A 55,665-nucleotide genomic window follows, 5' to 3' on the forward strand; every position below is an offset into this window, starting at 1 on the left:
AGATCGAGCACCTCGGTTGGGCTGTGATCAAGCATCATGCGACCAGCCCGCTCCGTCACCCGCGTCTTCACGAAGGTTCCGCGGCCAATTTCGCCGCTAAGATAACCTAGCCGCTCCGCCTCCTTGTAGGAAAGGCTGACCGTCTGGACAGAAAGGCCGAGTTCGCGGGCCAGATCGCGGTGTGTCGGCATACGGTCCATCGGCTTCAGAACGCCGGCATCGATATCAGCAATGATGCGTTCCGTCAGTGCAGAGTGTTTCGTTTCGCCTTTCTGCTTAGCTAGCGTCGGTCGCCATGCCACCGGTCTCGTTGTGGAAACTGGATCTGGGCTGGGTGAATTGGCTTGACGACGCATGAAATTGTCTCGTTTTCGACGAATGTAATTTCATGACATTATGCATGCTTCTATGAAAAGATGAAGCCTTATGCAGCGCAAACAGCAACTGCGCTGCAGAAAGGCGCAGTTGCCGTCGAAATGAGCAGCATTTGCGACGTTGGAAAACTGAAGCTGCCGATCAGATTTTCTCGCAGGCCTGGACCAGATCATCCATGACACTGCGGACAGCGGCTTCAGCAATGGCGATGATCTCGTCGACCTCCTCCCGGGTCGTAACGAGCGGCGGTGCAAAACCGAGAATATCGCCATGCGGCATGGCGCGTGCTATGAGACCGCCGTTACGCGCTGCCTTGGAAACGCGTGCACCCACCGTGAGTTGAGGGGCAAAACGCGTCTTTTTTTCCCGGTCCGCCACGAATTCGATAGCGGCCATCAGTCCCACGCCGCGCACCTCGCCGACGATTGGAAGCTGGGCGAACTTTGCCTTCAGTTGTTCCTGGAAATAGCTGCCAACGGTTCTTGCGTTGCCTGGCAGGTCTTCCTTTTCGACAATGTCGAGCACGGCGTTTGCAGCCGCCGCTCCGATAGGATGGCCGGAATAGGTGTAGCCGTGGGAGAAGGCGCCGACGCGATCCGCGCCTTCCTCCATCACCTTGTAGACTTTCTCCCCGACGATGGCGCCGGAAAGCGGGAAATAGGCCGAGGTCAGGCCTTTAGCAACGGTGATCAGATCCGGCTCGATGCCGTAATGCTGTGAACCAAACATCGAACCCGTGCGGCCGAAGCCGGTAATAACCTCATCGGCAATCAACAGGACATCGTATTTTTTGAGAACCTCCTGGATGGCTGGCCAGTAACCTTCCGGCGGCGGTGTGATACCGCCCGTTCCGAGCACCGGCTCGGCGATGAACGCACCAATCGTGTCCGGTCCTTCGCGCAGAATAAGCGCGTCCAGCTCTTCCGCGCGCCGCCTCGAAAATTCCAGCTCCGTCTCACCGGCTTCTGCGCCCCAATAGTGGTGCGGAACGCCTGTATGCAGGATGCCGGCCCGTGGAAGGTCCATATGGTCGTGATAAAAACTCATGCCGGTCATTGAACCGGAAACCACGCTGCAGCCGTGATACCCCCGTTCGCGGGAGATGATTTTCTTCTTTTGCGGCTTGCCGCGCAGATTGTTGTAATACCAGACGAGCTTGGCCTGTGTCTCGTTGGCGTCTGACCCTGACATGCCGTAGAAGACCTTGCTCATTTTGCCTGGTGCCATTCTGACGAGGCGATCGGAAAGGATGGCCAGCTCATCCGTCGTGTGGGCGGCGTAGGAATGATAATAGGCAAGGCGGTAGGCCTGACGTGAAATCGCCTCAGCCACCTCGGTACGTCCATAACCGACATTAACGCAATAAAGACCGGCGAAACCGTCGATCAACTGCTTGCCGTGCGCGTCCTGAATGCGGATGCCCTTGCCGGTTTCGACAATGGTGGGCTCGCCGAGTTTGCCGCTGGCAAAATCCTTGAGCTGCGTGAAAGGGTGCAAAACGGCGTTTCGATCCATTTCCGCAATATTCTTGACATCGATTGTCATAGGCGAGTTCCTTTTCACGCAGCTAAGTTGCCGAAGCAGACATATTTGGGTTCGAGATATTCCATGAGACCATGACGCGAGCCCTCACGACCAAGGCCGGATTGTTTCCAGCCGCCGAAGGGAACGGGCGCGCCGGTAAATTTCGGCGTGTTAACGGCGACCATGCCATATTCCAGTTGATGCGTCAGACGCATCGCCCGGCCGAGATCGTTGGTGTAGAGATAGGCCGCAAGCCCCATCTCCGTCGAGTTGGCGCGCCGCACGACCTCCCGCTCGTCATCGAATGGCAAGATCGCGGCAACCGGACCGAAGGTCTCCTCCCGCGCGATCAGCATGTCGTCTGTGACATCGGCCAGCACGGTCGGGGTGACGAAATTGCCGCCGAGCGGACTGTCCTGCCCGCCGCAGATCAGTTGTGCACCGGCAGAGAGCGCCTGCGCGATTTGCTTGCGGCACTTTTCAGCGACGGAGGGGCGTGTCATCGGCCCTATATCGATGCCAGCCTCAAAACCGTGGCCGACCTTGAGTTCGGCACTTGCCTTGCCGAACTGACTGACGAAGCGGTCATAAATACCTCGCTGGACGTAAATCCGGTTGGCAGCGAGGCAGTCCTGCCCCGATGTTGCGAATTTCGCCCCGATGCAACCTTTTACGGCTTTGGAGACATCGGCGTCGTCGAACAGGATGAAGGGCGCGTGACCTCCAAGTTCCAGCGAGGCTTTCTTGATGGTCGCTGCTGATTGCGCCAGCAAAATACGACCGATTTCAGTCGAGCCGGTAAAGGAAAATGCGCGCACATCGGTGTGTTGCAACAGGCGGTGCGCAAGTGGTGCAGCGTGACCGGTGATGACTTGGAATACGCCGGCGGGCATTTCAGCTTCCTCAGCGAGTTTTGCCAAGGCGAGCGCCGAAAGGGGTGTTTCAGGCGCCGGTTTGACGATCATTGTGCAGCCAGCGGCAAGCGCTGCGCCCGCTTTTCGGGTGATCATAGCAGAGGGAAAGTTCCACGGGGTAATGGCCACAGTGACGCCTAGCGGCTGCATCTGGACCGAGACACGACTGTCGGGCAAATGGCTCGGTATCGTCTCGCCGTAGGCGCGCTCGCCTTCGCCCGCAAACCAATCAAGGAAATTGGCAGCGTAAGCAATTTCACCAAGCGATTCCGAGAGCGGCTTGCCCTGTTCGGCCGTCATTATGACGGCGAGATCATGCGCGTTGTTGCGCATCAACTTGCTCCATTCACGCAAGATCTGCCCGCGTTCGGTTGGAAGCTTGTCGCGCCATTCTAGAAAGGCATTTTTCGCGGTACTGACGGCATCATCCGCATCCTCAAGCGAGCATGCCGCCACACCGATGAGATATTCTCCCGTCGCCGGATCAATGACACCGAGCGTTTCATCGCGAGCAACCCAACTGCCATGGAGAAAAGCGCGGCGCTCGATCAAATCGGGCCGCTGCAGGTTTTTTAATGCAGTGCTTGCAATACTTTTCATAAGGAGCTCCCGGTAGGTTTACAGGGAGACTAATCAAGCGCATTGATCGGTTGACTGCGTTATTTATATCGTCCAAGCCGGAATTTAGCTTATTTTTGGTTCCATACGCAGGATTTCTGCATGCATACACTCGATAGAGCGGACAAGGCGTTGCTTGAGGCTGTTCAAAAAAACAATCGCCTTACGTCGGAAGAGCTGGCGCAGCTCGTCAATCTTTCACCGACCGCATGCCAGCGGCGCCTCAAACGTCTGCGCGAAGATGGCGTCATCGAAGCGGATGTCGCCATCGTGTCGCCGAAGGCGGTTGGGCGAGGCATTACCATGATCGTGCTCGTTTCACTGGAGCGCGAACGCGCCGATATTGTCGATCGCTTCAAGGCGGCCATCCGCGCGACCCGGGAAGTGATGATCGGATATTATGTGACGGGAGACGCCGACTTCATTCTGGTCATCACCGCCAAGGACATGGAGGACTATGAGGCCTTTACCCGGCGGTTCTTTTACGAAAACCACGATATCAAGGGCTTCAAGACCATGGTCGTCATGGACCGGGTAAAGGCCGGTTTTTCCTTTCCGATCGATGTTTGACGACTTGCGGTTCACAGATCTCGCCACCAGATGTCCGGGGTGGTTGAAAAGGCTGATGAATGTTTCCTGAGACCTCTCTACCCATCTAGACCTCGCGGCTAACCGTTCGCCGTTTTGAGTCTACGGATTTCGACGCCTATGCCACGTATCACAGGCGCGGCGACGTCTATCGTTTCCTGTGCGCCTCGCCGCCATCGACCGAAGCATTCGAGACACAGTTTTCTGGCGTCCTGTCTGCTCTTCGCCGGAGAATTGCGCGAAGCAGGGTATCGGGTTCCCTACACGAAAATCGATGACGAGGGTAATGCGGGGTCCTTCACCGATGAGGTTGCGCGAGCGGTTGCCGAGTGAGGCCGTCAAGAATCTGCGTCTTTGAAGTCCGAGAATGCGCATTGCCTCACTAGTAATGTTCCCTGATTGCCGCGCTACACCCATACCGATCGTGACGAGGTTCGCTCTGCCTACAATAGTGCGCGATGGCTGGCGGGCCGACGCGAGATGCTTGAATGGTGGAGCGACTATCGCGACAACGCCGAGGCTGGCAACAAGGTGAAGCTGACCCTGGTGAACGGGGGCGCGGCATGATCTTGCGGAAATCTGTGCTTCGTCGCTGCTACGAGATGGCGACGATCGAATAGTCCAGCGTGCCTTGCCAGATCAGATCCCAAGACGCGCCGGGCCGGACGTTCTGGACAGCCCCCGGATCGAAACAAACCAGGCAGTTTCCGCCGGGTGCACGGACTGAGGGATAGATGAGGCCGCGGCTTCCATCTCGTCGCAATCGGGCGGCCAGCTCCTGGCCCTCGATATAGCCGACCTCTGGGTCTGGGTTGAGCGCGACGTGTTCGGGTTCATCGGTCAGGTCGTCGAATTCTCCAATGAAGTCGGACATCAGTTCGACATATCGGGCGCTGTCATGGAACGAGCCGGTGAAACGGAGTTCGCGGGTTCTGTGCCATGCGACCTCTGCGACCGATACCATTACGTCCCAGGCGCAATACCAGGCACCGCGATCTTCGGAGTTGAAGCGGTTGCCGCCTACCCGCGTATAGGTGAAGGCCGCGTTGACGTGCGTGTCGCCGTAGATCCTGAGATCACGGTTGCGCCGCCGCCAGGCGAGCTCTCGCGGATCGAGATGCGGATTGCGGCCGCGCTCGGCGAGCAACCGGGCGCTGGTCAACCCCTCGATCTCGGCAAGAACCTCCAGTTCCTCCTCGCTGTCGACCAGACCGCGAAGCGCCGGCGGCTTGTGGTAGGTTGCGGGTAGCAGGCGGACCAATCCTCGAACCGACAGTTCGGTTTTCCTCATGCGCCGCCCCGCAACGCGTCGAGATAGGTTCGGATCGCCAGAATTTGCGGGAGGCCGCCATCGATGGCGGTGTCGATCGGCCGCGCGTCGCTGAAGAGCGGGCCCGTGTTCGGGCGCGTGAACCAGCTTCTGGAGAGCTGCTCAGAGAAGTAGAGTTCGAGCGACTTGTAGATCCCGATCACGGCACTGAGGCGCAGCAATTGGTCCTTTGTCAATTCGCCGGTGAAGCCCGGTTTGCGCGCACGCTTCCACGTGCTCTCCGACATGTCGGCGAGGCTCGCTGCTTCCCTTAGGCTCAGCGACCACGCATCAGCGACCTTGGCATAGGCCTTGAGTGCAATGGCATTGAGTTCCGCGGGTTTCTGGGGCTTGACGGCGATTTGCATAATGGCCTCCTGATAATCATAATATAGGCCATATGGTCTGAAAGTAAAGATCATATGGCCCGACATTTCATCGTGAAGTTGGGCGTGTACTCCAAGAGCCTTGGCTCCCTGCTTCGATCACTACGTCTTGGCCAAATCGCCAGCGTCGAGATGGAGATGCCTGGCGATCTTGGAATTGGCCAACCGGATTCGAAGGAGCCTTCGCTGTGAAGCTCTCCCGTTTAACTTCGCAAAATCTACCGCTGCATAAGCCGTCGCCGCGGTAAATCCTAAGGCAGAGCGCCGACCAGGTGATGGCAAGCGGTCGCACGGGATCGGGGCGACGCCGAAGCATTCCCCGAGCGACCGCGTCGACGACGGCACCGATCCCTTACCTCTCTCGTGACAAACAGAGATGGGCCAAAGGTTCGATTTTCATCAAAAGCTGTAAAGGGGCCTGACTTGACGCGAATTTTCTAAACCAAGAGCACCACTAATCGTGAATGACTAAAGGCGCGTTCTGTAAAGATAATCCAGAAATTGCGGTACGGAGCAGACATTGGCGATTATCCCCTGTCTACTTCGATTTGCTTCAGTCGGACAAGTCCATCGTACATAGTCTGTGGGAGTGCGTTTCGAAGGCGTTCTTGTAGATTCACAAATGCTTTTGAACTGGTCAGGAGCATTCGCGAGCTCTTGTTGTCGCTCATCTCACACTTCCCATGGATTGATCACGGCTGCGCCTGTTTCCTCAAAGTCCTTGACGTTGCGAGTGACGAGGATCAGGTCATGGGCAATTGCAGTGGCTGCGATCAGCCCGTCGATGTCACCGCGCGGTCGGATCGCGGCGATGCGGCCCCATTCGACTGCGATCTCGTCGGTCACCGGTAGGATGCGGTCAGCGTGATCGTGGCGCAGCTTGCGCAGCCATTCGGCAAGATGTGCCGCAGCCTTGGGATCTGATTTTTGTTTCAAGGTAATACCGCGCATGATCTCACCAAGCGTCAGCGCACTCAAGTGGACGCTGAGAGGATCGACCGAGCGCAGCCACGACACTGCCTGTGGAGTGCCCCGCCTTGCCTCCGAGACGATATTCGTATCTACTAGATACATCAGAAGGCCACGTCGCGGCTTGAGACTTTGGCCCGTGCGTCGACCGCGTCGGTGAAGGCGTCATCCCAAGGCGGACCGCCGAGCAGGTCGTCGACCAAAGTCGGTCGCCCTGCTCGCAAAGCGTCATAGTCTTTTGCGGACAAGACAACGGCCGTGCGCTCACCACGCACGGTGATTTCTTGCGGGCCTTCAAAGCGGGCTTTTTGCACTACTTTCGAAAATTGGTTCTTAGCGTCCTGCAACTGCCAATCCATGAATCTGCTCCGATCTAGCTAGGCTGTCTAGCTACAAATAGCACCGTTCTCGATTATCTGACAGTGGCGAAGTGCACGTTTAGAAGTAAAATCTCGGTGTTGGAGGCCTATCCAGTGACAATAGCAAAGATGTCCGATAATGCGCTTGGGAGGGCGATGTGACGTTGTTCGCTTAATCCCCGACAAGGCGTTTGCCGATGAGCTTACGCAGTTGCGCCGGTCACGACTTTCCAATGCGCCATTGCGCGGATGCGATGAATGTGGGTGGCCAGGGCTGAGCGTTTCTGATGTGGCGGCACGAAGAGATTTCTGACTGCTGAGAAGACCGGGATAAAACGTTGCAAGCCGCCGACGGAACGGAAGCCCTGCATCATCCGCTCTCGACGTGAGTTGGACACTATCAGCGGTCGCTGACGACGGTCATGATCTACGTCCTCGAATTCGTTCTCTTTTTTACTTGGTTTTGCTGCTATCGCATTTGGGCGGGAAAGATCGAATACCACGACAACTATCTCATTGCAGGCTTCGGATCCGATATCATTGCTACGCTGCGTTTTGATGTCAGCGGCTGTGTTCGGTCCAGGTGTTCCGTCGGGACGCGACGGGGTCGGGCGGCCATCAACCGGGTGCAGCGGCATAGCCTTGCAGCTAATCGCTGGCGGCTGCGGCCCTCTCTACTATCGACTAAGTCCAAGCCCTTGAGACCGGGCAAGCTGCTGTCTCAGCGCATGGTCATGGCTAAGCTCGGCATGGCGTGTACGATGCACTATGCGTGCGATCGTCTCGATCTGCTCGGCCTGTTTTGCGAGCTCCGGAAGTGCCTCGAGTTCTTCGGCGAACCTGCGAGGATCAGAACTACCGAACCGCCGCGTGAGTGCTTCGGCCACCAGCTTGGCCTCATCAATCGCGGCACGGCCCTCAGGAGACGACCGCAGTTCCGCGATAAATTTGTCCCGCTTGTCGACCGGCATCTTCTCCACCTCGGAAAGGATCTCGGCACTGCGCGGCGTGAGGCCTGGCACCTCGATCACGTCACGCTGTTCCCGCTGCCACTGTTCGCTCGCGCGCTCTTCGCCAAGCCGGCGCTCCCATGCCTCGGAGACGTAGCCGAGATGGGCAGAGAGAGACCTGGCATATTGCAGCGCCTCTTTCCGCTCCCTGTTGTTTCCGAACAGACCCGACTTGCCGCGCAAGTCCCCGAACCGCTCTGGCCGCTCGGCCATGGCTTTCGCCATGATTTTTCCATTGCCGTCCTTCTCGGTCATCGCGGTGCGCAGTCTCGAGGCGACTTCCTCTGGATCACGGAACGCACGCCGCACTAGCGATTCCACCGTATCGAACCTCTGGTCGATAACGGACATCGCCCTTTGCTGCGCCACCTCTTCGATGCTGCGTTGATATCGGGTGATGGCTGGCACAAGCGGAGCTTGCTTGCCGGTCTCCAGCGGTGATTGCTTGCCGACAGTTTCTGTCAGGGCAGGGACGGCGCCGCCTTGCGACATGAGGTCGGACCACCGAATGCGGCGGTATCCTTTGCTGTCCTCTATCCGGTCGTCCCGCCGACCGTCATCGATTTTTGGTGCGATATCATGGAGCGGGTCGTGCTGCTCCCTTTCCGCGCCACTTCGGCGGGAAGCAAGTTCGATCTCGCTCTTGAACCCGAGCTGCTCCGCGATCCATGGATCGCTTGCGATTCCGCGCCGCTCGGCAAAGTCGCTGACATAGTCCAGCGTGGTTTCCTTCGCGCCGGAACGCGACAGGCGGCTTGTCAGCTGCTGGTACGCCAACGCGTCACCCTTGACGACACGCCACGCATTGCGCTCGGCCTGGGTGCCATCCGGAAGCGTGACAGGCGTGGCGCCTTCATGCCGCAAGCCAATCCTGTCCCCGATCTTTGGCGATGCCTCCTGCATGGCCCGCTTGAGATCGACGCCCCACACTGTGCGCCGCTCGCCCTTGTCGTTCTCCAGGGTCACAAAGTAGCTCTCGCGTGATTGCGGATGGTTTTCATAGGGCGCAACGCCGTGATCAACCAGCCGGCCCGCACTGGCGAACTCCTGGCTGTTTGCATAGAGCTGCACGCTGTCGCGATGCCTTGTCATGGCAACATAGGTCAGATGCCGGTCCATGGTACTCGACGCCAGCACAAAGGCGCGATCGACCGTCGCCCCCTGGTTTTTATGGATCGTCGTCGCATAGCCATGGTCGATTGCCTGGTAGCTGTCCGTGGGAATGCTGACACTGTCGCCGCCTCGGCCATCGAGCCGGGCGATGATCTTGCCCGGCTCCACATGCTCGACGGTGCCGAGCATGCCGTTTTTCACACGGAGGTCGCGGTTGTTTTCGAGGAAGATGATCCGGTCACCGGCGGCGAAGGCGCGTTTGCCGTTATTGGTCTGGAAGGTTAGTTCGCGACCGGCCTCACCATCCCCACGGTCAACACCGTCGCCCAGCCCGGGGCTGCGCTCCAGCTTTTGTCTGTTCTGAAGCTCGGAGCGAATAGCGGCATTGAGGGCCCGCACATCGGCACGGCGATGCGCCATGGCAACCCGGGTACCATCCGGATGCTCGGCTCGCTCAGCACTGTCAGCAAGATAATCACGCACGATCTGCGCCATCGCCGCCTCGCGGCTTTCCGCAAAATGGATGTTGCCGTGATCCCGGTAGGCGGCCAGCCCCTCGGCCGTCTTGTGGGTCGCAAAGGCAACCGATGCCTGTCTCTGCCAATCCTGGCGCTGGCGGCGTATCCCGGAAAGTTCGACATGGCCGATCTGCCCGGCAATCGCCCTGAAGGGTGCTCCGGCCCCGATCGCCTGCAGCTGCTCATGGTCGCCGACGAGAACGATCTTTGCGCCGCGCTCTTCCGCTTCTCCGATGAACCGGGCAAGCTGCCGGCTCCCGACCATGCCAGCCTCGTCAATGACAAACACGTCACCGCGACCGATCAGATCCCGGCCATGATCCCAGCTGTAAGACCATGACGCAAGCGTGCGGCTCTCTATGCCGGAACTTTCCTCAAGACCCTCGGCAGCCTTTCCGGACAGTGCGGCACCATGGACCTGATAGCCTTGAGCCTCCCAGGCCGCACGAGCGGCTGCCAGCATGGTGGACTTGCCAGCACCGGCAAACCCGACCACAGCCGCGATGCGTTCAGGCCCTGTAATATGCTTGATCGCATGACGCTGTTCGTCCGACAATCCCGCTGACGGATCGCGCGCAGCGGACATTCCGTCGGAACTTTTCCGAAGAGCGTTATCCTGCCTCTCCATTGCACGCTCGACATGGCGAGGATCGACACCATGGGACTGCGCCTGATGCAACCGTTCCGCCGATCGCGCCATTGCGAGTTCCAGATCGATCATGTCCCGTGTCGAATAGCGCGCTTTGGACACTTCGCCTGTCTCGGCATCGATGCGCTCAGCCTGAAGCTCCACGAGCGCTGGCGACGCCAAAACAGCCGCAAAGGCGTTCTGGAACGCTTGGGCGTCATCGTTGATGTAGCGATGCAAGGTCTTGGCAATATCGTGGCGATCGAACACGCTCTTCTCATTGCTGATCAGCGTCAAAACCTGTTCCGGTTTTTGGCGGATCAGCTCGGCATTTTGCCGTGCGGCCTCGTCATCCAGTCGCCCGCGCTCGACGGCCATTCCTTGCTGCTGCATCTGCGACGCATGCACGCCCATATGCCCGGTCGGCGACAACTCAAGGCCTCGCTCCGCATGCGAGCGATGATCGATGCGAACATCCAGGCCTTCGCGTTGAAGCTGACGGTTGGCGATGCCTTCCCACGACTGCCGGATATCGCGAAGCTGCATGTCGGTTGTCGCCATGCCATGTGCCAACAGCCGTGCGTTCTTGTGCTCAAGAACAGTTTTCTCGCCAAGGCCGGCTTTGCCCATCTGTCGCGTCGTCATCAGCACATGCGCATGGTAGTTCCTGATATCACCATGCTCACTTGGCGAATGGATTGCAAAATCCACGGCCGCGCCATAGCGGTTTGCCAGATCCCGGGCAAAGGCACGCGCAGCCTTCAGTCGCCCTTCTGTCGAAAGCTCATGCGGAAGCGCGATTTCGAATTCGCGGGCGACGCGGGCGTCTTTTCGCTTTTCTGCAAACTCGGCAGCATTCCACAACGTCGAACGATCCAAAGCCCAGTCGGCAGAAAGACCGTCCGGCAGCACGATCTCGATATGCTCGACACCCTCTTTGCGGGTGAAGTCATGCACAAGGCCATCGCGTTGATTGACGAGAAGAACCGCGCAACGGTAGGCGGCAGATGCGACGGCGCTGCGACCGGATGAGCGCGAGACAGGTTTCGTGCTGAGATGATAAATCGCCAAACGAAATCTCCGATACGCAAACGGGGAGACCAAACGCCCAAACGCGCCGCAAGTCGTAAGTGCGCCCTTGTCTGTTTACCGGTGGCGACGCTAGCAACATCGAAGAGTGATTTCGACTACTAAAAGTAGTAGTCGCCAACTGGTCATTGCTCGTGTTTGAATAGGCCAAACGCATCAATCAGGGGAGGGCGATAGGCGCAGGCTGATCGCACGACGGATCAGGGACAGAGGACAAGGGACAAGCGAGCTGGAAGAGCGGAAGAAGACATTGCAGGCACGGCTCGATAAACAGGAGCGGGCGCAGTCGACGCGTGGCAAGATGTTGCTCGAATGGTTTGTGCTGGAGCAGCTGGAGCGAAACGAGCAATGCGGTCATCGTGAGGACCTGCGGCAGTGCGCCGACGTGAGGGGCAGGGCAGGCGGGCATCTTGCTGCAACGGTTGGACAGAAATGCCTTCGTGAACGGTCCTTCAAAACTTCAATACTGCGCTCTGTCGGCCACGGTATTGCGCCCGCAGTACCTGCGATTGGGAAAAAACTGGGAAGCGAGATACAACCTGAGATAAAGTACCATTGAATGTTCGCTATTGAGGAATGCGGGTATTCCAATACCATTTGCACAAATCAGAGCCGGTTGCCGCAAGATCGAATGTGCATCGTCCAGGAAGACAGACATTCGCCTGGTGGCTACCAAAAATCGGAGTTTCAAAGGCCTCTGGAATGGCCCATACAGGACACCGTCGACAAGCGGAGCAGACATGAAGACCAGCCTTGAACATTTGCCAGAACGAAAGCAACGCGAGCTCGCGCGTGTCGTCGGAATTATTCAGGAAGAGTTTGCTGATCTGGTCGAGCGCTCCAAATCTGACGCCAAGAAGGATGGACGGATTTTCAAAATCATTCTGTTCGGTTCTTACGCGCGTGGCACCTGGGTGGATGAACCGCATACGTCGAAAGGCTATCGCTCGGATTTCGATATCCTCGTCATTGTCAGCAACAAGGAACTTGCCGATCCCAAATACTGGGACAAAACAACAGACCGGCTGATGTGGGACAAGGAAATTGAGACACCTGTCGGTCTCATCGTGCATGGCGCTCGCGAGATCAGTAATTTTCTAAATGACGGCCAACCCTTCTTTGTCGATCTCGCTCGTGAAGGCATCGTCCTTTACGAGTTCGACGACAGGCCGCTGGCTGAACCAAAACCGCTCAGACCTGCCGATGCACTCAGAGTAGCCGAAGAGCATTTTTACGAAGAGATGGCTGCCGCTCGCTCGTTTCTTGATACGTCGCTGTATCTGAAAGACAAGCGGATGAAGCATGCTGTTTTCGAACTCCATCAGGCAGTGGAGACCGCCTACAACTGCTATCTCCTGACACTGACGAACTATTCCCCTGCGTCGCACAATCTCAAATTCCTGCGTGGACTTTCCGAAGGTCGTGATCACCGTTTGATCGACATCTGGCCGCGCGATCGTCAGCGATTTACCACATGGTACAACATCCTGAACGAGGCCTACGTCAAGGCACGCTATTCGAAGCGTTTCGAGGTTTCCGAAGAGGCGCTCACATGGCTTCAGGAGCAGACGGCGGAACTTCACAAGCTGGTTGAGACGCTTTGCCGCGAGCACATCGAAAAGCTCGCACAGGCCGCAAATTCCAGCGACTGAGCTTCGCCGGTCGCACAAAGTCTCCTGTACTCAGGTGACGGCGACTACAGCGTCATGAACCATACGGTCCAACCTACTCTCGCAATCGCTATGTCGATCTCCTCATAGAAACTGGTCTGTCTTCCAGGAACGAAGCCGCAGTCAACAGCGGCAGTTCCGGTGCGACCGCAATCGAAAGGAATAATCGTGGCAAGGAAAACCATCGAACAGCGCCTGGCTGAACTGGATGCGCAACGTTCCGCGCTCAAGGCACGGCTCTCGAAAACCGAGCGCAACAACGATATGCGCCGCAAGGTCCTGATCGGCTCGCTCGTTCTGCATTACCTGGAGACCGCGAATGATCGGGTGTTCAACAAACAACTCGGTGACTGGCTGCGCCGCGAACTGCCGGGCTTTCTGACGCGCGACAATGACAAGGCGCTGTTTGACGATCTGATCGGACAAGGACTGCCGGGCACGGGAGAGGGTGGCGAGAGCGGGCAGGGCGCTCCATGAACCGGTTGCGACTTGCCCGGGACGCATTCAAGAACATGATGCGCGCCGCCGCGCGTGATCCGCTTTGGGCATTTTTGGCTTTGCTTGCCATGCCCTTCCGGATCTGGAAACGGCTGCTTGGATTTATGTTCATCCTGTTCAACGTCACCTTTGTGATCGGCATGGGTGGCGGTCATTTCCTCGAGCAAATGGGTTTTGCTCAAGGCTCGCCTGTCTACATCATTCCAGGTCTCTTAACCCTGCTGGCGCTTGCCGTTATCACCTTTTGGTTCATCACCACTCCACTGATTTTGCATTTCGGGGATGATGACGATGATACCCATGGCTCCGCCCGTTTTGCGACAGACAAGGAGATAGCTGCTCTCACCTCATCCGGTTCCGGCCTGTTGATTGGTCGTGATACGAAAACGGCCAAGCCTCTGCGCTATGATGGCCCGGCCCATCTGCTTACGATGGCACCGACCCGTACCGGCAAGGGTGTCGGCACGATCATCCCGAACCTGCTGACCGCCGACCGTTCCGTGATCTGCGTTGATCCAAAAGGCGAGAATGCAAGGATCACCGGCCGTGCTCGCCAGCAATTTGGCCCGGTTCATGTGCTCGATCCTTTCGGGGTCACCGGGAGACCCTCGGCCGCCTTCAATCCCCTGGCCATGCTCGATCCCCACAGCCTCGATGTCGCGGACGACGCCAGTTCCCTTGCCGACGCCCTCGTGTTCGACGAACCGGGAATGGCGGGCGAGGCGCATTGGAACGAGGAGGCAAAAGCTCTTATCGGCGGATTGTTGCTCGAGATCGTTGCAGCGGAGCCTTTGAGACACAGGCACCTCGCAACACTCCGCGACTATCTCACCCTTGCTCCGGAACAGTTTACAGCACTGCTCAAGCGTATGCAGGACAGCGATGCGGCGAGAGGTCTTGTCGCTCGTGCCGCGAACCGCCACCTTGGAAAATCCGATCGCGAAGCCGCAGGCGTTCTCTCCGCAGCCCAACGCCATACGCATTTTCTTGATTCACCGCGCATGACGGCCGTCCTCAGTCACTCGGATTTCCGGTTTGCCGATCTCAAGCACAGCAATGTGACGGTGTTCCTCGTGCTTCCTCCTGATCGCCTCTCGACCTATTCACGCTGGCTGCGCCTGCTTGTCTCCCAAAGCCTGCTCGAAATGGCCCGCGATCCGACAAAGCCGACGACACCGGTTCTCTATCTGCTCGATGAGTTCGCATCCCTTGGGCATTTGGCGCCAGTCGAACGCGCGATGGGTCTGATGGCGGGCTATGGTGTCCAGCTTTGGCCCATCCTCCAGGACATCCATCAGCTGCGTGCCACATACGGTCATCGCGCCGGAACCTTCCTGTCAAACGCCGGCGTGCTGCAGGTTTTCGGCGTCAACGATCATGACAGCGCCCGCCTCATCTCTGATTTGCTCGGACAGGAAACGGTCGTGTTCCAGACGATGGCGAGAGCGCTCGATTCCGATAAGACCGGAATCTCCTTCAGCCAGCAACATACCGGCCGGCCGCTGCTCACCCCTGATGAGGTGCGCAATCTGCCAGCGAACGGACAATTGCTGTTCCTGGCCGGACAACGGCCAATTTTTGCTGAGAAACTTGCCTACTTTGCCGATCCAGAGTTCAGGGAGATGTTCGATCCAGTCTGACGGAAGCGTGACAAACAGGCAGTCTGGCAATCGCATCACAACCTTGTATCTTAGACCCTCCGGCTCTCTTCGGCGCAAGGGGAAGCGGATATGAAGCCTTGGTTCAGATTGCAGCCCAGGTCGGTCAGCACGTTGAGCTGATCTTCCGTTTTTACGCGTCCGACAGCGCAGCAAGGGAGCGATCACGCGGTAGCGGGCTGACCTACCGGACGATTTTCTGGCTGGCCTCGCTTCGATTAGGTTGCGAACGAAGCTGGCATCGACCGTGGCGAGCGGTAATCACGCCCTGTGCCTCAAGCCTTCTAACCGCGCCCAAGCAGGGGTGGCCGACAGGCCAACAGCCTCCGCCAGCGGCGCCTGTTTGGTCAGGGGTCCGTTGCGCTTCATGGCCTCGATAACGCGCAGGTCTATTGCATCCAGTTTCAGCTTTTCCTCCACGGGCCGCCGCAGACAGTTGCCGCATGGCGTAATTTGGGTGGCTCGAACATGTTTTCATAATGCACATCGAAACATGCTTGACTATGATTTGTACATATGAAATGTTTTTTGCATAAACATAAAACAAGAGGGCGAACTTATGTCACTGTCGAAACCGGCCTTGCGTGCATTATTTGCATCTGTGGCCCTGACTGTTCCCGGATTGGCTGTAGCCAATACGCTGAACGTGCAGATTACCGCTGATATCAGAAGCTCCCAACCGGGCATAAACCGCGATGCTGGCACGGATTCCGTCATGCTCAACGTGGTTGAAGGACTGGTTGCTGCAGGTGAAAAGGGTGAAGTTCGCCCGATGCTGGCCAAGGAATGGACGGTATCCGACGATGGAAAAACCTATACATTTACGCTGCGTGACGGCGTGAAATTCCACAATGGCGAGACGATGACCGCTAACGATGTGCAGTGGAGCCTCGAGAAGCTCATTCGTGACCCGGAATTCAGCTGCAAGACATTTTTTGATGGCAGTCGCGACGCAAAGGTCGAGACAATCGGGGCAAAGGACAACACGGTAATCGTGACGCTTGATCGTCCCGATGCGATGTTCCTGAACTACATGGCGCAGGCGCAGTGTGGATCCACCGGTATCGTGCACCGTACCTCGTTTGGAGATGACGGCAAATGGAAGGCGCCAATCGCCACCGGTCCGTTTGAGTTCGGCGAATGGAAACGCGGGCAAGGACTGACACTGAAGAAATTCGCCGACTATTCTATCTCAGGAGAGCAGCCCGACGGTTACGGTGGACGCAAGGAAGTTCTTGTTGATGAGGTGAAATATGTTGTTGTACCGGACACCGCAACTGCGGTGGCCGGTCTCAAGAGCGGCGCGCTTGACGTGCTGCCCTATCTGCCTCCGGGAGAGGCTGCAAAGCTGAAGGGTGAAAAAGACTTCAACATTGTTGCTGCCCCTCATGGCGGACTTGTGACCATGCTGTTGCAGACGGCCGATCCGCTGATGTCGAAGGTCGAGATGCGTCAGGCTGTCATTGCCGCGCTGGATACACCGCAGATCGTTGATTCCGTAACCGACGGGCTGGGTGTTCCCAACAATTCGCTCGTTGCATCCGGCTCGCTTTATCATACGGCGGCACACGACAAGGGTTACACTTATGACCCTGATGCCGCGAAGGCACTGCTGGCGAAGGCCGGTTACAAGGGCGAGAAGATCAACATTCTCACCAACCGTCGCTCCGCCATCAACTACGATACCGCAATCATTGCGCAGGCCATGTTGCAGTCTGCCGGTATCAATGCGGAAATCGAAGTTCTTGAATGGGCAAGCCAACTCGACCGCTTCAACAGCGGAAAATACCAGATCATGGCATTCAATTATTCCAACCGCACCGATCCGGCGCTCGCCTATCAGACTGTTGTCGGTTCGAAAGCCAAAAAGGCCAATGCTGTCTGGGATGATGCTGTTGTCAGCAAACTCGTCAATCAGGCGCTGCAGGAAACCGATCAGGCAAAACGTCAGGCGATCTTTGATGACTTGCATGCCCGTTTTCTGGAGCAGGCACCTTTGGTCATGCTCGCCAACGGTCTCGATGTCGGCGTGTCCGGCCCCAAGGTAAAGGGATATCGCACCTGGCAAGGCTTCGCCCGCTTCTGGGGTGTTGAGAAAACTCAGTGAGAGTGACTGGCGGATACTGACCATGCTGAAATTTGCCCTGAGCCGATTGTTGTCGGCAGTCCCCACCCTGTTCATCGTCTCGGTGGCGGTGTTTGGCCTCATCCGCCTGATACCCGGCGACCCGGCCAGTCTGGTGCTCGGCGATCTCGCCGACGCGGATGCGCTGGCCGCCGCCCGCAGGTCGATGGGACTGGATAAACCCGTGCCACTGCAATTTGTCATCTGGCTCCGCAGTGTCATGCAAGGTGACCTCGGCCACTCTGTGCTGAATGGCCAGCCGGTGCTTGATCTTGTGTTGCAGCGTTTTTCGACCAGTGCGTGGATGGTGCTGATTGCAGTTGGTCTTTCCGTTCTTATTGCCGTGCCACTCGGCATGGCGGCGGCATGGAAACAGAATGGGGGACTTGATCTTGCTATTGTTGCCATGTCCACTTTGCTGCTTTCAATCCCGACCTTCTGGTTGGGATTGATGATCCTGCTCGGCTTCGGCCTCAAACTCGGCTGGTTACCGGTACTGGGTTATGTTTCGGTCACTGACGACCCGATTGCCGGATTGATCTACCTGATCATGCCAGTGGCAACTCTGGTGCTACATGAAGTAGGCATTATCGTTCGTATGGCCCGTGCCTCGACGCTTGATGTGCTGCGGCTGGATTACATTACCCATGCCCGCGCCAAGGGGTTGGGTGAGGCGGCGGTGCTTCTGCGCCATGCGGCACGTAATGCTTTTGGCCCAACCTGGACGCTTATTGGCTTGGTTCTTGGCAACCTTCTTGGCGGTGTTGCCGTGGTGGAAACCGTGTTCACCATTCCAGGCCTCGGTAGACTGATCGTCGATTCCATTTACGCTCGTGATTACGCTGTCGTGCAGGGTTGCTTGCTGTTTGTGGCCGTCACTTACCTGCTCGTCAATCTGCTGGTTGACCTGCTCTATCCCCTGTTCGATCCGAGAGTGACTGCAGAATGAAACGCCATCAACGAAACCGTATCCTCGGCGGCGCCCTTCTCGCCTGTTTTTTCGGGGCGGCCCTTGCCGGACGCATCTGGACACCTTTCGATCCGATGCGCATCGATCTGCGCTCCAAGTTGCAGGCACCAAACGCTACTCACTGGCTTGGCACCGATGAATTCGGTCGCGACGTGTTGTCCCGGCTAATGACAGCAGCAGGAACCAGTGTCTCTATTAGCATCGTGACGGTGTGCATTGCAGTTCTCGCCGGCGTGTCGTTTGGTGTTCTGGCGGGTTATACCCGTGGCTGGACGGACCGCGTCATCATGGCATTGAACGATGCGCTACTGGCTTTTCCCAGCATGTTGCTGGCGCTGGCATTGCTGTCGATTACCGGTGCCAATATGTACGGCATCATTCTGGCGCTCGGCATTGCCTATACGCCCTCCATGGTACGGGTGGTGCGCGGTTCGGTGCTTTCACTGCGTGAACGGGAGTTTATCGAAGCGTCCCGCATCATGGGCAATTCGGCTGTCTATACCATGTTCCGCCACATAGTGCCTAACTGCCTTGGTCCGGTAATCGTGCTGGCAACCTCCATGTTCGGATCGGTCCTGCTGACTGAGAGTGCACTCAGCTTCCTTGGTCTTGGTGTGCCGCCGCCAGCGCCGACCTGGGGCAACATGCTGGCCAGTGGCCGTCCCCACATCGCCGAAGCTGTCTGGCTCGGCATCTTCCCGGGTCTCTGCATCTCCCTGTCACTACTTGGCATAAATCTGTTCGGTGATGCGATCCGCGATCGTTTCGACCCCCGCATGCGAGGATTGTAAGCAATGAAACAGCCTCTTATTCAGGTCGAAAATCTTAGCCTTTCCGTAAACGGTATTGATGACCACCGTATCGTAAGCGATGTTTCGTTCAGCGTTGGTGCGGGTGAAATCGTCGGTATTGTCGGCGAAAGCGGTTCGGGAAAAACCATGGTGGCACGTAGCCTCATGGGTCTCCAGCCACCCGCTATCGTCATCTCGGGCGGCGATATCAGTTTTGAAGGCCGCTCTGTACCATCAATGAAAGGTAAGGAAATCCGCGCATTGCGTGGCTCCCGGCTGGGCATGGTGTTTCAGGAACCAATGACCTCGCTCAATCCGTCGATGGCCATTGGCAAGCAGCTTGAAGAGCCACTGAAACTTCACACACGGCTGGACGCGGCTGCACGGCGCGCCAAAATACTCGAGATTTTGCGGCGCGTCGGCATTCATGATCCCGAAGGTGCGTTGCTGGCATTCCCGCATCATTTTTCAGGCGGCATGCGCCAACGCATGATGCTGGCATCTGCCATGCTGCTTAGACCATCCCTGCTGATTGCGGACGAGCCGACGACAGCGCTTGACGCGCTGGTACAGCGCGAGGTGCTTGAACTGATGCTCGAGATGGTGCGGAGTGAAAACACGGCACTGTTGATGATCAGCCACGACCTGCCCATGGTGGCGCGCTACTGCGACCGCGTCATCGTCATGCGGCAGGGGGAAATTGTCGAGCAGGGTCCGGTTGCGGACATCATTTCCAATCCGCGCCATTACTACACACGCGAATTGCTGCAATCCATGCCGACGCGTGGGCCGTTGAGAGACATTGATCCGCAATCAAAGCCCGTCATGGAAGTGCGCGGCATTGAGGTCACATACAGTGCCCGTGCAGGGTTTATGGCGCCGCGAAAGACCAAAAAGGCTTTGCATGGTGTCGACCTTGTCGTGCGGCCGGGTGAAATCGTGGCGCTGGTCGGTGCCTCCGGTTCCGGCAAGACCACGCTTGGCCGTTGTATTGCCGGGCTGGTGCCTGCCTCTGCCGGCCGCATTTTCTTTGCCGACGAAGAGGTGAAGCCGGATTCGCCCGTATGGCGCAACTACCGTCTCAATTGCCAGATGATCTTTCAGGACCCGTTCGGCTCACTCGATCCGCGCATGAAAATACGCGATATCGTGGCGGAAGCCTTGCGTCACGACACCACATCGACGCGGGAAGAAAAGCTGTACCGCACCCGCACCATTCTGGAAGAAGTGGGGCTCGACGGGCGTTATTCTGACCGGTTCCCGCACGAGCTTTCCGGCGGCCAGCGTCAGCGCGTGGCAATTGCGCGTGCCATTGTCGGGCGGCCGCAGTTCGTGATCGCTGATGAGGCGGTGTCGGCGCTTGACGTTACTGTGCGTGCCAGAGTGCTGGAACTGCTGGCTGATCTTCAAAAACGATATGGTTTTTCGTGCCTGTTTATCAGCCATGACCTCGGTGTGGTCGAACAGCTCGCCGACCGGGTGGTGGTGATGCGTGATGGCGCTATCGTTGAGCAAGGAAATCGCGACGACATTTTTGATGCTCCGCAATCGGAATATACCCGCGCCTTGCTGTCCGCCATTCCAACCCTGACCCGCACCGAAACCGGCGTTTCGCTGAACTGGCGTTTCGCAGAAACGGAAAAACAGCAGGCGGACGCATTGCAATGAAATTGACAGCAGTAACCACGGATCTGCCGAGGGCAACACCCGCCTCGCGTGGCACAGACCCAGCGATAATCCTCGCCATGCTAGACGAGATCGAACGTCACGATCTCGAATTGCATAGCCTTCTCGTCTGGCAGGATGGTGCACTGATCACCAGCGCTTACTGGGCACCTTATTCACTTGCCCGCCCGCATATGATGCATTCCGTGACCAAAAGTTTTACCTCGATGGCTGCTGGTTTGGCGGTGTCGGATGGTCTGCTGTCGGTCGATGATGCGGTGCTGCAATTTTTCCCTGACTATGCAGGACCGGTCGACGATAACCTGCAGGCCATGAAGGTACGGCATCTGCTGACCATGACCAGCGGTCATGGGCGCGGCATTTCTGGAGGCTCCTGGCGGCGGGTGCTTTCAAGCTGGGTGGAGGATTTCCTGCGTCAGCCCACACCCCACAATCCTGGAGAAGTTTTTGTCTACGACAGTGCTGCAAGCTACATGCTGTCAGCCATCGTGCAGCAGGTCACGGGACGGATGATCGCGGATTATCTCTCTGAGCGGATATTCCAGCCAATGGGAATGTCTACGAATATGACATGGGACACAGGTACTGACGGCGTCAACACCGGCGGCAATGGTCTCAGTTGCACCAGTGAGGACATGCTGAAGCTGGGCATACTGCACTTGCAGGGCGGTGAATGGCAGGGCCGACAGCTTCTGCCCCGGCAATGGGTGCAGGCTGCAACCGGCATGCAGGTCCGGGACGTGGTACTCGGTGTTTTCACAGGAGACCACTATCTCGGCCCGGACGAAGTCGGAGATGGCCAAAAGGTTAGCCGGCGTGAAGGCTACGGATATCAATGGTGGCGTGGCCCCCATAACAGTTTTTCCGCCAATGGCCTGTTTGGCCAATATTGTATCGTCCTGCCGGAAGAAAATGCCGTCGTAGCGTTTACCGGCGGGTTGGAAGACAGTGATCGCCGTGTCCATCAGCTTATTTATGACGTGCTGCGTCCAGCACTCGGCAAAGGCAGTGGCACCCCTGAGAGCGCCGAGAAACTGGACGCACGTCTGGCTGGATTGCGGCTTAAAAATTTTGCAGACATGGCGTTTTCGGCGGAAAAAGTGCCGTGCGGCACATGGATGGTCGAACCCAACGATCAAGCTATCGAAAGCATCGCTCTTGCCGCCAACAATAACGAACTGAGTGTCACTCTTCGCGATGCCAATGGTCAACATCAAGTACGGGCCGGATGCGGTTTTTACATTGAAACTGTTACCACAATACCCGGCGCAAGGCTGCACCATTCCTACCAGCCAGCCGGCGGATTGAGGGTCTTGGCCTCGGCCCGCCTTCTTGAAAATGACGGTGCCGATACGGTTCTGGAAATGGACTGGATATTCGTTGAAACGGCGTTTCGCGATACTGTTCGCTTACGCTTTACAGACGGCTCGGTGATCCTTTCGAGGCGGGTAAATGTCAACTCATCCGAGCTTGAATTTCCTGACATAAAGGGGCAACTGCTGGAGCAGCATGCAAGGGAGAAACAGCATGGTTGACGATGAACCGGTTGCGATTTCTCACATGACGCATGAGACATTTGCGGAGCGTATGAAACGCCCCGCAGTCATTCTCATTCCGCTTGCTTCGCAGGAAGAGCAGGGGCCGCATGCGCCGATGGGTGATTTCATGCTGACCGAACGGTTAGCGGAAATGAGCGCCCGGGCGGGCGACGGGCTGACAGCGCCTGTGCTGCCGTTTGGCCATGCTGAATTTTTCCGGGCGATAGCCGGTGGAATTCAATTGCGTGCTGCGACGTTCACCGCTGTGCTTGAGGATATCCTGACCTCCTTCCTTGATCACGGTTATGAACAGCTGCTGATTTTCAATGGTCACACAACGAATGCACCGCTGATCGATCAGGTTTGCCGCAAGTTGCGCCGTGAAAAAGGGGTGCTGATACCGGCGCTGAACATTTGGCAGAGCTTGCCGGATGGCCTGTGGAAGACACTTTACGGTGATGACGCCGCGCGCGTGCGCGGTCACGGCGGCGAACCGATGACCTCGGTCTATATGCATCTTTTTCCCGAACTGGTTCGAACAGAGGCTATGCGCGATCCCGCGCCGCGTGGCAGCGTGTTCGGTCTGCCTGTTGGTGGTGTCTCTGCCACTCGTTTTGAGGGAATACCGGTCCAGATACCGCTTGACTGCACCGAGGTCGATCCGGCTGGTATGCTCGGTGGTCGGGCCTCATTGGCAAGTGCTGAAAATGGTCAGGTGATCTGTGGCCACATTGTTGGCCATACTGCGCGGTTGATGCGCCATCTCGCCGGTTTCGATCCACGAAATGCTGTACAGCCTTTTGAGGCATCTGCCGCAGGGCCGTCGGAAGGAGAAAGCCATGACTGAATTACGTATCGGTGCAATGCCGGTTACACCTCCTCAGGTGGTTATCGAGGCGTTGCAGCAGATTGAAACGGCCAGTGTCGGGCATCAGCGTCATACCGGTTTCATGAGCGTTTCCATTCAAGCGGTCTTGCCGCAGCAACAGGCCCGTGCCGGTGTTGCCGTCACGCTCGCCATTCCCGCCATGTGCTCGACGCTGTTGCATTACGCGCTGAGCCAGGTGCGCCCCGGCGACATGCTGGTAGTTGATCGGTTGGGTGACAGCCGCCATGCCTGCCTTGGCGGTGCGGTTGCACGGGCTGCGCGCATGGCAGGTGTTGCCGGTGTCATCATTGACGGGCCGTGTACCGATGTCGCGGAAATCATCGCCGAAGGGCTGCCCGTCTGGTGCCGCGGTGTTTCGTCTGTCACCACCCGCCAGCTTGATCTTGGTGGCACATTCAATCGTCCGATCGCCTGTGGTGGTGTGCCGGTTTTGCCGGGCGATATCGTATTGGCGGATGCTTCCGGCGTGGTGGTGCTGCCCGCGGATGAGGCGGCAGACATAGCTGATATCTGCATTGCCCGTGAGACACGTGTTGCCCGCACCATGCAGCGGCTGCTCGATGGCGAAAAGCTCGGTGACATCACCCGCGCGGTGGACAAGGTGAACGCGCGCCTCAACCCAGGCGCAACGGAAGGAACACAAAAATGACCCCGCTCTATGGCAAGTTGCAAGATGTAACGCTGGAGGGCGTGCTTTCGGTGATTGCACCCCGCACGCCTCTAGTTCCGATGGTGTTTGACAGCCCCCATAGCGGTCTGGACATGCCTAGGGGATTCCACCCTGCTGTTTCCGCAGAGCGAGTGAGAGTAGCCGCAGACACCCATATCGATGATCTGTTTTTATCGGCATGTGTTGTCGGTGCGCCGTTACTGAGTGCGCATTTTCCCCGCAGTTTTCTCGATGTGAACCGGTCCTTGCTCGATATGGACACCCAGCTTGTGGACGGCGATTGGCCTCATCCAGTGCGTGAAAGCGCAACGGCGAAACGCGGCATGGGGTTGATGTGGCGTTACGCCTGGGGCGATGAGCCGATGTATGCGGCACCCATGAGTGTGGCGGAAGCTGAGACGCGGATCGTCACCTACTGGCAGCCTTACCATGAACATTTGGCTGGCCTGCTGAATGCCGTCTACAGCCGGTTTGGCCGTGTTTATCACATCAACTGCCATTCGATGACCGCCGTTGGCCATGCGATTTCGTCTGATCCGGCGGGAACGGTGCGGGCAGATATTTGCCTTGGCGATTTGCACGGCGGGTCGGCCTCCAGCGAATTTATAGCGCTGATCACCGAAACTCTTGAAGCGGAGGGGCTGGTCGTTGCGCTCAACAAGCCTTTTCGTGGGGCGGAACTGGTTGCGGCGTATTCGAACCCGGCCCTTCAACGCCACAGTGTGCAGTTTGAAATTAACCGCAAGCTCTACATGGACGAGGCAACGCGCGAGCGTAACGATGGTTACGAGGCATTAAAGGGCGTGCTTGCCCGTATGAACCGCGTGCTGGCTGATTACGCCAGCCAGCAACCACCGAAAAAACTTTAAAGGGAATTGTCTCATGTTCGCCCAGCAAAAGGCCGTGCCACTCAATTTCTATCGCCGTGGCCGCACGCCGATCTTTGCTTCGCGCATGGATCAGCGCTTTTCGTGGTGCTGCTATATTCCTGAAGGATATGATCCGGCCGGTGAAACCGTGCATCCGCTTGCCGTCCTTGTTCACGGCAGCCTGCGCGACGCTGATATCCTGCGCGACGAATTCATCGACTTTGCCGAACAGCATCAATGCGTCCTGCTGGCACCGCTTTTCCCGGCGGGTATTGATGATGCTGATGATCTGCACAATTACAAACACATGATCTATCACGGTATTCGTTATGATCTTGTTCTGCTGGACATGATCGATGAACTGGCGACGCGTTACCGTGTCGAGAGGGGAAAGGTGCTGATGCACGGCTTTTCCGGTGGTGCGCAATTTGCCCATCGTTTTCTCTATCTTCACCCGCGCCGACTTCGTGCCGTTTCGGTGGGTGCACCCGGTACCGTCACGCTTCCCGATGATCGCGCCAATTGGTGGGTCGGTTTGAACGGCATGGAAGAGATATTCGGCCAGCCCATTGATATCGACGCGATGCGTCAGGTGGCCGTGCAGCTGGTGATCGGTGACGCGGATGTCGAAACCTGGGATGTCACCGTCGGGCCAAAATCACCCTTCTGGATGGAGGGCATTAATGATAGCGGTGAAACCCGCGTTGAGCGTTTGCGCGCCTTGGAAAAGGGACTGAAGGCGGTTGGTGTCGAACCGCGTTTCGATAGGGTTGCTGGCATCAGCCATGATGGCACCGGTATTCAGCCGCCCGTCAAGGCATTTTTCTCGGCAGTTCTCGAAGGCTGAGGAAATATCGGCTTGGCCGGAGACTACGACGTTGATCAGTCTTCGGCCCGAACAGATCTGGCGACCCACCGCGCCACATTTTTTGTGCCCTCGGGTTCACCAATCGTGACGCAGCGTGTGTTGACCGCAAACTCGGGTCTGTCAACGGTTACAGTCGCGTGTTGCGTGCCGATCGTTGCGCGGAAATGAACTTGGTCGGGGTTGGAGATGCCGCTCTCCGTCTTATGAAGTGTCACCGACTCTGTTATGCCGCGCTGTCCTGCCCATTCCAGCAGCGCGATTTCCGCCGTCTGTTCAGGCGCGTCGTAGGAGGGGTTGCCGCGATAGGCGGGCAGGTAGGGAGTGCCCTGTTCAAGGCAGGTGAGAAAATCGCAAACCTGCGATGGCTCCAGTCGGCTATAGCGGGCTCTGTGCGGTAAAACGACAAGTGAGGCGGCAAAACGGCATCCGCCGAGATGGGTGGATTGCAGGATACGGAAACGACTTGGATCTGCTGCCTGTCGCAGGGTCTTCCATGTCGCAAAGCCGTAACGGGCGCAGCAAGGGTCCTGCTTGCCGTCGGTGCAGCACACGATGGTCATGCGTGGGTCATGTGTACCGTCAAGCACGCCTCCACCGGCAATATGCAGCAGCAGCCGTTCGGCTTCCTCAGGTGTCACATGGTCTCTGACAATACCCTGATGCGTGAAACCGACGTCGTCGCCATCCACCAACGCAACGTGAATGCCCGCCGCATTGGCAGCCAAAATTGCCTGCCCGAGCCCTTCTGGCATATTGTGCGATTTGATGCGTGGCACACGCCATTCACAGCGCGGCCAGTGCAGCAGCACATAACTTTTTGACGATGGGCCAAGTCCCGACGTCGGTTCGCCGCGCTCAGTACACAGGTCACGACAAAAGATACGTGCAGCCATCTGCGATCAATCGCCGAGACGGGCAGGGCGCGCCTCGCCACTGGCGGAAGAACGGCTGAGATGGCGGAAGAGGATCGCCGAAGCCAGCTTGCGGTCATCGCTTTTGATGGCTTCGAGGATTGCCAGGTGGTCTCGCGCCGCCTTGCGTACGCCCGCTTCACTCAGTTCAGCAAATTCCGCATATTCCGTCATGCGCCGCAGGCTGTTCTGGCGGTGGATCGCCTGTTCGAGAAAGCGGTTGTTTGCCCAGGAAACCACGGTTTCGTGGAAGCGGGCATTTGCCTCAAACCAGGCCGATCCTTCAATCGATGCCAAGGGGGCGTTAAGCAGTGCCGTCTGTTCACTTTCCAGCGCCAGCAGCATTTCCATGTCCACCCGGAATGTATCCTCCATTACGGCGCCGCATTCGATGATGGCGCGGAAGGCGTAACTTTCATTGACCGCCTGACGGTTGTCGAGGCATTCGGCAAAACGCCAGCCGTGCCCGTCACGTCGTTCTGCCAGCCCTTCAGCAGACAGGCGCATGAGCGTGCGGCGCACGACGCCGCGTGACGTGCCGAAGTGTTCCAGCAATTCTGTTTCGGACGCTTCGCTGCCGATCAGACCGTTTGCTCTCGCATGCATAATCTGCCGGTACAGCATATCCATCCCAGATGGGGGCACAACTTCTTCAAAGCGATCATCTCCGGTTGGCACTCGCACCAACACAAAACCACGATTGTCGGTTTGCGCCAGAAGACCCTTTTCAGCAAGGAATTGCAGTACCTGTCGAACTGGCGTACGCGAGATGCCGAATTCGCGGGCGAGAGCCGCATCCGAGATCTTCCCACCGATTGGCCACTTACCCGCACGGAGAATCGGTATCAGTTTTCGAACAACTTCAATCTGTAAAGGACTAAGAGCGCCGTTCACAACACTCTTTGAACCTAGGATGCCACTTCTCATAGCCACTTATTATACGCCCAATCTATAAAATGATTTATGCATCATCATAATACAAATAGACTGTCAATCTGAAGCGAATAATTGGTTGTAAGCCACTTTTCGTCGCCTTTACATTTCTCGAAAGCAGATAGTCGCTTGGAGGGTGAATTCTAATGCCGGATTGGACGCCATATCGACTTGTACATAAATCAGCAACCAAATGAAATGAGCGCGGTTATGAGGAGATTTTATCACCCTCGTTAGCCGCCAACTACACCCAACTCGACGTATGGCGTCAACGATGAACGGTAGCCGCAGGAATCTTGTGTTGCGAGCCCCCGCAACCAGTTCCTGCATAAATCGCTGATCACACCGATATAACAATCGCTTAACCGCCAAATCGATCCTAACGCCTCTGTATCTCAGGGGCGGCTTTTGCGTTTCCGGAGCTGAAAAACCCGAGCTTCCGGAAACCGGTCGTTGTTGCAACGAAGCCTCGGTCAAGGCTACCTTATCGCTAACCGTAGCCTGCATACGTGATCCAGCTGCTGCCATCTTTTCGAATGCTTCGCTGACCGCGAGCCCGACGCGGCGCACCGCATCAAAATCTTGCGCGATGGAATAGATAGGCAAGATGTAATTTGCCACGCGCTCAGCTCCGTGAGCGTTGGGTAGGTCTTCCGCCGTATATTTAGCGAGAAGCAATTCGAGCTTGGTGACTATACTGCTCTTCTCGTCATCAGTGAGGCCGCTCTTCCTATTGCCTGTCAGGGCCTCGAAGAGATGGAGCCACCAGCCGTCCTTGTCGATTTCCACGTGGAAGCGGGCCAACATCGCATCCTTGGCGGCAGCCGTTCGTTCTGCATCGCGGATACGGCTCGTCAACACAAGCGCGCGCCGGAGCGCCTCGACATCGTCGTGGTCGTCGGCATTCATTTTTCCCGCAACGCTAGCCATGTAGCTGTCGATGGCCATCCGGGCAAAACGGACATCGCTTTTCTTTCCCGTTAATCTGTGAGCGAAGTCCCACACCAGATCGGCATATCTCGCTTTCATGACCGGGTGGTTTGCCGCCTCGGCGCGCGCTTGCCAATGTGCGACGATTTCTGGGGTGACATCGTGCGGATCGGGAGAATACCGCACTGACCCGTCATCCATATTCCAAGTCGCCATAGGGCCGAAGTAGGTCCCCCAAGGCTCCCTGTCCTCCTGATCAGCCTGGAATGCGAAAGCAGCCAGATCGGCCCATGCCTCGCCGTCACAGGTGCCTTGTCCCTCAGCTTTGTCCTGGCACCAGATAATGCCGCTTGGACAGCATGAGTGTCCAGCGCCTCCATCTTCTCTTCGAACCCCGCAATCACGGCCTCGATCGTCTCAGGGATTTGCATCCGGAGCCTCCGTTTCCCAAGCAACTGTCGTGCGCCCAACGGGGGTTGTCAATGAGAATGCTGGGCTATCAGGAGTTGATCATCATCAGCGCAATGATCGCGGCAATCGGGTAAGCTTTCTAGCCGTCAACGCAGCTTCCTCGACCTCGTCGAGGTACTTCTCCCAATAGCGTATGGCGGCCGCAACCGCCGAGACGGGCTCATAGGCTTCCGTTCCGATAGCGATGTTCGTCACAATGATGGTGGTCGCGCCAGCGTCGTCGTCGACGAAATCGAAGATCGAAGCCTTGCACAGTTCGCAGTCCCGGATCACACACTGGGGCCGATTTGGTCCGGGTTAGGAGGGCAAGATAAAGGAACATGGCACTACGTCGCCAATGTTCTGGAAATTGTTGTTGTCTGCACACTGGTTAGGGCAGCCGCAAGCGGCACCATGATTTCGACCACACAGTGCCGCACTTTTATTCAATACATTGAATTTGTTTGGATATGTGTAGCACCATAGCCATTCAAAATAGGAAATATCTTTTGATCGAGGTGGTAAGGTCAGGCTATGATATGGCTTCTTCCAAAATCTGCTTTAAAGGCTGATGTTCGATTTCTTGCCCCCATGGTTCATCCACGCTTATTCCGTCAACATTGCGTAGAGCTGGAATCGCAAAATCGGTGAATGCTCGAACAACTGGCCGCATGAAGCGAACGGAAGGATATACGAGAAAGGCCTCAGTTGGTTTAACCTCGTAGTCAGGCAGTATACGGACGAGCTTGCCCGTTTGTAGCTCTTCGGCCACCAGAAGTTGCTGCACCGGCCCGGATGCGTGGCCTTGTATCAGCGTTGAAGCAATCACTTCGGCGTTGTTGGTTCGCAAAACTGCACGAACAGGAATATCGACAGCATCGCCATTTTTATCGCGAAGCGCCAGCATATCGCGTGAGGACAATAATGTGGCACTGGTGACCATCGCGATTTCGGAGAGGCGTTCAGGCGTGTCGATCTGACCGACCAGCTCTATGAAGGCGGGTGCTGCGGCAAGGATACGCCGGATGAATCCGAGACGACGGATGATCAGTTCCTGATTGGCTGGGCGGCCATATCTAACGGCAAGATCGAAATTCTCATATATGAGATCGACGTCACGGTTCTCCAGGACAAGATCAACTGTGACGGTTGGATGCAGACGTTGAAACGCCATGACGATAGGATGCAAATGTTTTGCGCCCAGACATGCAGGGGCATGAATACGTAAATTGCCTTCCACCGCACCCATGTCGTGCCTGACCCCTTCCAGCGCGGCGTCAATCGTGGCGAGAGCTTCGCGGCTTGCTTCATACAGAGCCTGACCTTGTGGCGTCGGGCGTACAATGCGCGATGACCGTTCCAAAAGGCGGGCACCAACATGGCGTTCGAGATTGCGCAGATGTTTGGTGACTGCGGGTTGAGAAACGGTGAGATCGCGGGCCGCGGCGGTTACCGACCCACGTTCAACGGTGCGGATAAAAGCCCGCAGTGCTATGGCAATATCCATATCATATCCATTAGCTATGAGTGTAATTACCTCATAACATATAGACGCGGTTGATCCTATCGGTTTCTATCAAAAGGAGATTTTCGTTTTGTGAGACTTGGAAAAATTACATGAACATCAGCAGACGCGGTTTTATTATGGGAATGCCTTTGGTTATGGCGGGGTGCGTTACGCATGAACGTCTGGATAAGACAAGTTCCCAACCCCTTATCGATCCGTCTTATACGGCAATGTACGCATCTATCGATAACGAACCATATCCGGTTCCAGCCGTCGATCTTAAACGGGTGAAGCCGCAGTTTCTGCGCCGTGAAGTCGATTATGAGACGAAGGAACAGCCGGGTACGATCATTGTTGATCCTTCGGCGCGCTATGCCTATCTCGTCGGCGAAAACGGGCGGGCGCTGCGGTATGGCGTCGGTGTTGGCAAGCAGGAAGCCTTTAATTTTCAAGGCGAAGCTACGATAGCCCGCAAGGCCGAATGGCCCGGTTGGCGTCCAACGGACAACATGATAGCCAGAGAGCCTGAACGTTATGGCCCGTTAAAGGATGGACTGCCGGGCGGTAGTAGAAATCCGCTCGGTCCACGCGCACTTTATCTTTATCGGGACGGTCGAGATACTTACTACAGGCTCCATGGGACAGTTGAACCATGGACTATCGGCACGATGGTGTCGTCGGGCTGCATTCGTCTCCTCAATCAGGATATTATTGATCTTTACCGACGTACTCCTGTGGGAACCAAGGTGGTCGTTCTCCCGATAGGCTCAACAGTCACATAAGTCGGCTGGAGGTCTGGTGCGGCGTCGAAGATCTGCAAAGCAAGGGGAAAGCAATTCTGTCTTGCGCCTTGCTGGTGGGCGCATTCCGATGTCCGCATTGGTTCAAGTGCTAGCGGTCGCAGAATATCTTAGTTTTTACCGCGCAGCACAGGCACTTCGCACCAGTCAGTCGAGTGTAAGCACCCGCATCAAGGCATTGGAGGCCGATCTTGGTATCGTCCTCTTTGACCGTAATACGCGCGGTGTCCGGCTAACGGAAGCCGGGCGGAGGTTTGTCGAACAGGTCAATAATGCAATGAGCATTCTCGATCATGCGGTCAAGACGGCTGGGATGCGGGCGCGCGGTGAGGAAGGTGAGCTTTGGATCGGCGTTCATGGCCTTATCGCGGGTGGATTTCTTGATCGGTTAGTGGAACGTTTCCATGGAAAATATCCGAATGTCCGCCTGCACATCACGGAAGGCACAGCGCGAGACGCTCAACTCATGCTGCGTGAGGGGAAGCTCGACCTGGTCTTCATGGCCGGGATGCACGACATCCCCGATCTCAATTCCCGGATCATCTGGCATGATCGGCTGATGGTGGCTTTGTTTGCAAAGCATACACTAGCAACTCGGCCAGATGTAGAATGGCGTCAGCTTGCAGAGGAAACTTTTCTTGTCCGATATGGTGGCACGGGTCCGCAGGTTCATGATCTGATTATCATGCGTGCAGCAGGTCGCTGGCCTGTTCCTGCTATCGAGCGTTATGATGTTGGCCGGGATACGCTTCTGTCGATGATAGCTGCCGGACAAGGTATTTCGCTTTTCGCCAAGGAAAATCTATCCCATGCCCCATCGGGCATCGTTATTCGTGAAATCACAGATGAGCTGGAAGCAGTGGCCTTCTCTGCGGTCTGGTCACCAAGCAATCGCAGTCAGATATTGCGTAATTTTCTTGGCGTTGCGGAAAGGATGCAAAAGGAATTGGATCGGTAATAAGTGCCGTAGCTTTTCTGCTTGAACGATGAAGCCGGAGCGACGCCATTCCGTCAAGGCCAAGCCGCTTCGCGGTGGCGCTATCGCGCCAGCCTTGACCGAATGTCACCGCCCCGACAGAGGCTGGGGAAGCAGATAAGGCGAGGGGATGAGCACGACCGCTCCCTTTGACGGCAACGCCGGAGACGACAATGAATTGCAAACTATCCGATTTGCCGCCGATCCTTCGCTATCGCCGCACGGCGTTCGAAATCGTTTCCGGTTTTATGCCTAGTGCTGCTTCATACCTGTTCGATTTCATTAGAAAACAGGTTGAAGTATGGAAGACGAAACAAAACCGTCACCGGATGAAGGCTGGACGCCAGCCAATGACAATCATCCGCTGCAACGTCAAAATGACGACAGCGATATTGCGCCATGGCAAAAGCTGGACAAGGTTGTGCTGTCCATTGCTCGCCTGATCGGCAGGCAGATGGCGCGTGAAGATTTTGAGCGGCTGCACGCCGCCACCGCCAACGATAATGATGAGCCTCGCAGCACCGGAGACAATGAGGGCGAGGCAGACGAGGATTGATCGAACGGAGAACCGCCCTATGACCCGTGTAGCTTTGTATGCCCGCTATTCATCCGACAACCAGCGGGAGGCATCGATTGAAGATCAGTTCCGGCTTTGCGAGGAATATGCAGCACGCGAACGCTGGCACGTGATGGGCAGCTATCAGGACGCGGCCATATCCGGTTCCAGCACAATCTTACGTTCCGGTATCCAGCAGCTTGTGCGGGACGCGCAGCGCGGCGTGTTCACGGTAGTTCTGGCCGAGGCGCTGGACCGTATCAGCCGCGATCAGGCGGACGTTGCCACGCTTTACAAGTATTTGAAGTTTGCGGGCGTCATCATCGTCACGCTTGCCGAAGGGGAAATCTCCGAGCTTCATGTCGGTCTGAAAGGCACCATGAATGCTCTGTTCCTGAAAGACCTCGCGATGAAAACGCATCGCGGCTTGCGGGGCAGGGTGGAGAAGGGCAAGGCGGGTGGAGGCCTTTGCTATGGCTATAAGGTCGTCAAGAAATTCGACGCCAACGGCGAGCCGATACGGGGCGACCGCGAGATTGTGCCCGACGAAGCGGTCATAGTCCGCCGCATCTTCCAAGAATTCGCGTCCGGTAAAAGCCCGAAGGCGATTGCCGTTGATCTGAACCGCGACGGCATTCCCGGCCCGCTCAGCCGTGCATGGGGTGACACCAGCATTCGCGGTCATGTCAGCCGGGGAACCGGTATCATTAATAACGAGCTATATGCAGGCGTTCTGGTCTGGAACCGCCAGCGTTACATCATAGACCCTTCCACGGGCAGGCGCGTATCGCGCATTAACCCGGAAAGCCAATGGATCAGGACCGAGGTTCGGCATCTGCGCATCGTGGACGATGAGCTTTGGAGCGCCACTCGTGCGCGTCAGAAGCAGATAGCGGAAATCTTCGGGCCAAACCCGGCGAACACGCTGGAAGGGCGCATGAAACGCGTCCATCTGGCAAACAGGCCGGTTCATCTGCTTTCCGGCCTTCTGACCTGCGGATGCTGCGGTGGTAAGATCGGCATCATCACGCCGAACCGTTATGCTTGCCTCAACCACCATCGGCGCGGCACCTGCGACAATGGCCGTTCCATCATCCGCGACAAGATCGAGGACCGCGTGCTTACTGGGCTGAAAGAGCGCCTTGTTTCCAGCGAAGCGGTTTCGGAAGCCGTCAAAGCCTATGCGGAGGAAATGAACCGCCTCAACCGCGACCGTCGTGTACAGGTGCGGACCGACCAGAAAGCACTTGCGAAGATCGAGAAGGCGATTGCCGGGATCATCGCTGCCATTGAGGATGGCATGTATCAGCCGAGCATGAAGGCCCGCATGGATGAGCTTGAGAGGCAGAAGGCCGAGATTGCCGCCCGCATGGCGCAAGCACCGGCTGACATTCCCGACATCCATCCGAATGTCGCCAATCTCTACCGCCTTCGTGTGGAACGCCTGACCGAAGCCCTCAGCGACCCGGACGGCGGCAGGCAGGCAGCGGAAGCCCTTCGCTCCCTTATCGGGAAAATCATTCTCACGCCCGGCGAAAAGCGTGGCGAGGTTCATGCCGAGCTACGCGGCGAGTTGTTCGGTATTCTCGACTTCGTCAAGGCGGAAGAAACCCAAAGGGAACCGGGCTTTATGTTCGAAGCCAATGCAGGCCCCCGCAACCAATATTCCAAAAACCCCTGGCATCAGCCGCGGAGGTTTCGCGTTATGGGCATAAGCACGATGCTCACACAAACGGGTCGCTGGTTCCGCACAACGACGGGTCTCAGTCAGCAGCCAGACATTCCACTGAGCGAAACTCTTGACTGCGCAATTGCGCCAAGTCTTCATCCAGTTGGCTAAGTCGCATCATATGTGCGGTGATCTGTAGTGAGATGATGTGCCGGTCGTCTATAGAGAAACGTTCCCACCTCTTGAGATTGTCGATGACCTCAATGAGGTCGAGACGTTCTTGTTCGAGTTTCTCCAAATTCCAGATCATCGCTGCCGGGCTCCCGTTTCGACTTGCGTGAAACGTAGCATGGGCGGATCGGTTCAAACCGATAAGATTTAGCGTAAATTTTATCTAAATTGTAAGTTGCTCCGACCTGCGGTTGGCGTGCTAAAGCAAATTCAGGGGATCCGTCAGCTAGCCACCGTGCTTGGTCGCGAAGAGTGCCGTCGTCGAAGGCAGGGAAGAGGCGTAAGCCAAAGCCAACCTCCATCGTTGCTGTGAGAAGAGGGTGGTCGTGTATGGTTAATGAAACCTAAAATCAGTGACCTGATTGTCGCCGGTACGAAGTGCCATTGACGGTGGGAAGATGGCACATGGCGTCACCGGGCAGGTTCGGCGAAGCTGATCTCGGTTTTGCTGTTGAGGACGATATGCAGGTCCCGGATCATGCCGGCTGCCTGCAGCAGAGCGTTTCGCACGTCGTCATCGCTGCGCCATCCGTGTTCGATCGACAGGGCGACGGTGTGGATGTCGACGAGACTGTCGCGACCGGGAGCGGAGGGAATTCCGATCGTTTCGCGCATGTCGCGGATTGTCGTTACTGCCCGTTCGAGCATACGCCGTTTCTGGTAGTCATCGAGGCTCTCGAGCCGGTTGGCGTCACGGACGAGTTCGGCAATGAAACTGTTGGTCAGGGTCATGGTATGAGGTTGCCGGGTCGACCAGGCGGCGTCAACAGAGAACCGGCAGCGTGGGCTTCAGGCTGCGGTTTTAAGGTGTTGCCGTGATGCCAGTGCATCAGGGCCGAACGCGCGGCGAAATGTGTTATGCCGCTTATTTTTGTGATATTTTATGATTAAATATCAAATATTTAAGTAGTATTTCGGATGTAAAACATGAATACGATAGTAATAGGCGGTGTATCAATTTATCGGGCAATGATGTTGAAACAATAGGCCCGTGAGACGAGCAAAAGACCCTTGCTCCTGCCGGGTGCGACCCCACACAGGTTCCCGATCAGGATGATTAGGGCGCGATCAAGTGGAAGACTTACCGATCGGGAAGCAATGTCTTCATCCATTGGAAATCTTCCTGTACGGCAAGTCACAAGATGGAGGTTGACGATGCTCAGGTCCGCGCGTGATTTCGGTGCTGCTATCAGGGAGACGCAAAGCGCTTGTGGGAACATACCTTGTTCCGACCCCTGATTTGCTGCAAGCACGATCGCGTGTTGAATAGAGAGGGTGAAGACTTCTCCGGCATCCTGTCGCGCAGCCTTGCCCATATTGCGGCTTATGAAGATGATCGGCTGGTCGGCTTGGTGAATGTGGCATGGGACGGAGGTGTCCACGCCTTTATCCTGGATACCTGTGTTATTCCCCAGATGCGAAGAAAAGGTATCGCTACTCGCATGGTAGTAGAATCCATAAATGTGGCCCGAGAGCGCGGAGCGAAGTGGTTGCATGTCGACTTCGAACCGCATCTGTGTTCATTCTATCAGAGTTGCGGATTTCGGGTGACTCAGGCAGGGCTCATGAAGCTGAACTGATTAAATCGGTCACTCTGGATGTCGGGTTGTGAGCGATGCGCCATAACCGGTTATAGCGACATTGTCAGCGGCGATTTCCCTCGCTGTCATGGAGTAGCTTATGGGGCAGCAAGCCTCAGGAACAGGCAACCACTGCAACGGTATATGGGACGCGATGGTCACAGCCTGTTCTAACGGGAACGCACTCCCCCATAGCGCCGAAGTGAGCAACAGGACAGGCGTGCGTTTTGCTGCGAAGTCATAAAACGGAGGCGTGCTGCAGGTCTGCGACGTCACCGACCATGAAAGTGCCCGCCGCATCTTTGGCGAGGTCCGGGTCGCATGTGCTGTCTTCTGCTTCCATGGCCCTACGCCTTACCCAGTCGGTCTACCGTGACACCAAGGGCATTTGCCAACGCGAGCTTGCCGTTGTCTGGCATTAATACGAGGCCCGACAGGATCGCTTCCTGCCACGCCTCTCCGCGCGCCCACGCTTCGCGGTAGGCATCGGCAAGCAAATAGCTCTGTCGCGTCTCCACGAGCGCCTCGGACAGCAGCGAGGCCTGTACTAGGTCTTTATCCCTCTTGGCTCGCCCGAGGGCATCCGTGCGCCTCCTGGATGCAACGATCAGCTTGTGGATGGCATACCGCTCGGGAGCGGGGATATTCACGCTAACGCCTTCCCGGTGCAGCAGTACCGTTCTTACGGGTTCGTAGATCAGGAAGTCCAGGAACCGCAGGTTCTCAGCAGACGCGCCTCCAAGGGCAGGCATTGGGGACGGCTTGCCCGTGTAGTCATCCGATCCACGGTTGGTCGTCAGGAATTCGACGCGGTAGTTTACCGAATTCGAAAAGGCCACCACCTTTGCGTTATCGGCCTGGTGCGGGACCGCCCTGAACGTGCTGTCTATCGATCTCAGGAGATCGAGGATTGGAGGCAGGCTGTCCTCGACTTCCGCCGAGATCGCAAAGTCCTGCGCGAAGTCCGCATCGCCTGTTTGCATAGAGCTACCAGGGAGACGAACGCCAAGGAGGCCTGAGTAACAGCTGAAAGCCACAGAACCGACGAGAAGTGCCCTCAGGCGGAATAGGCCCGCGTCAGCGAGTACTTTGGTCACTTCACCCGCGAAGCGATCCGGCGCGGACATGCCACCGCTTCGCAGCAGCATGCTGACGAGCTTGCGCCGCTCCCGGATGTCGTCTTTGACTTGCCTATGGGCTTTCACCCGAGCCGTGATGTCGACGTCATCCTGCGGGCCGACATAGCGTCTCTTGTCCTTACCCTCGGGAGTAGGGAGATCAAAATACCAGTAATTGCGGCCCTTGACCGGAACGGCAACAAACCGGCCTTCGAAGGGAAAGTCTGCCTGAAACTGAGCATCGAACGTCCGCTGTGCCAGTTCAGCGAACGCCGTTCTGTAAACGAGGTCAATCTGCTTCATCGCCCGATCCCGTTATAATTAATTTGCAAAAACATTATAACTATGCTGTCAGATGTCAATTGAGCGAGGCAAGACCACTTCGTTTTCATTCAGAAAGTGGACACTGGTTCGCTTTGAGACCATTGCATTCAGGCCGTCGAGGCGGCAACTTTGGACGACCGCAAATTGTCGAACTGAAAAGCCGTCGTCCTCTCCTTCGACCACAAACCAAGTAGTAGTAAGGTCGATCGACAGGTCTGGCGCCAACGCATGTTTTCTCTCGAGAGAGAGGAGACGCATCGATGGGGAGGAGATGATATCAGCATTCGGCAGCGTGTTGATCAGGCGTTCCTCTCAGCCATTTTCCGACCTCCAGAAGTCGACTGGCACTTTTGGCATTTGATGAATGTTGCGAAGCGTATAAGGTTCATGGATACCACCAGCGCGATCAGATCGGCGCAACAATCGGAAGCCAGCCAGACCCTGTTCCCATGATGAAATCCTCCCTTGATCATATCCCGCACAGAAAGCAGCGAGAGCTCGCCCGTGCGCTGGAGATCCTGCACGAGGAGTTCGAGGATGCGCTGGGTGAAGGCACCGCCGACTTCAAGAAGCGCGGACGCATTCTCAAAATCATTCTGTTCGGCTCCTATGCCCGCGGCACCTTTGTCGATGAGCCGCATACGATGAAGGGCTATCGCTCGGATTTCGATTTGCTGGTGATCGTCAACAATCGCAAGCTGACGGATCACGCGACCTACTGGTACAAGGCGGCCGACCGGATCATCCGCGACAGCTTTATCGAAACGCCGACGCAGTTCATCGTGCATTCTCTGCGCGAGGTGAACACAGAGCTTAAGAAGGGCCACTACTTCTTCTCGGATATCCGCAAGGAAGGCATCGTTCTATACGAACTGGATGACGAGCCGCTCGCTGAGCCGAAGCTGCTGACGGCTGAAGAGCGTTTGGAGGTGGCGAGGGAGCATTTTGCGGAGCGTTCGACAGCTGCAAGAGAGTTTTTGGACTGGGCAGAGTTCTCAAGTAACAGGGCTCAGATAAAGCGAGCAGCTTTCGCTTTGCACCAAGCGCTCGAGCAATCATACTCTTGTGTGTTGCTGACCCTGACCAATTATGGGCCCGCCTCTCACAACATCAAGTTCCTACGCTCTCTTGCCGAGGAACAGGATTTGCGATTGGCGGAAGCGTTTCCGCGGGATCAACATCGTCAACGAGCCTGGTTTAACAGGATCAATGAAGCCTATGTTAAGGCTCGATATTCTAAACATTTCGAGATTAGCGAAGAGGCGCTTTTCTGGCTTGGCGAGCGCACTGCGCATTTGCTCGAGCTGGTGAAGGTCGTTTGCGATGACCATATCGAAAAGCTGGAATGTGACGTTCGAATGGGCGGGAGTGAAAGCAGCAAATGACAGCAGGTGTCGAAGCGGGTTCTAATCGTTCCCCCGCAACCAGTTTCTACATAACTCACTGATCACGTCGATATAACAGCGGCTTAACCGCCAATAATCCTCACCGCCTCTGTACCTCAGGGGCGGTTTTTGCGTTTAGGTCGGGCATCAAATGTTACGTACGCGAACTACACCTCGCAGGTGACCGAACAAAAGAACCCGCTAAGCGTAGCAAGTTCGTAAGTTCGTGATACGGGAGGGCCGCCACCGACACGAACAACCTCGCGCCCGTGGTCACCGGATCGAAATCGCAAACCACTAGCGATATTGGCTAGACCAATAAACAACGGTCGAAACCCAAAGCCATGCCCATCTTCAGTGTGGTACCCTTGAAACACCCTCAGAGAGAACGAGTTCAATTGCACGTCCATGGTCGGCCAAATATGCGTAGCTCGGGCTTGATCTCAAACTGGCAAGAACGCCGATACCGTGATCAGCAACCACAAACTCAAATCTTCCTGGTTCAAGACTGAAGGCGACATAGCCGGTATCGTTTCGTTGACTGTGGTCGACCACATTGCCCCAGAGTTCCCCAATCGCTGCGACGAATTTACTACTGTGGTCGCTGGAAAAACCGGCGCTGGTACTAAGCCGCTTAAGTCGGTTGACCATGTCTGTCCAAGCGTCGGGGTTTGAAACCAACATGGCGACGGGTATGTAACCGAACGGATATGGTTCTTCGAAAAACCAGGCACTTGCCCGATGGGTAATAAAGTGACCGAAATGCCGAGGGTCCAACCACCTCGACCCGTTGCGTGCCTGCAGGTGCGCGGGGAAGATATGAATCAGCTCAAGAAATGCGCCTAAGGACCGGACAGTACACGGTGGCAGGTCCGCCACGTCAACCGCACCGTTCTGCAGGGCCAAGGAAACATCCTCGACGAAATCGTTTGTGAGCGCTTCGATGAATCACCTTTGGACTGATGCCGTATCTTGGTCATAGAAGCGACCGCGAATAAAGAGGCCCTGTTCGGTAAGGTTGTGCTCCAGCATCTCATCGACTTCGTCGGAAAGTCTTGTTTCGGTCGCTATCCAGTCAAGCTTGGAGTTACTGCCACGAGTTGCGCGCTGACGCTTGATAGTTTTCATGTAACCCATCGTGTCGATGTAGATCACATTCCGGAAGTCCTGCAAAAGCGAGGGTATGACATTGGGATCGCCGCGCAGAACAATATCAAGCGGCCGGCCGGCTCCCTGGGCAATCTTTCGCAGTCCGTCAATGTGGAATTGCCTGCGCGCTTTTTTTCCGGCACCTGTGATGAATTCGTAGGAGACGACGGCGATCTCGGTCCGTTGCCTGACGAAATCCGCCCAGCGATCAAAGTCTTTCAATGTTCGCGAATTGACGTGGAGCGCGCATGCAAGCCCGTGCTGTTCAAACTCACTCCACACGATTGCAATGCGTTTCATCGCGTGTAAGTCGTCCGTCCTCGGCCTGTCTAGCAGGAGGCTGAAGTTCGGCGCGGTAATCAGTTGGATGTCTAAATCACGAAGCTGCTGAAGGACATGCGAGCGACGACTTTGCAACGTCCACCAGGGTTCGATGCGCTCGTCGTGGTCCACGCCGCTCAGGATTATATCAGCCGATGGGTCGATCTTGAATGCTTCGCATAGCAGATCACGGGAGGTATAACGAACCTCACCACGTGCAAAGTCGATTACATCGTGGAGCCTCAGAGCAAATGCTGCCCCGGTAACGGCGCGCGCGCGGCTGGTTTTATGGTAGATCAATGGGACGATGTCATGCCCAAGTTGACGGTAATTTCCCACAACGTGGGGGACGTTTGAAAGATCGAAGCCGAGGACCTCACGCTTTTGATCAACGTACTGGAGCGGATTCTTCATGCAAACATTGGTGCACTTGCCCGGCTTGCCGCAACAGAGATCTAGGCAGTCCCATATAGAATCCCGGACCGAGAGCCCCCGCACCACTCAAAAGATGCGCAGTCTCCGCATCCCAAAGCGAGCGAATAGGCATATGGATCGTCTGTAAGTGCGCGCACCAGCACTTCGTTGCTACGAGGATCTAGCAAAGAGACACCTCCGCTTTGCCTGACAGCTTCATTACCCGCCGTACGACACCGCCGGCGGTGCCTCCGCTGTTGGAAAGGTTGGTAAGGACTTCCGAGTTTGGATTTTCATAGGTGCCGATGACATTGTTGTCGCGACGAGCGGTAATCTTGGCTTTGCTCAACTCGATTATTAACCTATCGCCTTCATTGACGACTGCGCCCTGCTGAAGCGAAATCAAGGCGCAGCGAGGTTGGTCGGTGGGCTTTTGTGTAAACAGGTCTGGCGTCGCGAGTTCGACGCGCATTCTGTCTATGTATTTTCGGATTGTTGTTCGAGTTCGCGCAAGAAATTCAATTCCCATAAGCACCCTCCGGTAACAAAGGTCGGTAGAATTTCGATCTACCTTTGGTGTATTCACGAATGATTCCACGCGAGGCCAAGCCGGCCAGGCGATTATTCCATGCCGTTGTACTCGTGGTCTTTTCAGCAGCGCCAAACTTTTCCATCAACAAATTGGCGTCGACCTCGTTGAACTTCAATACGAGTTCGAAGGTCATTTTTTGCTTCGGATCAAGATCGCCAATCAACTCCACCCGCGTTGCGATGTCGGCATCTGTAAGATCGCAAGTTACGATCACGTCGTTTTTGGCATTCGCTATCACCGACAACTCGTCCCATACATCTGCATTCGCATTCGCAATGACGGGATAATACGGCGAGCCTTTTGATCGCAGGTAGGCTTTGAGCGTGAAGACAGACTCACGGAGATAGCTTGCGGTCGCGACATCGATGCTACCGAAGTCCAGAAACAGCGGTTGCGGCCCGGTGGCCGTTTCAGGGATAGTTTTGATCAGCTCGGCAAAAGCAATCTTTCCGTTTACGGCGCCGGCTAAAACAGCATTATCGGAAATCTGCATAAACGAAATTCTCACAAGGCTCATCCTTCTCACATGGTGTGAGTGAGACATAAGATCTGTTGGCTGGTCCGTCAAGTGCGCCGAGGCGATTGGTCCCCTTGGACTTCTTCGATGATAGCCCGCCGGAAACCCATCCACGTGGACACCAAGAGTAAACTTCTGAATGGCATCATCGCGAGGGAGTCTTTTATGAGGATTGGATTGCTTGTTGGGAAATTCAAGATTGGCGGTAAGGCGAAAGTTTGACCAATTTATTGGAGTAGAGAAGGAAGAAGACAGCAGCTCAGGCCTGTTTTATCTCTTCATTTTTGCAGCATTTATTACAATAGTTGTATTCTGCATCGCGATTATATGGAGATGCTACGTCGGTGATATGGGACCTTTCGGGGACTTTGTAGGTGGGACCCTCAATCCGATTCTTACCTTCCTAACGTTTATGGGCCTCCTGCTCACTATAGTGATTCAGAAGGCCGAACTGCGGGACACGAGGGTGGAGCTTGCGAGATCCGCTACGGCTTTGGAAAGCCAAATCAAATCCACTGACCGGCAGAATTTTGAGTCCACGTTTTTCCAGATGCTCACGTTACACAATACCATCGTGAATTCGATTGACCTCTACTACAGTGGTCGCGAGCGCATCCCGGGCTTGGACGTTGAAAAGGAGCCGCGAGAAACGAAGGGACGCGATTGCTTCAAGCAATTTTTCCAGAATTTTGAGGACGAGTACGAAAAACTCAATGACCTTCCGGAAAGAGAACGTTTCCAAGCGGCTTACGACGCATTCTGGGAAAAGCGCCAACAGGATCTCGCCCACTATTACCGCTACCTCTACAGCGTGTTTCGTTTTGTACACGAGTCCAAGGGCATTGAAGACCGGGGCCCTTACGTGAAGCTTCTGAGGGCGCAGCTTTCGGATTACGAACTAGTGATGCTGTTTTATACTGCCCTCAACAAGCATGGCATCAACTACTGGCTCTACATCCACGAATACCAGCTTTTCGACAACCTCCTGAAGGGAATGCTAATTGAGGAAAACCATGCCGACTACTACTCCGACAGGTCGTTTGGGGAGCCGAAGCGGCTACCGCCCAAGGAGTGGCCCCCGTCAACGCTCGCCTTTCGATACGATGCCGATGGGGAGAGCAGAAGGAATCGCGCCGCTGCAGGCCTCCCAGAGGTCGAGGATAAAACTTCTGATGAACTCCTGAACGAGGAGCTTGTGCGCTATCGCTGAAGTTGGCGGCGGTGTGAAATGCTTTCGTCAATCGGTGTTCACCTCGCCGAATTTGCACATGCAAATGAGTCCACCATTATCGTGAGCCAGATGCGTCAGTCTCCGATTAAGCATCGGCCTCGCCTAGCCGCGCTCGGAGCAATGGATTGGGTGGCGATGCCGGCTCTGGCACCATGTTTCGATGTGAACCGCCCTCTCGGTGTCAGATACAGCAAAGCTGCCATGGGACCGAGCAACCCCACGGAATATTCGAACTCCGTGCTGAGGCTGGACAACTATCAGGACGGAAAAATCAGAGGCGAGTTGGCGAGGGGAAGTAAGGCGAGGGGAAGTAAGGCAAGATAAAGCGAACCTGGGTTCGCCCGAGCTGCGCTCGTAAGTGATTGTCTGCACATTGTTTTCCAGCCGGAAAACGAGGAAGCGTCGCGATCCGCGATGTGAGGCGAACTTTAGATCCGACTGATTTTCTTTGTGACCTGTGATGATGGCGGCCACCTGCCGCGAGGTGCGCTACGCTGATCTACGTGCTTCCAAGTCTTTTTACGCCGGCCTGCGATGGCGGCAAATTCGTTCTTGTCAGGCCGAGGATGAGTGTCGAACCTGCCGATATGGCAGACCGTGACGACGACAGTTTCCGCATCAAACCGGGCCGGCCGAAGAGCAGGTGTCAATACCGCGTGAATTTTCCCCAGAAGTGCCGAAGTAAAATTCCCCACTTATGCCGACGCGGATGCCAGGGAGAACTGAGGATTTTTCGGCGGCCGTCCGCGCGGCTTTTGAGGTGGAGTGAATGCCGGCGGAGCAATGAGGGCTTTGGAGCGCACATGCTCTGGCATCAGTTCGGCATGCTGGCGTAATCGGTAACTGGATCCCTCGATTTGCACGACGACGGCGTGATGCAGCAGTCTGTCGAGAAGTGCGGTGGCGACAACTGGATCGCCGAAGACGTCAAGCTCGGGCCTCAACGGGGTCAGTCGCGCGGCTCGAAATTCCGGGCGGCGACGGCCAGGTCAGTCGATGCGCATCTGTGCTATCTGGAGCGCGATGGAGTCACCAAGGATGGCGCGAAGGGCCGGGTCTATTCGGCATTCGAGGATGAGGCCGACGGCAAGGCGTTCGTCGAGCGCGGACGCGATGACCGGCATCAGTTCCGGTTCATCGTTGCACCTGAAGATGCCGCCGACATGGCGGATATGCGTTCTTTCACCCGCGATCTCATGAAGCAGATGGAAAGCGATCTGGATACCCGACTGGATTGGGTTGCTTTCCACGTCGGCGGCGTGGCTGGCAGTGCAGATTGGTGATGTGAATGCGGCGCATTATATCGAATACGGTCGAGCTGACGGTGGCGATCCAACGCTAATGTTGTGGCGGGAGTGGAGGGTGGCTCATGATCAGTTCGAGAAGTTCTGCCGCAGACAGCAGCGGCTTGAAACTGCTCTGATCGCGGCTATCGGGTTCCCCCAGGTTCATATTGCCGTGCCCGATGAGTATAGCGTGGTCTCGGCTTTCACATTGGAGGAGATCGATCGCCAATTTGGCGATGCGACGGAAAACGCCGAAGCAAAGTGTTCGGCGAAGGCAGTTCTTGCGGAGCGGCAAGCCGCTTGGGATGCACTGGACGAGCGGATGGGATACAGCCTCGCCAAGCAGGCGGAGCATGAAGCGTTTGCGATGCAGGCCGAACGTTTGAATGACCTTTTCGCGCAACCCGCCAAGTCTGTTGCTGGAGCTGCCGCAAAACTGCATGCTGTTCTTGCCATGGGAGAAGACAGTCCTGCCGATGAATTTCCATGGCCGCAAATTCGGGCTGCGATGACGGACCTGCTCAGTCTCGGCAGCAGACCTTCCCGTATTTGATCTGGCTCAGGCTTGCGGTCACGCTGCAAATGACCGCTCAGTTGCATACATAGGATTTCAGCAGGAAGTCCAGTTCCATATTGTCCGCAATCTGGTCATGCGGGATGAGGGCGTAACGCCAAGGTTTTCCGCCACTCTGCCGAGCGTGTTCACTCGCCCACTTGCACCAATTAACTGCCACATCGCGCTTCGCGAGCACATCCGTATCGTTCATTTGTGTGGCCATCTTCGGCTCAAGCATCAAAATCTCATCCGCTGTCTCCGCAACGAAGTCGGGACGATATTCCAGATGGTCGCTGCCCTTGCGATAGAACATCTGGAACTGACCTTTCGCCGGTCGAAACCATTTTTCAGCTTCTCGCTCCAATATGACGGCCAGCTTGCGTTCTGAGTCTGAATCAAACCGTACGACGTTAGTCAGGCATTTGGTGAACCCGCCAAATAGGTATCGCGCCATGTTGCTCTTATCGGCCGGCGGGCAGCGATATTCGAGTGGTTCGCCGCGCTCGGCGGAATGGGCGCTCTGCTTGATCTCTGTGAAGCCGCTGGTCACCACATGGTGATACTCGACGGTGTCGTCCATCCAGAAGTGATTCAGCATTTGGGCATGGATAGCTCGTGCGATGTTGGGTTGCTCCAACTGCAACAGGCGTAGAGTGTCCTCTGCCGAAAGGTAGGAATGAAAATGCCGCACGACCTGACCGGCCAAGTCGTAAAGAAGGTCCGCATTGTCGTCATAGGACACATCGGGAAAATCTATCAGGCCGCTTACGACATAGTCATCCGGGCGCTTCTCGAGGAAATTACCTTGCGACATGCCGATGGAATGCCCCTCGTTTCGTCCTAGATACTGTGCCCACAGCGTTTCCTCGGGCGCGGCATAGGTCATGCTGCTTAGGTCGAGGGTGAACGGCCTGAATCCTGCTCTGACTTCTCCCTTGGGTGACACCGAAATGCGCGGAATGTTGATCGTTTGCTCAACTACGAGTGCGGCGGTTTTCGCAATCACCTTGGCGAAATCGGGGGGCGGCGGTGCGATGCCATCCAGTTCCATTTGCTGCGGCCGGTACTGGTTCTGGACCTCTCGGACGAGCTGTGCCTGTACCTCCGGCCGCGAGATGTAGCTAATGTCTGGAACCGTATCCGGCGAACGGGACAGCTTCCGTATTGCCTCATAAGCGAGCCGGGCGACCTTTTCAGCCTCAGGATTGTCGAAGGCTCGCGGTGGCGGCGGCCCCGCATATTTCGAGCCTTCCTCGCTCTGGTCCGTTTTTATGCCAAGGCTTCCCAAGATCGTCGGCGCTGCTACCACTGTAACGGTCCTACGCTCCAAGAGCTCTTCGTCCAGCACAAGCGCTTTCAGCCGGATCGGAGAGTTAGGATTGTTCGCCTCGTCCACGATCTCTTGAAAGCGGTCGTGCGCGACGATGTTGAGACGATCCACGGCGGCAACGCCGGTGCGCTTACCATATGGCAGACGGAGGCCGCGCCCGATGCTCTGTTGGATCAGCGTCCGGGCATTGGCGGCGCGCAAAGGTACGATTGTATAAAGGTTGGTGACATCCCAACCTTCTTTAAGCATGTTGACGTGGATAACGATTTCGACCGGATTGTCGGCATGTTCGACCGTCAGTAGCCGTTCAACCGTCTCCTCTTCCTTGACGGTGGAATCGACTTGAATGACCTTGTTGGCATAGCGTGCCTTGAAGAACCGCTCCGACTGGATTAGCCGCATGAGTTCAGCCGCATGGGTCGTATCGCGGGCGATCACAAGGACGAAGGGCTTGACGATCTTCACACCATTTTCGCGCGCGTAGGTTTCCAGTTCCACCTTCACGCTTTCATGCAGCCGGATACCGTCCTCCAGCTTCATTTGCTGGATCGCTTCAGGAGACTTGTCCGCCGCGATAAAGTTCTTCCGGGTGACGACGGCGGGGTCTTTTACGAATCCGTCATCCATCGCGCGAGCGAGTGGATAATCGAAAACGACATTGCGGAATGCTACCGGCCCCTTGCTGCCCTCGACAAAAGGCGTAGCAGTAAGTTCTACACCGAGCACTGGCTTCAATTCATTGATCGCCCGCATCCCCGCCGTTGCGCGGTAACGGTGCGATTCATCCATCAGCATCACAAGGTCGTGCTGCTTGGACAGATAGTCGAAATAGCTGTCCCCCAACTCTTCCTTGAAGGACCGGATGCGCATCTGCTTGCCGCCGCGCACTTCGGATGTAATTTTAGAAATATTAAAAATATTGATCTTGCACCGCAGCACATCGTCAAGCAGAGCGCCCCGGCTTTCGTAGTTATCTCCAGTAATGACTTCTGGTGTCAGTACGGCAAATTCATTGATTCCCTTGAATACATACTTATCCGTGTTCGCGGTAAAATCCTGAATGAGCTTCTGATATATTGTCAGGTTAGGCGCGAGCACGAAGAAGTTATTGATGTCGTGTGCTATGTGCAGATAGGCGATGAAAGCGCCCATCAAGCGGGTTTTACCTACCCCCGTCGCCAGCGCGAAACAGAGCGAGGGGAACTCCCGCTCGAAGTCAGTGACGCCGGGATATTCACTTCGGATTATGCCGAGCGCAGCAGCCAAATCGATGTTGCCGCGCAGCGGTACGATTTCGGTAATCCTATCCAGGATTGCCAAACTATCACGCTGTGGTGCGCGCAGGCTGAGGCGGCCCGAAATCGCGTTGACGTGCCGCTGATTCGAGATCGGGGTCTTGCTCATGCGTCTCGCTCCCCGTCAAACAGGCTGCGTTGTGCTGGCTGCGGCCGCGCGGGTTCAACCTCTGCCATTGGGAGGTCTGCGACATTTAGCGAATAGCTGTCTTTCCCCCACTCGCACTTGCTCCGGATGTGGTTGGGGATTTTACGCAGAGTCAAGTTGCTGAACTGGTTCGCATTGCCACGCCATGCCGCGCAGAGGACGAGGAGCGAACGCCCTTCGCCAACATCATCTGATAGCGCGGCGAGTTCTTCCGGTCCCAACGTTTGCGTGGTGACATAGAGAAAGTCAGTTTCAGAGGAATGTCCCTGTTGCCACCAAATATCGGCACTGGGAGCATAGGTAAACCCTTCCAGCTTGCAGAGCGCTTGCGCGAGCATTGCCGCATCATATTTGTGCGAAATGACCTCGCGACCCCACTTGTCCTTTTCTAGTAGCGATGAGGCAAGGTTATAATAGCGAAAGCCTCCGCCGCCCTTCCAATCGACTGTCCTGCTGATGCCGCCTTGATCGCTGCCATCAATCACCTTTTGCAAGCGCGGCACAATATGCGTTGTGCAGTGATTGCCCAACTCCACCATGATCCACCGCCGTCCCATCTTGTGGGCAACTGCGCCGGTAGTGCCAGAGCCCGCGAAGGAATCTAAAATGAGATCGCCTGGGCTGGTTGCGATGGCCACGACTCGCTGGAGCAGGCGCTCTGGCTTTGGTGTTCCAAAGACATTGGCACCAAATAGCTCTTTACTCTCCTTTTTAGCTTCGTCGTTGTGTCCCGCATCCTTAAAATCCCACCACGTTGTCGCGGGTATAGTATCGCTAACATCACTTATGAAGCGCTTAATCGCGGGACGTGCGTCGCCATTAACTCCAAACCACACCCGATTATCTTCAATCAGTTCGGCAAATTTTTCTTTCGTATACCGCCAACTTGTACCAGCAGACGGCCAGACTTCACGCCCAGAGGGGGTTGTGATTGGGAAAACAGCATAGTCGCGTACCTCATTCCGCAGCACGTCGCCGGCTTTCCATGGCCCTCTCGGATCGTTGTCCCGATTTGTATAGCGTCCTGTCTGTGTTTCGGTTTTTTCTAGGCGATTTAATCGAACCAGATCAATGTTCTTAGAGTAAACCAGCACAAAATCATGTGAGCTGGACAAGAGTTTAGAGTCTGATTTCGGAGCGTACTTTTTTTGCCAAACAACAGATGTGACAAAATTTCCACGTCCAAAAATTTCGTCGCACATGACTTTGAAATAATGGGCTTCGTTATCATCAAGCGTGACCCAAAGAGAACCATCGTCGGACAGCAAACGGCGGATAATCTCCAGCCGATCGCGCATCAGACCCAGCCAGATCGAATGCTCCAGCCCGTCATCATAATGGGTGAATGCACTGCCTGTATTGTAGGGCGGATCAATGAAAACGCACTTCACCTTACCCGTATACTCTGCCTCTAGAGCCTTGAGCGCGAGCAGATTGTCGCCGTGGATCAGCACATTTTCGAAGATGTCATTGTCGGTGACCCGCTTGGTCGCGTGATAACTCTTCGTTGGGTCCTCAATAATGATGCGGGGCTCCAGCCGAGGCCGGTTCTCCTTTCCTACCCAAGTCAGTTCAAGCTTCTGTTTCTTAGACATTATCACCCCGTGGCGCGGCCATTGCAGGCGCTGCTTGATTCTGCGGATTCCAGAGTTCGGCTTTTAACGCGGCGAAGAGATTTCGGCAGTCGCCTTGTGTCTTGAATACCGATTGAAAATCGCGCGGCGACTGGAGAATTTGCTGCCCACCTACATCGGCATAGGCCGCGAAACCCTTTCCCACTGCGATTGCGAGCAACTTTTCGGCATAATCGGGAACAGCCGCGGCGATGGCGGCAGCTTCGTCGTCAGTTAGCCCCAACGCTTCGCCATCTTGCGGTTTCAGCCGGATGTATACGGCTGCCAGAACGGCCCATCTGGCATGTGTGTAGAACGACTTCGTAACCCCGGTGCTGGCTCGCGCACTTTCTGCCATGCCCAGCAACACGATACGCTGTGCCTGTACGGCCCGCCACGCGGTTCGTGCCGAAAGGCCCTGCGGAAAAACACGCTCGTGACGACTTGGGCATAGTAGATCATTCGGATAGACGACGTCGAGCGACAGAAGAGAGGACCGGTTTGCCGCAACGCGAGTTACAAGGTCGCAATCGCCTGTATTACCCAGACAGGCGCAAGCCGTCAGGGCTTCGTCAATAGTGAAGTTCCTAGCATCGTTGGCGGGAGTGTCTTCATCGAGCCGGTAGTGATAATCGATCCCATGCGGTTGCAACGTCGCCGCAATCTGACCGTGCAGAGGGTAGGCTGCGGCAAAGTCCTTGAGCACCACCGTGTTTTGAAAATTCGCCGTCCGAGAAATCCTGTCAGCAAAAGCTCGGTCGTCCTCGCACTTCTCAAGCGAAACGATCTTGATGAAGGCAAAGCCCTGCGGGGGAGCTTCAGCGGCTGGCACCGCAACGCATTTGGCGATCGACCCCAAGGTCTGTGCTCCATTGATGATCGCGAATCCCTTTGCCGTGATCCGTTTTCTTTCAGCATTGGCACGGTCAAGGTTATGCAGCTCCAGCCGATCGCAATAGGCGGTCAGGCCGTTATTGAGATAGTGGAACAAGCCCGCCTCGTCAGTGAGCGTCTTTTGGATGTCCTCATTTACATCGGTGCTACCCTTGAACCCTCGGATGTTGGCGCGCACCAGGCGCGCGCCATGTTCATCATGGAGCACCTTCAGCCGCTCGAGCGGGATAAGGCCGTAAATGGTTTCATAAGGTGCGGTGACATAGCCGGGCCGTATGATTTCAAGTTCGACGGTTTCAATACCCGGAGCCGCATCACCACCACTAACCCAATCATTCAGTGTGGTCAGGTTGACAGCTTGGAACCCGAAATAACCATCGGCTTGATCCAGCGATAATTTGACGCGGAGCGCTTCAAAAAGGTGCTTGCGGTCTTCGGAAATAAACGACAACCCGGAATAACAAAGGACCGATCGAACCTGCGTCGATGGGTTTTTTAACGCGGCTTCGAGCTGCGGCAGCAGGGCAACAATTTTTGCATTCTGCACGAATGCATCAAAACGTGCTTCGAGCAGGTTCTCGATACCGATCTTGAATTTGGTTACCTCTCCAAGGTCGGGCTCTCCCGATCCCGCGTGAATGTACTTAGATTGCGAGAGCCAAAGCGTATTGGTGACGGGAGAAAAATAGATGCCATCGATACCGCCGTCTCCGCCACCATCAACAATGCCGTTCGCAGCGTCCTCAATCGACGCGCCGCCTAGCTTGTGAAGAGCGTAAGCCGACAGCGCACGGCTCAGAAAGTCCCTTTCCTTCTGGTCCGGGTCACCAATGGCGCCCGGAGGAACACGCCCGTCAAATAGTTCGTGTAGCTTCGGAGGGAGAGCCAATATCTCAACGGGGCGCGTCACCATCAGACAACGCTCCAGCGGATGATGAACAGATCTTCCCCTAAGATGTTCTGCTCAAGCCGGCCTTCGATGCTGGCGATCAGTTCCGATCGTTGTTCGTCAATTTTGTCCTGCGCATCGAATAATGATCTCCGCTTGGTGTTGCGCTCAGTTTCCAGCACCCTGACCGCCTTCTGACCCGCAAGTTTCTCCTCCAAGGTAAGAGCAGCAGTCGCCGCGCGGCGCGCCTCCTTAATCTGGCGGTCAATCTCCTTAATTTCCCGCTCCAGTCCAACTTTCAAATCGTCTGCCCAACCATCCAGTTTGTTCGCCTCTTCCTCGAAAAAACGGGCATTACGTTCCGAAATAGTTCGGCGGATGCGCGTTTGCTGATCGGTGACGGACTGAGAGAGCGTCTCAGCAATACGCGAGGGCAACGCTACCTTTGCACCTACATGGCCGCCGATCGTCATCATGCGGCTTGTAGCTTCGTCCGAAAGTAATGATCCGTTATCCGCGATGCCAGCAAGCAGCAGGTAGTCTTCACTCTGACCCAGCGCCTCAACTGTAAAGAGCTTGGCTTGCAGCCACCCGGATTGCCCTTTGAAAGGCTCGATTTGCGATACGCGACCTTCATGGTTGGTCAGGTCTAATGTTAGTTCTGCGATGTCCAGTTCTCGAGTTCTGGCACGCGAAACGATAGCCTCTCCGAGCGGATGATTGACACGAAAGAGGTGCGCCTCACCGGTCCGCCGTGGTAGCTCATACAGGCCAGTAGGAATTACAGCCCCGTTGACCCAATCTGGCAAGGCATTGAGACGAAAACTGGAACCATCGATAAACCGTGCGTATTCTCCCAGTTCCTGTTGAGCGAGCCTTATCAGGTTTTGCTCGAACTGGTTCAGATACACCTTTGTGTCGGCGTCGCGGATTTTAAGCTTGTCGCGAACTTCATCATCGAAGTTTTCCATAAGCTTGCGCCGAGCGGACGTCATCTGCTCGTTAATTTCAAGGCTCAACTCACGTTGAAGACTGTCAAAGGCGACCTTAATCTCACTCTTTTTTCGGCATCGCTGATAAATTTCAGCAATACGTTTTTCGAAGTCCACGCCAGACTCGATCGCGCCGAGAACTTCATCACTTGCGCCGAATACGCCCTCAAAAAGCTGAAATTTCTCCGAGAGCAATTGAAAAACGCGCTGGTCAGCTTCGTTTTTCTGGTTCAGGAAATTGACGACTACCACGTCATGCTTTTGACCGTAGCGATGGCAGCGACCGATACGCTGTTCGATGCGCTGAGGATTCCACGGCAAGTCATAGTTTACGACCATCGAGCAGAATTGCAGGTTGATGCCTTCCGCCCCTGCTTCGGTGGCGATCATGATGCGTCCTTCCTCGCGGAAATAGTCCACAAGCGCGGATCGCATGTCAGCCGTTTTTGAGTTTGTTATTCGATCGGATCCGGCGTGCCGATCCAGCCAAATGCGGTAAATCTGCTGCGATCTAGGGTCGGTGTTCGACCCGTTGAACAGGACGATCCCATCCGCGTAAGGGCTTTCGGCCAGCAAGCGCAGAAGATAAGATTGTGTCTTGCGCGATTCCGTAAAGATGATCGCCTTTTGTTCCGCACCTAATTCTGTCGCCTTCGCAAAACCGACCTCAAGTGCCTTAAGCAAAGCAAGGCCTTTGGCGTTCTGCGTTATCGAGGTTGCAAGCTCAGCGAACCTTTGAAGGTCGTTTATCTCCGAGGCCAGCGCGCTTTGCTCAGCTTCTGACATCGGCTCAACTTCATCGTCAGGCCATTCCTCAGCTGTCTCATCCAGCGCCTCATAGTCCTCATCCAGCTCGTCAACCAGCGATGAGGTGAGTTGGCTATGATCGAGCTTCTTTTGCAGGCGAGCAGACATTGAGGTAAGCGCGCCCGCAATCGCGAACGTAGATGATGCTAACAGCTTGCGGAGGACGAGAGTCATGAGCGAACGCTGACTTGGCGGGAGCGCTTGGAGGTTCGGCCTGTCGAGATAGCCGGTGACCACATCATATAGGCGGTCTTCTGCTTCGCTAGGATCGAACTCCTCCAAGATCGCGTGCCGCTTTGTGTACGGCACATAAGCGGTCACCTGACGCCGCAAAGTGCGATGACAAATCGGCTTAAGCCGTTCGCGCAGGACCTCGAAGGCGCGTTCCTGCGACAGATTGGCGAACTGCTCGCGAAAGCTCTTGAGATCGCCGAACGTGTGCTCGTCGATAAAGCTCACGAGCCCATACAGTTCGAGCAATGAATTCTGCAATGGCGTCGCAGTTAGCAATAGCTTGTGTCGGTCGGCCAGGGCACCCTTGAGGATGTTAGCAATGATATTGGAGGGTTTATAGACGTTTCTAAGACGATGCGCTTCATCCATCACGACCAAGTCCCAAGGCGTCGCCTTGACATCCTGTTCCTTGTTTCGTGCAAACTGATAGGAGCAGATCATTATTCTGTCGGAATGATCGAATGGTCGCAAATCGCCAGATTTTACTGCAGCGTTGAAGGACCTCGACTCAATGATCGCGCATGGCAGAAAAAACTTCTCGCTGAGCTCTTGGTGCCATTGCTTGCGAAGGTTTGACGGTGCGACGATCAGAATTCGGCGCTTTCCTTCTGCCCAGCGTTGGGAGATGACGAGGCCCGCCTCGATTGTTTTCCCGAGCCCGACCTCATCGGCCAAGAGAGCACCGCGTGACAGTGGAGAGGAGAACGCGAAGAGCGCCGCATCCACCTGATGCGGGTTCATATCAACCTGCGCACCAGCGACCGCGATCGCTAGCTTTTCAGCGCTGTCCGCCGATCGCCGCCTGACGAGATCAGTCGCCAGATATTTCGCATGGTATTCAGTGAGTCTCTCCATACCAGATGGTTACCCTCTGGCGCGGCACGGGTAAAGCAGCCCGAAAAGCAAAATGTTCGATAAGCGTTTCGAATAGACGCACGTCGGTAGAACAAGATCTTCTCGAGAGCCATAAACGAACAACGGATTTCGGCAGTATCGCAGGTACGAGCGACCAAAATGTCGCCGCGGCTGACGAAGTCACTAGTTACCCAAATGTCGGCTTACCAACTTACGATCCTCCATCCAGATAGGAAGGAAACTGTCCCATGTCGGCCATTTCCAATTGCTGTACGCAACGACATCTTGTAGCGCGCAACCGTAGAAGATCAGTCGTTGCCGGCGTGACTGGCGACACCGCAGTCGCCAAGATCATGACCGTTCCGAAATCTACGGTCGGCAATGGGGTCGCGCGGCTGGACGACGAGGATATCGTGCGGCTCAATCAGGCGGTTCTTGTGTTCCTCGGACTAGCTCTTTCACCGAGGACGAAGACGTAGCAGCCGAAGATTTTCGCCGTCCCTTCGACGCTTCGCGACACCCTACGATAGGCCGTGAATTCCTGCTTTTCCTGGCCCTGTGTCTGGTTCTTACATGGTCTTTCCATCCGGGAAAGGCAGGTCGAACATGGACGGAAATAAGAAAGGGCAGGGCGCCGCAAACGATAATGCAAGCCCTGTGGGCGGGGCGAACGGCAGTGTCGAAGAACCGCGTCGCGCCACCGGTGAAGATCTCGAACGGGTCGTCCTCGACATTGCCCGGATGATCGGACGACAGATGGCGAGGGCAGACCATGCGGCGCGGGTGGCGGCCAACGACAATTGCGACAACTGCGCGGGCAGGGACGAACCCGAGGCGGAATAGTCTCGCTGTCACCGTCTGTAATAGCGGGATTATGAGGAAGTTGGACGCCCCGTGATTTCACTGTAGTTAACGTACCTTGGAATACAGGAAGGCGTCTCGCGGCATATTCGAAATATTCGGGTGAAAAAGGTACCGTTGAAGCACGGCCTCCTTTGTCATCCCTGCTTTTTCCATCACTCGTGCTGACGCTGTGTTCAGAACGTCGCAGGATGCTTCGGTGCGAAAGATGCGCGGATGCGATAGCGCGTGTTCTACAGCGAGTTGAACGACCTCGCTTGCAACACCCCGGCCCCACCAGTTTCTTCGGACAAGCCACCCGTAAGAGACCTTGTGGCCCATCGGACGTGCATCAATACGGCCGATTTAGTTCATGTGGCCGTTCGCGATGGCAGATGACAGCTGGAAACGATGTACCTGCATTCCACGCACTATAATTTTCTTCAATCGCCTGCTGTGTCTGGCCAAGCTCGGAGTGGGGTTTCCACGTCAGGTACTTCGTCACCTCGGGATCGGTGTTCCACCCTTCGAAAATAGCTTCAGCGTCTGTGGGTACGATGCGTCTAACGAGAAACCGAGTGGTAAAAAACTCTTCGGGAAGTCTGTATTTGTCCGCCACTAAAAATTGCCCTATGTTATCGTTTAGTTTGCACAGAAAATATGGTCCAAACACGTGAGATCAATGACCGTCTTTGGCGTA

General features: G+C 56.0%; 50 protein-coding genes and 4 pseudogenes (1 of these 54 cut by a window edge). 25 read left to right on the top strand and 29 right to left on the bottom strand.

The genetic code is table 11. From position 1 onward, the window contains the following. The 3 genes from CRP02_RS11935 to CRP02_RS11945 all read right to left on the bottom strand — a co-directional run. Positions 1-356 carry the beginning of a PLP-dependent aminotransferase family protein gene (locus CRP02_RS11935; RefSeq protein WP_097171185.1) on the bottom strand. Its footprint begins 1,093 nt before the window's first position, so only the first 356 of its 1,449 coding nucleotides appear in the window; its start codon is at positions 354-356; its stop codon lies beyond the left edge, outside the window. A gap of 160 nt (positions 357-516) precedes the next feature. Further along, positions 517-1,920: an aspartate aminotransferase family protein gene (locus CRP02_RS11940; protein WP_097171186.1), complete on the bottom strand. Its 1,404-nt coding sequence runs from the start codon at positions 1,918-1,920 to the stop codon at positions 517-519. Between the two features lie 14 nt (positions 1,921-1,934). Continuing rightward, positions 1,935-3,413, bottom strand: coding sequence for an NAD-dependent succinate-semialdehyde dehydrogenase (locus tag CRP02_RS11945; protein ID WP_097171187.1), 1,479 nt, complete (start codon positions 3,411-3,413; stop codon positions 1,935-1,937). 120 nt (positions 3,414-3,533) lie between these two features. On the opposite strand from CRP02_RS11945, the gene CRP02_RS11950 reads away from it, so the two are divergent. Both CRP02_RS11950 and CRP02_RS27325 read left to right on the top strand, forming a co-directional pair. Continuing rightward, positions 3,534-4,001 (top strand): Lrp/AsnC family transcriptional regulator, encoded by a 468-nt coding sequence (locus CRP02_RS11950; protein WP_004431461.1) that lies wholly within the window; start codon positions 3,534-3,536, stop codon positions 3,999-4,001. A gap of 138 nt (positions 4,002-4,139) precedes the next feature. After that, a complete protein-coding gene (locus CRP02_RS27325; protein WP_143539315.1) occupies positions 4,140-4,352 on the top strand; it encodes a cryptochrome/photolyase family protein in 213 nt (70 codons plus the stop codon). Between the two features lie 262 nt (positions 4,353-4,614). On the opposite strand, the gene CRP02_RS11960 is transcribed toward CRP02_RS27325, so the two are convergent. The 6 genes and pseudogenes from CRP02_RS11960 to traA form a co-directional block, all read right to left on the bottom strand. Then, positions 4,615-5,310: an RES family NAD+ phosphorylase gene (locus CRP02_RS11960; protein WP_097171189.1), complete on the bottom strand. Its 696-nt coding sequence runs from the start codon at positions 5,308-5,310 to the stop codon at positions 4,615-4,617. Further along, positions 5,307-5,696, bottom strand: coding sequence for an antitoxin Xre-like helix-turn-helix domain-containing protein (locus CRP02_RS11965; protein ID WP_097171344.1), 390 nt, complete (start codon positions 5,694-5,696; stop codon positions 5,307-5,309). Before CRP02_RS11965 ends, CRP02_RS11960 begins: the two co-directional genes overlap by 4 nt. A gap of 690 nt (positions 5,697-6,386) precedes the next feature. Further along, positions 6,387-6,788 (bottom strand): type II toxin-antitoxin system VapC family toxin, encoded by a 402-nt coding sequence (locus CRP02_RS11970; RefSeq protein ID WP_097171190.1) that lies wholly within the window; start codon positions 6,786-6,788, stop codon positions 6,387-6,389. Next, positions 6,788-7,042, bottom strand: a complete 255-nt coding sequence (locus CRP02_RS11975; protein WP_097171191.1) for a type II toxin-antitoxin system Phd/YefM family antitoxin — start codon at positions 7,040-7,042, stop codon at positions 6,788-6,790. The genes CRP02_RS11970 and CRP02_RS11975 overlap by 1 nt, the downstream gene beginning before the upstream one ends. A gap of 203 nt (positions 7,043-7,245) precedes the next feature. Continuing rightward, a pseudogene (locus tag CRP02_RS11980) lies at positions 7,246-7,428 on the bottom strand (IS6 family transposase); the annotation flags it as partial. 291 nt (positions 7,429-7,719) lie between these two features. After that, entirely contained in the window at positions 7,720-11,382 is a 3,663-nt protein-coding gene (traA, locus tag CRP02_RS11985) for a Ti-type conjugative transfer relaxase TraA (protein ID WP_097171192.1), read from the bottom strand. A gap of 758 nt (positions 11,383-12,140) precedes the next feature. Between traA and CRP02_RS11995 the strand changes: the two genes are divergently transcribed. From CRP02_RS11995 to CRP02_RS12005, 3 genes are all read left to right on the top strand, one after another. After that, the gene (locus tag CRP02_RS11995) at positions 12,141-13,052 is read left to right on the top strand and encodes a nucleotidyltransferase and HEPN domain-containing protein (protein ID WP_097171194.1); all 912 of its coding nucleotides are present in this window, start codon (positions 12,141-12,143) and stop codon (positions 13,050-13,052) included. Positions 13,053-13,238: 186 nt separating this feature from the next. Next, positions 13,239-13,547: an STAS domain-containing protein gene (locus CRP02_RS12000; protein ID WP_143539316.1), complete on the top strand. Its 309-nt coding sequence runs from the start codon at positions 13,239-13,241 to the stop codon at positions 13,545-13,547. After that, entirely contained in the window at positions 13,544-15,208 is a 1,665-nt protein-coding gene (locus CRP02_RS12005) for a type IV secretory system conjugative DNA transfer family protein (protein WP_097171196.1), read from the top strand. Before CRP02_RS12000 ends, CRP02_RS12005 begins: the two co-directional genes overlap by 4 nt. Positions 15,209-15,467: 259 nt before the next feature. Here CRP02_RS12005 and CRP02_RS12010 read toward each other — a convergent pair. Beyond that, a pseudogene (locus CRP02_RS12010) lies at positions 15,468-15,634 on the bottom strand (Lrp/AsnC family transcriptional regulator); the annotation flags it as partial. 151 nt (positions 15,635-15,785) lie between these two features. On the opposite strand from CRP02_RS12010, the gene CRP02_RS12015 reads away from it, so the two are divergent. From CRP02_RS12015 to CRP02_RS12055, 9 genes are read left to right on the top strand one after another with little or no spacing between them, the layout of a single operon-like run. Continuing rightward, a complete protein-coding gene (locus CRP02_RS12015; protein WP_097171197.1) occupies positions 15,786-17,333 on the top strand; it encodes an ABC transporter substrate-binding protein in 1,548 nt (515 codons plus the stop codon). A gap of 22 nt (positions 17,334-17,355) precedes the next feature. Further along, positions 17,356-18,300: an ABC transporter permease gene (locus CRP02_RS12020; RefSeq protein WP_097171198.1), complete on the top strand. Its 945-nt coding sequence runs from the start codon at positions 17,356-17,358 to the stop codon at positions 18,298-18,300. Continuing rightward, a complete protein-coding gene (locus CRP02_RS12025) occupies positions 18,297-19,112 on the top strand; it encodes an ABC transporter permease (protein WP_097171199.1) in 816 nt (271 codons plus the stop codon). The genes CRP02_RS12020 and CRP02_RS12025 overlap by 4 nt, the downstream gene beginning before the upstream one ends. A 3-nt stretch (positions 19,113-19,115) precedes the next feature. After that, positions 19,116-20,780 carry a dipeptide ABC transporter ATP-binding protein gene (locus CRP02_RS12030; protein WP_097171200.1) on the top strand — a complete coding sequence of 555 codons (1,665 nt, stop codon included), beginning with the start codon at positions 19,116-19,118 and terminating at the stop codon, positions 20,778-20,780. Beyond that, positions 20,777-22,333: a serine hydrolase domain-containing protein gene (locus tag CRP02_RS12035; RefSeq protein WP_097171201.1), complete on the top strand. Its 1,557-nt coding sequence runs from the start codon at positions 20,777-20,779 to the stop codon at positions 22,331-22,333. Before CRP02_RS12030 ends, CRP02_RS12035 begins: the two co-directional genes overlap by 4 nt. Positions 22,334-22,358: 25 nt before the next feature. After that, positions 22,359-23,183, top strand: a complete 825-nt coding sequence (locus CRP02_RS12040; RefSeq protein WP_323455362.1) for a creatininase family protein — start codon at positions 22,359-22,361, stop codon at positions 23,181-23,183. Further along, entirely contained in the window at positions 23,176-23,874 is a 699-nt protein-coding gene (locus CRP02_RS12045) for an RraA family protein (protein ID WP_097171203.1), read from the top strand. The genes CRP02_RS12040 and CRP02_RS12045 overlap by 8 nt, the downstream gene beginning before the upstream one ends. Further along, on the top strand, positions 23,871-24,764 hold the full coding sequence (locus CRP02_RS12050; protein WP_097171204.1) for an N-formylglutamate amidohydrolase: 894 nt from the start codon (positions 23,871-23,873) through the stop codon (positions 24,762-24,764). The genes CRP02_RS12045 and CRP02_RS12050 overlap by 4 nt, the downstream gene beginning before the upstream one ends. A 13-nt stretch (positions 24,765-24,777) precedes the next feature. Then, on the top strand, positions 24,778-25,611 hold the full coding sequence (locus tag CRP02_RS12055) for a hydrolase (RefSeq protein WP_097171205.1): 834 nt from the start codon (positions 24,778-24,780) through the stop codon (positions 25,609-25,611). A 35-nt stretch (positions 25,612-25,646) separates the two neighbouring features. Here the strand turns inward: CRP02_RS12055 and CRP02_RS12060 are convergent, their stop codons facing one another. The 5 genes from CRP02_RS12060 to CRP02_RS12085 form a co-directional block, all read right to left on the bottom strand. Next, a complete protein-coding gene (locus CRP02_RS12060; RefSeq protein WP_323455348.1) occupies positions 25,647-26,525 on the bottom strand; it encodes a sucrase ferredoxin in 879 nt (292 codons plus the stop codon). Positions 26,526-26,531: 6 nt separating this feature from the next. Continuing rightward, positions 26,532-27,437, bottom strand: coding sequence for a GntR family transcriptional regulator (locus CRP02_RS12065; protein WP_323455349.1), 906 nt, complete (start codon positions 27,435-27,437; stop codon positions 26,532-26,534). Positions 27,438-27,578: 141 nt separating this feature from the next. After that, positions 27,579-28,607 carry a hypothetical protein gene (locus CRP02_RS12070; RefSeq protein WP_143539317.1) on the bottom strand — a complete coding sequence of 343 codons (1,029 nt, stop codon included), beginning with the start codon at positions 28,605-28,607 and terminating at the stop codon, positions 27,579-27,581. Between the two features lie 315 nt (positions 28,608-28,922). Next, on the bottom strand, positions 28,923-29,150 hold the full coding sequence (locus CRP02_RS12080) for a hypothetical protein (RefSeq protein WP_097171210.1): 228 nt from the start codon (positions 29,148-29,150) through the stop codon (positions 28,923-28,925). 238 nt (positions 29,151-29,388) lie between these two features. Then, positions 29,389-30,363 carry a LysR family transcriptional regulator gene (locus tag CRP02_RS12085; protein WP_097171211.1) on the bottom strand — a complete coding sequence of 325 codons (975 nt, stop codon included), beginning with the start codon at positions 30,361-30,363 and terminating at the stop codon, positions 29,389-29,391. 110 nt (positions 30,364-30,473) lie between these two features. Here CRP02_RS12085 and CRP02_RS12090 point away from each other — a divergent pair, with 110 nt between their 5' ends. The 4 genes from CRP02_RS12090 to CRP02_RS12105 all read left to right on the top strand — a co-directional run bounded on the left by CRP02_RS12090 (position 30,474) and on the right by CRP02_RS12105 (position 34,535). Continuing rightward, entirely contained in the window at positions 30,474-31,145 is a 672-nt protein-coding gene (locus CRP02_RS12090; RefSeq protein ID WP_097171212.1) for a L,D-transpeptidase, read from the top strand. A gap of 88 nt (positions 31,146-31,233) precedes the next feature. Continuing rightward, positions 31,234-32,121, top strand: coding sequence for a LysR family transcriptional regulator (locus tag CRP02_RS12095; RefSeq protein ID WP_097171345.1), 888 nt, complete (start codon positions 31,234-31,236; stop codon positions 32,119-32,121). A 319-nt stretch (positions 32,122-32,440) separates the two neighbouring features. Then, a complete protein-coding gene (locus tag CRP02_RS12100) occupies positions 32,441-32,695 on the top strand; it encodes a hypothetical protein (protein WP_097171213.1) in 255 nt (84 codons plus the stop codon). Between the two features lie 19 nt (positions 32,696-32,714). Continuing rightward, positions 32,715-34,535, top strand: a complete 1,821-nt coding sequence (locus CRP02_RS12105) for a recombinase family protein (protein ID WP_323455350.1) — start codon at positions 32,715-32,717, stop codon at positions 34,533-34,535. Here CRP02_RS12105 and CRP02_RS27935 read toward each other — a convergent pair. Together CRP02_RS27935 and CRP02_RS12115 are read right to left on the bottom strand one after the other, a co-directional pair. Further along, positions 34,459-34,674 (bottom strand): hypothetical protein, encoded by a 216-nt coding sequence (locus CRP02_RS27935; protein WP_097171214.1) that lies wholly within the window; start codon positions 34,672-34,674, stop codon positions 34,459-34,461. The two genes, CRP02_RS12105 and CRP02_RS27935, sit on opposite strands and share 77 nt — an antisense overlap. Before the next feature lie 332 nt (positions 34,675-35,006). Then, positions 35,007-35,327, bottom strand: coding sequence for a hypothetical protein (locus tag CRP02_RS12115; protein WP_097171215.1), 321 nt, complete (start codon positions 35,325-35,327; stop codon positions 35,007-35,009). Positions 35,328-35,875: 548 nt separating this feature from the next. On the opposite strand from CRP02_RS12115, the pseudogene CRP02_RS12120 reads away from it, so the two are divergent. Then, positions 35,876-36,175, top strand: a pseudogene (locus tag CRP02_RS12120) (GNAT family N-acetyltransferase); the annotation flags it as partial. A gap of 347 nt (positions 36,176-36,522) precedes the next feature. On the opposite strand, the gene CRP02_RS12125 reads toward CRP02_RS12120, so the two are convergent. Then, positions 36,523-37,596 (bottom strand): GSU2403 family nucleotidyltransferase fold protein, encoded by a 1,074-nt coding sequence (locus CRP02_RS12125; RefSeq protein WP_097171217.1) that lies wholly within the window; start codon positions 37,594-37,596, stop codon positions 36,523-36,525. Positions 37,597-38,066: 470 nt separating this feature from the next. Here CRP02_RS12125 and CRP02_RS12135 point away from each other — a divergent pair, with 470 nt between their 5' ends. Further along, the gene (locus CRP02_RS12135; RefSeq protein ID WP_097171219.1) at positions 38,067-39,002 is read left to right on the top strand and encodes a nucleotidyltransferase and HEPN domain-containing protein; all 936 of its coding nucleotides are present in this window, start codon (positions 38,067-38,069) and stop codon (positions 39,000-39,002) included. Between the two features lie 354 nt (positions 39,003-39,356). Here CRP02_RS12135 and CRP02_RS12140 read toward each other — a convergent pair whose 3' ends face one another. From CRP02_RS12140 to CRP02_RS12155, 4 genes are all read right to left on the bottom strand, one after another. After that, positions 39,357-39,908 carry an ATP-binding protein gene (locus tag CRP02_RS12140; protein ID WP_097171220.1) on the bottom strand — a complete coding sequence of 184 codons (552 nt, stop codon included), beginning with the start codon at positions 39,906-39,908 and terminating at the stop codon, positions 39,357-39,359. A gap of 42 nt (positions 39,909-39,950) precedes the next feature. Continuing rightward, positions 39,951-40,886 carry a DUF4417 domain-containing protein gene (locus CRP02_RS12145; RefSeq protein ID WP_097171221.1) on the bottom strand — a complete coding sequence of 312 codons (936 nt, stop codon included), beginning with the start codon at positions 40,884-40,886 and terminating at the stop codon, positions 39,951-39,953. A gap of 181 nt (positions 40,887-41,067) precedes the next feature. Continuing rightward, the gene (locus CRP02_RS12150; RefSeq protein ID WP_141684367.1) at positions 41,068-41,415 is read right to left on the bottom strand and encodes a hypothetical protein; all 348 of its coding nucleotides are present in this window, start codon (positions 41,413-41,415) and stop codon (positions 41,068-41,070) included. Continuing rightward, the gene (locus CRP02_RS12155; RefSeq protein WP_097171222.1) at positions 41,405-41,971 is read right to left on the bottom strand and encodes a hypothetical protein; all 567 of its coding nucleotides are present in this window, start codon (positions 41,969-41,971) and stop codon (positions 41,405-41,407) included. The genes CRP02_RS12150 and CRP02_RS12155 overlap by 11 nt, the downstream gene beginning before the upstream one ends. 205 nt (positions 41,972-42,176) lie before the next feature. Here CRP02_RS12155 and CRP02_RS12160 point away from each other — a divergent pair, with 205 nt between their 5' ends. Next, a complete protein-coding gene (locus tag CRP02_RS12160; protein WP_323455351.1) occupies positions 42,177-43,205 on the top strand; it encodes a putative phage abortive infection protein in 1,029 nt (342 codons plus the stop codon). A 716-nt stretch (positions 43,206-43,921) separates the two neighbouring features. On the opposite strand, the pseudogene istB reads toward CRP02_RS12160, so the two are convergent. Continuing rightward, a pseudogene (gene istB, locus CRP02_RS27730) lies at positions 43,922-44,155 on the bottom strand (IS21-like element ISRel3 family helper ATPase IstB); the annotation flags it as partial. Here istB and CRP02_RS28060 point away from each other — a divergent pair. Together CRP02_RS28060 and CRP02_RS12180 are read left to right on the top strand one after the other, a co-directional pair. Beyond that, positions 44,102-44,509 carry a relaxase/mobilization nuclease domain-containing protein gene (locus CRP02_RS28060; protein WP_179783993.1) on the top strand — a complete coding sequence of 136 codons (408 nt, stop codon included), beginning with the start codon at positions 44,102-44,104 and terminating at the stop codon, positions 44,507-44,509. The pseudogene istB and the gene CRP02_RS28060 sit on opposite strands and share 54 nt — an antisense overlap. Before the next feature lie 79 nt (positions 44,510-44,588). Then, a complete protein-coding gene (locus CRP02_RS12180) occupies positions 44,589-45,065 on the top strand; it encodes a hypothetical protein (protein WP_323455352.1) in 477 nt (158 codons plus the stop codon). Between the two features lie 37 nt (positions 45,066-45,102). Here the strand turns inward: CRP02_RS12180 and CRP02_RS12185 are convergent, their stop codons facing one another. Genes CRP02_RS12185 through CRP02_RS12200 form a run of 4 tightly spaced genes read right to left on the bottom strand, consistent with a single transcriptional unit; the run spans position 45,103 to position 54,125 of the window. Next, positions 45,103-47,802 (bottom strand): DEAD/DEAH box helicase, encoded by a 2,700-nt coding sequence (locus tag CRP02_RS12185; protein WP_097171225.1) that lies wholly within the window; start codon positions 47,800-47,802, stop codon positions 45,103-45,105. Further along, positions 47,799-49,436 carry a site-specific DNA-methyltransferase gene (locus CRP02_RS12190; protein ID WP_097171226.1) on the bottom strand — a complete coding sequence of 546 codons (1,638 nt, stop codon included), beginning with the start codon at positions 49,434-49,436 and terminating at the stop codon, positions 47,799-47,801. The genes CRP02_RS12185 and CRP02_RS12190 overlap by 4 nt, the downstream gene beginning before the upstream one ends. Continuing rightward, positions 49,429-51,261, bottom strand: coding sequence for an AIPR family protein (locus CRP02_RS12195; protein ID WP_097171227.1), 1,833 nt, complete (start codon positions 51,259-51,261; stop codon positions 49,429-49,431). Before CRP02_RS12195 ends, CRP02_RS12190 begins: the two co-directional genes overlap by 8 nt. After that, positions 51,261-54,125 (bottom strand): SNF2-related protein, encoded by a 2,865-nt coding sequence (locus tag CRP02_RS12200; protein WP_097171228.1) that lies wholly within the window; start codon positions 54,123-54,125, stop codon positions 51,261-51,263. Before CRP02_RS12200 ends, CRP02_RS12195 begins: the two co-directional genes overlap by 1 nt. A gap of 248 nt (positions 54,126-54,373) precedes the next feature. Between CRP02_RS12200 and CRP02_RS27945 the strand changes: the two genes are divergently transcribed. Continuing rightward, positions 54,374-54,604 (top strand): hypothetical protein, encoded by a 231-nt coding sequence (locus CRP02_RS27945; protein WP_323455353.1) that lies wholly within the window; start codon positions 54,374-54,376, stop codon positions 54,602-54,604. Between the two features lie 127 nt (positions 54,605-54,731). Continuing rightward, complete coding sequence (locus CRP02_RS12210; RefSeq protein ID WP_097171229.1) at positions 54,732-54,968, top strand: hypothetical protein; 237 nt, start codon at positions 54,732-54,734, stop codon at positions 54,966-54,968. Positions 54,969-55,034: 66 nt separating this feature from the next. On the opposite strand, the gene CRP02_RS27950 is transcribed toward CRP02_RS12210, so the two are convergent. Together CRP02_RS27950 and CRP02_RS27955 are read right to left on the bottom strand one after the other, a co-directional pair. Then, entirely contained in the window at positions 55,035-55,307 is a 273-nt protein-coding gene (locus CRP02_RS27950) for a GNAT family protein (RefSeq protein WP_323455354.1), read from the bottom strand. A 10-nt stretch (positions 55,308-55,317) separates the two neighbouring features. Then, positions 55,318-55,638: a GNAT family N-acetyltransferase gene (locus tag CRP02_RS27955; protein WP_323455355.1), complete on the bottom strand. Its 321-nt coding sequence runs from the start codon at positions 55,636-55,638 to the stop codon at positions 55,318-55,320. Between the last annotated feature and the right edge of the window lie 27 nt (positions 55,639-55,665).

This window comes from Rhizobium sp. AN5 (assembly GCF_900215255.1).
Lineage (GTDB): Bacteria > Pseudomonadota > Alphaproteobacteria > Rhizobiales > Rhizobiaceae > Agrobacterium > Agrobacterium tumefaciens.

What these genes read in the sequence shown, in the direction of transcription:
- CRP02_RS27945 (WP_323455353.1), top strand. Translation starts at nt 54,374, where the DNA reads ATGTCGGCCATTTCCAATTGCTGTACGCAACGACATCTTGTAGCGCGC.
- CRP02_RS11970 (WP_097171190.1), bottom strand. Translation starts at nt 6,788, where the DNA reads ATGTATCTAGTAGATACGAATATCGTCTCGGAGGCAAGGCGGGGCACT.
- CRP02_RS11945 (WP_097171187.1), bottom strand. Translation starts at nt 3,413, where the DNA reads ATGAAAAGTATTGCAAGCACTGCATTAAAAAACCTGCAGCGGCCCGAT.
- CRP02_RS11995 (WP_097171194.1), top strand. Translation starts at nt 12,141, where the DNA reads ATGAAGACCAGCCTTGAACATTTGCCAGAACGAAAGCAACGCGAGCTC.
- CRP02_RS12045 (WP_097171203.1), top strand. Translation starts at nt 23,176, where the DNA reads ATGACTGAATTACGTATCGGTGCAATGCCGGTTACACCTCCTCAGGTG.
- CRP02_RS12070 (WP_143539317.1), bottom strand. Translation starts at nt 28,607, where the DNA reads ATGGATGACGGGTCAGTGCGGTATTCTCCCGATCCGCACGATGTCACC.
- CRP02_RS27935 (WP_097171214.1), bottom strand. Translation starts at nt 34,674, where the DNA reads ATGATCTGGAATTTGGAGAAACTCGAACAAGAACGTCTCGACCTCATT.
- CRP02_RS12025 (WP_097171199.1), top strand. Translation starts at nt 18,297, where the DNA reads ATGAAACGCCATCAACGAAACCGTATCCTCGGCGGCGCCCTTCTCGCC.
- CRP02_RS12020 (WP_097171198.1), top strand. Translation starts at nt 17,356, where the DNA reads ATGCTGAAATTTGCCCTGAGCCGATTGTTGTCGGCAGTCCCCACCCTG.
- CRP02_RS12105 (WP_323455350.1), top strand. Translation starts at nt 32,715, where the DNA reads ATGACCCGTGTAGCTTTGTATGCCCGCTATTCATCCGACAACCAGCGG.
- CRP02_RS12100 (WP_097171213.1), top strand. Translation starts at nt 32,441, where the DNA reads ATGGAAGACGAAACAAAACCGTCACCGGATGAAGGCTGGACGCCAGCC.
- CRP02_RS12050 (WP_097171204.1), top strand. Translation starts at nt 23,871, where the DNA reads ATGACCCCGCTCTATGGCAAGTTGCAAGATGTAACGCTGGAGGGCGTG.
- CRP02_RS12115 (WP_097171215.1), bottom strand. Translation starts at nt 35,327, where the DNA reads ATGACCCTGACCAACAGTTTCATTGCCGAACTCGTCCGTGACGCCAAC.
- CRP02_RS12210 (WP_097171229.1), top strand. Translation starts at nt 54,732, where the DNA reads ATGGACGGAAATAAGAAAGGGCAGGGCGCCGCAAACGATAATGCAAGC.
- CRP02_RS27325 (WP_143539315.1), top strand. Translation starts at nt 4,140, where the DNA reads ATGCCACGTATCACAGGCGCGGCGACGTCTATCGTTTCCTGTGCGCCT.
- CRP02_RS11960 (WP_097171189.1), bottom strand. Translation starts at nt 5,310, where the DNA reads ATGAGGAAAACCGAACTGTCGGTTCGAGGATTGGTCCGCCTGCTACCC.
- CRP02_RS12030 (WP_097171200.1), top strand. Translation starts at nt 19,116, where the DNA reads ATGAAACAGCCTCTTATTCAGGTCGAAAATCTTAGCCTTTCCGTAAAC.
- CRP02_RS12200 (WP_097171228.1), bottom strand. Translation starts at nt 54,125, where the DNA reads ATGGAGAGACTCACTGAATACCATGCGAAATATCTGGCGACTGATCTC.
- CRP02_RS28060 (WP_179783993.1), top strand. Translation starts at nt 44,102, where the DNA reads ATGCAGCAGTCTGTCGAGAAGTGCGGTGGCGACAACTGGATCGCCGAA.
- CRP02_RS12040 (WP_323455362.1), top strand. Translation starts at nt 22,359, where the DNA reads ATGACGCATGAGACATTTGCGGAGCGTATGAAACGCCCCGCAGTCATT.
- CRP02_RS12155 (WP_097171222.1), bottom strand. Translation starts at nt 41,971, where the DNA reads ATGCAGATTTCCGATAATGCTGTTTTAGCCGGCGCCGTAAACGGAAAG.
- CRP02_RS11975 (WP_097171191.1), bottom strand. Translation starts at nt 7,042, where the DNA reads ATGGATTGGCAGTTGCAGGACGCTAAGAACCAATTTTCGAAAGTAGTG.
- CRP02_RS12095 (WP_097171345.1), top strand. Translation starts at nt 31,234, where the DNA reads ATGTCCGCATTGGTTCAAGTGCTAGCGGTCGCAGAATATCTTAGTTTT.
- CRP02_RS12185 (WP_097171225.1), bottom strand. Translation starts at nt 47,802, where the DNA reads ATGAGCAAGACCCCGATCTCGAATCAGCGGCACGTCAACGCGATTTCG.
- CRP02_RS12150 (WP_141684367.1), bottom strand. Translation starts at nt 41,415, where the DNA reads ATGGGAATTGAATTTCTTGCGCGAACTCGAACAACAATCCGAAAATAC.
- CRP02_RS11965 (WP_097171344.1), bottom strand. Translation starts at nt 5,696, where the DNA reads ATGCAAATCGCCGTCAAGCCCCAGAAACCCGCGGAACTCAATGCCATT.
- CRP02_RS12085 (WP_097171211.1), bottom strand. Translation starts at nt 30,363, where the DNA reads ATGGATATTGCCATAGCACTGCGGGCTTTTATCCGCACCGTTGAACGT.
- CRP02_RS12145 (WP_097171221.1), bottom strand. Translation starts at nt 40,886, where the DNA reads ATGAAGAATCCGCTCCAGTACGTTGATCAAAAGCGTGAGGTCCTCGGC.
- CRP02_RS12035 (WP_097171201.1), top strand. Translation starts at nt 20,777, where the DNA reads ATGAAATTGACAGCAGTAACCACGGATCTGCCGAGGGCAACACCCGCC.
- CRP02_RS12090 (WP_097171212.1), top strand. Translation starts at nt 30,474, where the DNA reads ATGAACATCAGCAGACGCGGTTTTATTATGGGAATGCCTTTGGTTATG.
- CRP02_RS27950 (WP_323455354.1), bottom strand. Translation starts at nt 55,307, where the DNA reads ATGGGCCACAAGGTCTCTTACGGGTGGCTTGTCCGAAGAAACTGGTGG.
- CRP02_RS12060 (WP_323455348.1), bottom strand. Translation starts at nt 26,525, where the DNA reads ATGGCTGCACGTATCTTTTGTCGTGACCTGTGTACTGAGCGCGGCGAA.
- CRP02_RS12190 (WP_097171226.1), bottom strand. Translation starts at nt 49,436, where the DNA reads ATGTCTAAGAAACAGAAGCTTGAACTGACTTGGGTAGGAAAGGAGAAC.
- CRP02_RS12125 (WP_097171217.1), bottom strand. Translation starts at nt 37,596, where the DNA reads ATGAAGCAGATTGACCTCGTTTACAGAACGGCGTTCGCTGAACTGGCA.
- CRP02_RS12015 (WP_097171197.1), top strand. Translation starts at nt 15,786, where the DNA reads ATGTCACTGTCGAAACCGGCCTTGCGTGCATTATTTGCATCTGTGGCC.
- CRP02_RS12005 (WP_097171196.1), top strand. Translation starts at nt 13,544, where the DNA reads ATGAACCGGTTGCGACTTGCCCGGGACGCATTCAAGAACATGATGCGC.
- CRP02_RS11950 (WP_004431461.1), top strand. Translation starts at nt 3,534, where the DNA reads ATGCATACACTCGATAGAGCGGACAAGGCGTTGCTTGAGGCTGTTCAA.
- CRP02_RS12135 (WP_097171219.1), top strand. Translation starts at nt 38,067, where the DNA reads ATGATGAAATCCTCCCTTGATCATATCCCGCACAGAAAGCAGCGAGAG.
- CRP02_RS11940 (WP_097171186.1), bottom strand. Translation starts at nt 1,920, where the DNA reads ATGACAATCGATGTCAAGAATATTGCGGAAATGGATCGAAACGCCGTT.
- CRP02_RS12195 (WP_097171227.1), bottom strand. Translation starts at nt 51,261, where the DNA reads ATGGTGACGCGCCCCGTTGAGATATTGGCTCTCCCTCCGAAGCTACAC.
- CRP02_RS12055 (WP_097171205.1), top strand. Translation starts at nt 24,778, where the DNA reads ATGTTCGCCCAGCAAAAGGCCGTGCCACTCAATTTCTATCGCCGTGGC.